General features: G+C 61.2%; 41 protein-coding genes, 1 rRNA gene and 2 pseudogenes (1 of these 44 cut by a window edge). 17 read left to right on the forward strand and 27 right to left on the reverse strand.

The window, feature by feature from the left end; translation table 11 throughout:
• Window positions 1-686 carry the 5' portion of a serine/threonine-protein kinase gene (locus MM194_RS03760; RefSeq protein ID WP_241342705.1) on the reverse strand. The gene continues 358 nt to the left of window position 1, outside the view, so 686 of the gene's 1,044 nt are visible here — the first part of the coding sequence; it begins with the start codon at window positions 684-686; its stop codon lies off the left edge, out of view.
• Window positions 670-1,842 (reverse strand): protein phosphatase 2C domain-containing protein, encoded by a 1,173-nt coding sequence (locus MM194_RS03765; RefSeq protein WP_241342706.1) that lies wholly within the window; start codon window positions 1,840-1,842, stop codon window positions 670-672. Before MM194_RS03765 ends, MM194_RS03760 begins: the two co-directional genes overlap by 17 nt.
• A 313-nt stretch (window positions 1,843-2,155) precedes the next feature.
• Between MM194_RS03765 and MM194_RS03770 the strand changes: the two genes are divergently transcribed.
• Window positions 2,156-2,326, forward strand: coding sequence for a hypothetical protein (locus MM194_RS03770; RefSeq protein WP_241342707.1), 171 nt, complete (start codon window positions 2,156-2,158; stop codon window positions 2,324-2,326).
• Between the two features lie 115 nt (window positions 2,327-2,441).
• Here MM194_RS03770 and MM194_RS03775 read toward each other — a convergent pair.
• The 9 genes and pseudogenes from MM194_RS03775 to MM194_RS03815 form a co-directional block, all read right to left on the reverse strand.
• A pseudogene (locus MM194_RS03775) lies at window positions 2,442-4,070 on the reverse strand (PAS domain-containing methyl-accepting chemotaxis protein).
• A gap of 250 nt (window positions 4,071-4,320) precedes the next feature.
• Window positions 4,321-5,172, reverse strand: coding sequence for a TIGR03899 family protein (locus tag MM194_RS03780; RefSeq protein WP_241342709.1), 852 nt, complete (start codon window positions 5,170-5,172; stop codon window positions 4,321-4,323).
• A gap of 161 nt (window positions 5,173-5,333) precedes the next feature.
• On the reverse strand, window positions 5,334-5,810 hold the full coding sequence (locus MM194_RS03785) for a DUF3299 domain-containing protein (protein ID WP_033128957.1): 477 nt from the start codon (window positions 5,808-5,810) through the stop codon (window positions 5,334-5,336).
• A 17-nt stretch (window positions 5,811-5,827) separates the two neighbouring features.
• Window positions 5,828-7,075, reverse strand: a complete 1,248-nt coding sequence (locus MM194_RS03790; protein ID WP_241342710.1) for an ABC transporter permease — start codon at window positions 7,073-7,075, stop codon at window positions 5,828-5,830.
• Window positions 7,076-7,154: 79 nt separating this feature from the next.
• Window positions 7,155-7,841: an ABC transporter ATP-binding protein gene (locus tag MM194_RS03795; protein WP_241342711.1), complete on the reverse strand. Its 687-nt coding sequence runs from the start codon at window positions 7,839-7,841 to the stop codon at window positions 7,155-7,157.
• 4 nt (window positions 7,842-7,845) lie between these two features.
• The gene (locus tag MM194_RS03800) at window positions 7,846-8,457 is read right to left on the reverse strand and encodes a DUF2796 domain-containing protein (RefSeq protein WP_241342712.1); all 612 of its coding nucleotides are present in this window, start codon (window positions 8,455-8,457) and stop codon (window positions 7,846-7,848) included.
• A 40-nt stretch (window positions 8,458-8,497) separates the two neighbouring features.
• On the reverse strand, window positions 8,498-8,788 hold the full coding sequence (locus MM194_RS03805) for a hypothetical protein (RefSeq protein WP_241342732.1): 291 nt from the start codon (window positions 8,786-8,788) through the stop codon (window positions 8,498-8,500).
• Between the two features lie 44 nt (window positions 8,789-8,832).
• Window positions 8,833-9,375: a YtfJ family protein gene (locus MM194_RS03810; protein WP_033128798.1), complete on the reverse strand. Its 543-nt coding sequence runs from the start codon at window positions 9,373-9,375 to the stop codon at window positions 8,833-8,835.
• 221 nt (window positions 9,376-9,596) lie between these two features.
• Entirely contained in the window at window positions 9,597-10,472 is an 876-nt protein-coding gene (locus MM194_RS03815) for a hypothetical protein (protein WP_241342713.1), read from the reverse strand.
• A gap of 140 nt (window positions 10,473-10,612) precedes the next feature.
• Here MM194_RS03815 and MM194_RS03820 point away from each other — a divergent pair, with 140 nt between their 5' ends.
• Entirely contained in the window at window positions 10,613-10,948 is a 336-nt protein-coding gene (locus MM194_RS03820) for a hypothetical protein (protein ID WP_241342714.1), read from the forward strand.
• A 25-nt stretch (window positions 10,949-10,973) separates the two neighbouring features.
• Here the strand turns inward: MM194_RS03820 and ppa are convergent, their stop codons facing one another.
• On the reverse strand, window positions 10,974-11,507 hold the full coding sequence (gene ppa / locus MM194_RS03825; protein WP_033128795.1) for an inorganic diphosphatase: 534 nt from the start codon (window positions 11,505-11,507) through the stop codon (window positions 10,974-10,976).
• Between the two features lie 178 nt (window positions 11,508-11,685).
• On the opposite strand from ppa, the gene mpl reads away from it, so the two are divergent.
• On the forward strand, window positions 11,686-13,053 hold the full coding sequence (gene mpl, locus MM194_RS03830) for a UDP-N-acetylmuramate:L-alanyl-gamma-D-glutamyl-meso-diaminopimelate ligase (protein ID WP_033128794.1): 1,368 nt from the start codon (window positions 11,686-11,688) through the stop codon (window positions 13,051-13,053).
• 1 nt (window position 13,054) lies between these two features.
• A complete protein-coding gene (locus MM194_RS03835) occupies window positions 13,055-13,666 on the forward strand; it encodes a flavin prenyltransferase UbiX (RefSeq protein ID WP_033128793.1) in 612 nt (203 codons plus the stop codon).
• Between the two features lie 75 nt (window positions 13,667-13,741).
• Here MM194_RS03835 and MM194_RS03840 read toward each other — a convergent pair whose 3' ends face one another.
• On the reverse strand, window positions 13,742-14,356 hold the full coding sequence (locus MM194_RS03840; protein ID WP_347006493.1) for a TetR/AcrR family transcriptional regulator: 615 nt from the start codon (window positions 14,354-14,356) through the stop codon (window positions 13,742-13,744).
• 201 nt (window positions 14,357-14,557) lie between these two features.
• On the opposite strand from MM194_RS03840, the gene hpt reads away from it, so the two are divergent.
• The 3 genes from hpt to MM194_RS03855 all read left to right on the forward strand — a co-directional run bounded on the left by hpt (window position 14,558) and on the right by MM194_RS03855 (window position 16,939).
• Entirely contained in the window at window positions 14,558-15,088 is a 531-nt protein-coding gene (gene hpt / locus MM194_RS03845) for a hypoxanthine phosphoribosyltransferase (protein WP_033128791.1), read from the forward strand.
• Between the two features lie 113 nt (window positions 15,089-15,201).
• The gene (locus MM194_RS03850) at window positions 15,202-16,119 is read left to right on the forward strand and encodes an ABC transporter ATP-binding protein (RefSeq protein ID WP_241342717.1); all 918 of its coding nucleotides are present in this window, start codon (window positions 15,202-15,204) and stop codon (window positions 16,117-16,119) included.
• 46 nt (window positions 16,120-16,165) lie between these two features.
• On the forward strand, window positions 16,166-16,939 hold the full coding sequence (locus tag MM194_RS03855) for an ABC transporter permease (protein WP_033128789.1): 774 nt from the start codon (window positions 16,166-16,168) through the stop codon (window positions 16,937-16,939).
• Window positions 16,940-16,998: 59 nt separating this feature from the next.
• On the opposite strand, the gene MM194_RS03860 is transcribed toward MM194_RS03855, so the two are convergent.
• The 9 genes from MM194_RS03860 to thpR form a co-directional block, all read right to left on the reverse strand.
• A complete protein-coding gene (locus tag MM194_RS03860) occupies window positions 16,999-17,346 on the reverse strand; it encodes a putative quinol monooxygenase (RefSeq protein ID WP_033128788.1) in 348 nt (115 codons plus the stop codon).
• A gap of 23 nt (window positions 17,347-17,369) precedes the next feature.
• Window positions 17,370-18,224, reverse strand: coding sequence for a pantoate--beta-alanine ligase (gene panC, locus MM194_RS03865; RefSeq protein WP_033128787.1), 855 nt, complete (start codon window positions 18,222-18,224; stop codon window positions 17,370-17,372).
• A gap of 100 nt (window positions 18,225-18,324) precedes the next feature.
• A complete protein-coding gene (gene panB / locus MM194_RS03870; protein WP_033128786.1) occupies window positions 18,325-19,119 on the reverse strand; it encodes a 3-methyl-2-oxobutanoate hydroxymethyltransferase in 795 nt (264 codons plus the stop codon).
• An 18-nt stretch (window positions 19,120-19,137) separates the two neighbouring features.
• Window positions 19,138-19,635, reverse strand: a complete 498-nt coding sequence (gene folK, locus MM194_RS03875) for a 2-amino-4-hydroxy-6-hydroxymethyldihydropteridine diphosphokinase (RefSeq protein ID WP_241342719.1) — start codon at window positions 19,633-19,635, stop codon at window positions 19,138-19,140.
• A gap of 7 nt (window positions 19,636-19,642) precedes the next feature.
• Complete coding sequence (gene pcnB, locus MM194_RS03880; RefSeq protein ID WP_052100803.1) at window positions 19,643-21,118, reverse strand: polynucleotide adenylyltransferase PcnB; 1,476 nt, start codon at window positions 21,116-21,118, stop codon at window positions 19,643-19,645.
• A 539-nt stretch (window positions 21,119-21,657) separates the two neighbouring features.
• On the reverse strand, window positions 21,658-22,560 hold the full coding sequence (gene gluQRS, locus MM194_RS03885; protein WP_241342722.1) for a tRNA glutamyl-Q(34) synthetase GluQRS: 903 nt from the start codon (window positions 22,558-22,560) through the stop codon (window positions 21,658-21,660).
• Between the two features lie 116 nt (window positions 22,561-22,676).
• The gene (gene dksA / locus MM194_RS03890; RefSeq protein ID WP_005329052.1) at window positions 22,677-23,126 is read right to left on the reverse strand and encodes an RNA polymerase-binding protein DksA; all 450 of its coding nucleotides are present in this window, start codon (window positions 23,124-23,126) and stop codon (window positions 22,677-22,679) included.
• A gap of 119 nt (window positions 23,127-23,245) precedes the next feature.
• Entirely contained in the window at window positions 23,246-23,989 is a 744-nt protein-coding gene (sfsA, locus tag MM194_RS03895; RefSeq protein WP_033128783.1) for a DNA/RNA nuclease SfsA, read from the reverse strand.
• Window positions 23,986-24,537, reverse strand: coding sequence for an RNA 2',3'-cyclic phosphodiesterase (gene thpR, locus MM194_RS03900; RefSeq protein ID WP_033128782.1), 552 nt, complete (start codon window positions 24,535-24,537; stop codon window positions 23,986-23,988). The genes sfsA and thpR overlap by 4 nt, the downstream gene beginning before the upstream one ends.
• Before the next feature lie 244 nt (window positions 24,538-24,781).
• Between thpR and hrpB the strand changes: the two genes are divergently transcribed.
• From hrpB to MM194_RS03915, 3 genes are all read left to right on the forward strand, one after another.
• Window positions 24,782-27,229 carry an ATP-dependent helicase HrpB gene (hrpB, locus tag MM194_RS03905; RefSeq protein ID WP_241342724.1) on the forward strand — a complete coding sequence of 816 codons (2,448 nt, stop codon included), beginning with the start codon at window positions 24,782-24,784 and terminating at the stop codon, window positions 27,227-27,229.
• A gap of 92 nt (window positions 27,230-27,321) precedes the next feature.
• Window positions 27,322-29,649: a penicillin-binding protein 1B gene (gene mrcB / locus MM194_RS03910; RefSeq protein ID WP_033128780.1), complete on the forward strand. Its 2,328-nt coding sequence runs from the start codon at window positions 27,322-27,324 to the stop codon at window positions 29,647-29,649.
• A 40-nt stretch (window positions 29,650-29,689) separates the two neighbouring features.
• Window positions 29,690-30,100 carry a VOC family protein gene (locus MM194_RS03915; RefSeq protein ID WP_033128779.1) on the forward strand — a complete coding sequence of 137 codons (411 nt, stop codon included), beginning with the start codon at window positions 29,690-29,692 and terminating at the stop codon, window positions 30,098-30,100.
• Window positions 30,101-30,180: 80 nt separating this feature from the next.
• On the opposite strand, the gene MM194_RS03920 is transcribed toward MM194_RS03915, so the two are convergent.
• Window positions 30,181-30,501, reverse strand: a complete 321-nt coding sequence (locus MM194_RS03920) for an SMR family transporter (protein WP_033128778.1) — start codon at window positions 30,499-30,501, stop codon at window positions 30,181-30,183.
• Entirely contained in the window at window positions 30,489-30,890 is a 402-nt protein-coding gene (locus MM194_RS03925) for an SMR family transporter (RefSeq protein WP_241342726.1), read from the reverse strand. The genes MM194_RS03920 and MM194_RS03925 overlap by 13 nt, the downstream gene beginning before the upstream one ends.
• Window positions 30,891-31,046: 156 nt before the next feature.
• Between MM194_RS03925 and MM194_RS03930 the strand changes: the two genes are divergently transcribed.
• The gene (locus tag MM194_RS03930) at window positions 31,047-31,928 is read left to right on the forward strand and encodes a LysR family transcriptional regulator (protein WP_033128777.1); all 882 of its coding nucleotides are present in this window, start codon (window positions 31,047-31,049) and stop codon (window positions 31,926-31,928) included.
• Window positions 31,929-31,998: 70 nt separating this feature from the next.
• Here MM194_RS03930 and MM194_RS03935 read toward each other — a convergent pair whose 3' ends face one another.
• Window positions 31,999-32,511 (reverse strand): DUF2937 family protein, encoded by a 513-nt coding sequence (locus tag MM194_RS03935; protein WP_241342727.1) that lies wholly within the window; start codon window positions 32,509-32,511, stop codon window positions 31,999-32,001.
• A 205-nt stretch (window positions 32,512-32,716) separates the two neighbouring features.
• Between MM194_RS03935 and MM194_RS03940 the strand changes: the two are divergent.
• Together MM194_RS03940 and MM194_RS03945 are read left to right on the forward strand one after the other, a co-directional pair.
• Window positions 32,717-33,398: pseudogene (locus tag MM194_RS03940) on the forward strand (phosphatase PAP2 family protein).
• A gap of 284 nt (window positions 33,399-33,682) precedes the next feature.
• Complete coding sequence (locus MM194_RS03945) at window positions 33,683-34,585, forward strand: sulfite exporter TauE/SafE family protein (RefSeq protein WP_033128775.1); 903 nt, start codon at window positions 33,683-33,685, stop codon at window positions 34,583-34,585.
• A gap of 135 nt (window positions 34,586-34,720) precedes the next feature.
• On the opposite strand, the gene MM194_RS03950 is transcribed toward MM194_RS03945, so the two are convergent.
• Both MM194_RS03950 and hemL read right to left on the reverse strand, forming a co-directional pair.
• Window positions 34,721-35,530, reverse strand: coding sequence for a hypothetical protein (locus tag MM194_RS03950; RefSeq protein ID WP_033128954.1), 810 nt, complete (start codon window positions 35,528-35,530; stop codon window positions 34,721-34,723).
• A gap of 208 nt (window positions 35,531-35,738) precedes the next feature.
• The gene (gene hemL / locus MM194_RS03955; protein WP_241342729.1) at window positions 35,739-37,025 is read right to left on the reverse strand and encodes a glutamate-1-semialdehyde 2,1-aminomutase; all 1,287 of its coding nucleotides are present in this window, start codon (window positions 37,023-37,025) and stop codon (window positions 35,739-35,741) included.
• A gap of 220 nt (window positions 37,026-37,245) precedes the next feature.
• Between hemL and clcA the strand changes: the two genes are divergently transcribed.
• The 4 genes from clcA to MM194_RS03975 form a co-directional block, all read left to right on the forward strand.
• Window positions 37,246-38,640, forward strand: a complete 1,395-nt coding sequence (gene clcA / locus MM194_RS03960) for a H(+)/Cl(-) exchange transporter ClcA (protein ID WP_033128774.1) — start codon at window positions 37,246-37,248, stop codon at window positions 38,638-38,640.
• A gap of 87 nt (window positions 38,641-38,727) precedes the next feature.
• Window positions 38,728-39,420, forward strand: coding sequence for a DUF6776 family protein (locus MM194_RS03965; RefSeq protein WP_033128773.1), 693 nt, complete (start codon window positions 38,728-38,730; stop codon window positions 39,418-39,420).
• Window positions 39,421-39,509: 89 nt separating this feature from the next.
• On the forward strand, window positions 39,510-39,860 hold the full coding sequence (gene erpA / locus MM194_RS03970; RefSeq protein WP_042643504.1) for an iron-sulfur cluster insertion protein ErpA: 351 nt from the start codon (window positions 39,510-39,512) through the stop codon (window positions 39,858-39,860).
• Window positions 39,861-40,388: 528 nt separating this feature from the next.
• Window positions 40,389-40,508: ribosomal RNA gene (locus MM194_RS03975) — 16S ribosomal RNA — on the forward strand; the annotation flags it as partial.

Here is a 40,508-nt window from a genome sequence, read left to right on the forward strand (position 1 = left end):
TCTAGAATGTCTACAATGTCAGCATCTAGATTCGGTAGGCACCCTTGCCCCCAGTTTTTGTGTGGTACAGGAAGAGGTGGGTACTGAAGCAGTTCTTTTGGAACACTTGCATTAGCCAGAGCCATTGCGGTGATACCAAAAGCATAGACATCCACTGCTGTAGTGAATTCGACTTTACCTTTCCTCCACAGTTCGGGAGCCATGAAGCCAACGGTACCAATTACACTATTTGTCTTTGCTGCATCTAGTTTTCTAGCAAGGCCAAAGTCAAATACTTTGATTACATCAGAACAGTCACGGCGAATGTTATTTGGCTTGATGTCCCTATGGATAATGCCAGCTGCATGAATATCAGATAGCCCACAAGCAACTTGCCATAGGGTTTCTACCAATCCAACCATATCTGATTGGTAAGCACCATGAGAAAGGTCTTCACCTTGAATGAATTCAAGCACGAGACCTACTTGTTCACCAACATTTACTACATCGTATAACTGAACAACGTGCTTGGAGCGGAGCTGAATCAATGAGCATTGCTCATCAAACAGACGTCGCTGTTCGGAATCGCCTTTCAACAACTTGATGACAACATCTCGTTGCAAATGTTTATCTTTGCAGTACAAGATGTCTCCCATACCACCAGAGTTATTAGTGCCACTGAGTTCATATCTAGTTGGAAGAGTCATCACTAACCTCGCCATTGCCATTATCGACGTCATCAAAAATCGTCATTTTTATTTGTACTTCATCGTCGGGGATCTTTTTATTTATTTTGTTTTTCGATGTGCGACGTTTTCTTCTTTGGTTTTCTTTATTTTCTGCTTTTGATGCGGATTCCAGTTGTTCTTTGTTATCGAATTGTTGCTCTTCGTCTAGTCTTTCGTTCCCTTTAACATCAGCGGAAACAGCGTTAGCAGATTCATCCGCTTCACTAATGTTGGCGGTCTTGTGTGTATTGGTAACGTGCTGATCACTCATCTGGTAAGGAATTTGTTTATCAACAGGAGAGTATCCCCAGATGAATTGCATTGAAGTATATGGATCAGAAACTTTAATTACTGTCGTGTCATCAACATGTTCTTCAAAAGTCAGCAGTTCTAGGTCAACTGCACAGATGGAAGCATTATCAGGGCCACCACACCAGCGAGCTGTTGCGATTAAACGCTCTACGATCTGATTGACTCTGTCCGCATTCTCAACAATGTCTGATAGGGTTTTGGGTTCGATGTAATGCACGCCATCAGTGGTCAGATAAATTTGGCTAACCTCTGACTTCAATGGAGCAACGTGAGGTTTAATTCCTTCACCCATACCGATGAATTGAAGTAGCTCTGTTCCGCTACCGCCAACTGCTTCAGCAAGTGAATCATCAACGCTCAGACGAATAAGCCGATTGAGTACAGAATCTTTGGCATAAATACGACTGTCACCAACGTTTACTGTCACATTCACATCATCGCTACAAAGCAATAGAGCGGATAACGTGCTACCACCTTTACCATTAGCAAATGCGAACACAGCATTGTTTGCAGCCAGAGTTGCTTGAGTGATTGCGTGCTCTGAACCTAGATGGATCGACCCCAACACCGAGTTGAAGAATGTCGAAATGGCTAACTCAGCGGCTTGTTCTCCATCTCTCATGCCACCCATACCATCTACAACGGCGGCAAGGGTATAGAGAGCAGTTGGAGAGCGAAACTTCATAACCGCAGCTCTGTCTTGGTTCTCGGTTCTTTTCACGCCGAGATCTGAAGCAATGGCAATTGCTCCACCGTCGATTGAGAGCAGCCCTCTGCTGAGAACACCTCTAGCAAGATGTTTCTGCAATAGCTCTTGAAACATTATCTTGTCCTATAGCCCACAGATATAACTTAAAAATACAATAACATAGGTATTCATAAATTCATCGTGAACACCTCAAAGAGTTAGCATTGACATCCATCGTCATCAATTATGCCTGTCCATGCTATTTCACCCCCGAATGAGAGCCTCCAGTTTGCTGCTTTATACCTGAGGTTTTGCTCTGGTCTGGGTCATGGCAGACTGCGCCGAGAGATTTCCCAAATGGATATGATATCGAGCTGTGCTAGGGAGGAAAGCGGGATATGCTAGTTTTCTGAGCAAGATCAATAAATTGATAAACATGGGGGTGATGATGGGACGTCTCAGCATCGGCAACGCATCAGAGCAGGGTAATGAAATCGGGGCCGTCACCCTGTTGAGTGCGGTGTCGCGCAGCTGCCATTTAGAAAGCAGCAAGGGCAAGCCGGTGGCGGTGATGGTGAATGAGCGATTGGCCGTCCTGTGTGGTCGGCATCTGATCTAGGGATACTGCCTCAGCCTCATAACGTCGATGGGCCCGTCTCGTGAGAGACGGGCCCATGCTTTTTTGTATTAGCGCACGGTCTTTATAGGGTGTGGTTGGCTTCCTCCATTAAGGCTCAGCGGGCGAGCAGGGCTCGACCACTGGGCTGCGGTTCACTGGCTGCGTGGGGGGAGGGACGTTGCTGGAATTGGCGCACCAGCCGCTCCAGTTCGTTTAATTGCCGCACCAGTGCTATGACGCCCTGCACCGCGTGCTGGCTGCCCAGACTGGAGTCATCCGCGAGGCTCTTGATGTTGAGCACATTGCGGTTGATGTCCATGGTGACCTGGGATTGTTCCTGCACCGCCTGGGCAATCTGGCTGCTGCCGGCGGCCACTTGCAACAAGCGATCGCTTATCTACTGTAGCACGTCGCCGGTGGCGGAGGCTTTGAGCCGGCAACTGGCGGAGAGCTGCTCCCCCTTCTCCATGGCCTGCTCCGCATCCCCGGCACTGCCCTGCAAGAGGCTAATCATCTTCTGGATCTCGCCGGTGGAGGACTGGGTCTTGATGGCGAGCGAACGGATCTCGTCCGCCACCACCGAGAAGCCACGGCCCGCCTCACCGGCCCGGGCGGCCTCGATGGCGGCGTTGAGGGCCAGCAGGTTGGTCTGGTTGGCGATGTTGTTGATCACATCCAGGATGCCGTCGATGGCCCGGCACTGGCTGGCGAGCGTGTTGATCACCCCCTTGGAGGTGACCAGCTCGCTGTGCATCCCTTCCACCGCGGTCATGGTTTCCAGCACGCTGCGGTTGCCCTCCTTGAACAGATCGGCGGTCTCGTCCAACCGGTCGGAGGAGGCGGTCGAGCTGTGAGAGACCTCGCGGATGGATTCCGCCATTTCGGTGATGGCGGTGGCGACCTGGTTGGTCTGCGCCTGTTGCTGCTGCAGGTTGTCGGTGATGGCCTCGGCGTTGTGCAGGTCCGTCTGCGCCGCCCGCAATATCTGCTGGCAGGTTTGCTGGGTGCGGGCCAGCACGGCGTTGAACTCGGCCTGATTCATCCGCATGGCGAGCTCGACGGCGGCCAGGTTGTCGACCCGGCCCGTGTAAAGCAACTGCATCAGCGGGTTGTCGAAGCGGTTGCGGGCCAGCTTGCCGAGTTTGCCGAGGCGCCGGGAGAGGGCGTTGACGACAAGGGCAGCGCCCGCCAGCGGCAGGACGGCTGCGGCCAGCAGCCAACCCGACTCGTGGCGATAGCCCAGTGTGACCATGGCTACCAGGGCAAGCAGCAGGCAGAGGTTGAGGACGAGGGTGTGGGAGAAGGTCGGCAGACGCAGGGCCAGGGGCTGCTTGTCTTCCCTGAGCCGGGCATAGACCCGCTCCGCCCGCTGTTTCAGCTCCCCATCCGGCGCGGTGCGCACGGATTGATACTCCACCACCTTGCCGTTGGCATCCTGAATGGGGGTGACGAAGGCGTTGACCCAGTAGTGATCGCCATTCTTGCAGCGGTTCTTGACCGGTCCCATCCAGCTCTTGTTCTGGCGCAGGTGTGCCCACATGTCGGCGAAGGCCTGGCTCGGCATGTCGGGGTGGCGCACCAGGTTGTGCGGGGCGCCCTGCAGCTCCTCCAGCGCGAAGCCGGCGATCTGGCAGAATTCCTCGTTGGCATAGGTGATGCGACTCTCCAGATCCGTGGTCGAGATCAGGCTCTGATGCTCCGGAAAGAGGCGCTCACGCTGGGTTACGGGTTGATTGACTCTCATAGGGATTCCGACTGGGATTGGGGCTATGAGTCCCGTCTGCAAGCCGTGCACCAGAGTGGCGGGAAAAGCTCAAATAATGGGCTGGACGGGGTTATTCGAAGAAAATTTGTCGGTGGAGGGGAGCGAGCGGGCAGGGGGGCGATGGGCTGCTGAATCGATTCGCTTTTTGGGAGCCGTTTTGGGAATGAAACCCCCGGTTTCGCAATTTGGCAAGCCGTGAAGCGGGAGCCCAGGCGGGCTCCCGACTGGTTCAGGCGGGGATCTCCGGCGCGCTGGCGGGGGGCGTTGTCAGGGTTTCGATCTGCAGGTTGGTCGCCAGCAGGGTCTTCAAGTCCTGCAGGTACTCCTCCAGGGGCGGTTCATCCAGCAGCAGGGCGAGCTCGTTACCCACCGGGGTGAGGCGGTAGTAGAGCAGGGTCAGGCCGCTCTGACGCTGGCGCAGTCGCCAATGCTGGTTGCCAAACGCGAGCTCGACCCCGTCCGCCGGCAGCGGCCCGGATTCGAGCTCCCCCCGGTGCAGCAGCCCCAGATCGAACAGCAGCAGCAGGGCGCTGTAGGGCACCCGGTATTTGCCGAGCCCCATGCGGGTGACCCTGGCACGGCTGAGCAGGCTGGCGCCCTTGTGCATGCCGAGCAGCAGGCGCTGCTCGTCGCTGCCCTCGTAGTGGCAGCAGAGGGCACAGATGCGCTGGAACAGCTGAGCCTCGCGCTGGGTCATCTCCTTGAGGGTGCTGAGGGCCCGGATGGAGAAGCGACCGGGGGTCGCCACTTCGAGCGCGAAGATCCGCCCCCACAGCTGCTGCATGGGCACCATGCTGATCTCCTCGGCCAGCTGCAGGAAGCGGGTCAGCCAGTCGCTGTCCATCTCGCCACCGGCGGCCGTCTCCTCGCAGTGGCGCGCCGCCATCACCATGATGGATTCCAGATTGCGCTGACGGGCGGCCTGATCCGCCAGCTGGCGGAAGGTGGCGCGCTGCTCGAAGGTGCTGTCGCTGTTGCGGGTCAGCATGCCATCGATGTTGCGGCTGCGGGCCAGGCGTAGGGTCTGCTCCTGACTGCTCAGAATGGAACTCTCTTTCTTGGGGGGCGGGAGATCGGCCATGCTGGCTCCGTGATGGCAGGGGTGGATCAGGCTGGTATTCAATGTTACCCCAAGCAGCCAAACGAGCAATCCCTCAGGCGGGGCTGGGCCCCCGATGTGCAGGCCCGATAACAAAATGGCCTCCCAAGGGAGGCCATTTTGGCAATCAATGAGATCAGGGTTTACTCCTCGTAGACGCTGACCTCGGTCGCCTCCATGGAGTAGGAGGCGGTGGCCATCTCGTGGCTGGAGCTGATGGTGCGCATCTTGCCCTTCACCCAGATGGCGTCCCACAGATCGTCCACCGGTGCGCCTTTGGGGTAGCTCACGTAGATCACCTGGTTGGTGGGGGGCGGCGGCACGTGGATGCAGGCGCCGAAGTAGGGCACCAGCAGGAAGGCGGTGATCTTCTTGGCGTCTCCCTCCAGCGGCACCACGAAGCCCGGGATGCGCAAGTCCTGGTTGTCCAGCTTCTTGTTCACCCCGCCGACCGGCTGCGGCACCGAGGCCAGGTTGCCGTCGTGGCTGACCTGGGGCGGCGGCAGCAGCTTTTCACCCTCTGGAATGAGCACATCCCAGTCGATTGTCTTGTAATCCACGGCATGGGCAGGCAATGCCAACACACCCAGCAGCAGCGCCAGCATTCTCCACATCGTCATCTTTCCTTTGGTCATCGTCATATCCGGATACTCATGCCATCGCTCAGGCTGTAGCGGTACGCGCGGGCGGCGGGCAGCAGCCCGATCACCATGCCCGCCAGCCACACCAGTCCCAGCAGTTGCCATTCGTAGGCGCTTGGCAGGCCGAGGCCAAGTTGCAGGCCATAGTGGCTGAGCAGCCAGGGGGTGGCAAGCAGTTGTCCGAGGTAGAGCACCCCGACCCCGAGGGCGATGCCGAGGGTGGTGAGGGCCATGGCCTCCAGCGCCAGCAGCAGGAACAGGTGGGACGGACCGGCGCCGAGGGAGCGCAAGATGGCGAGCTCACGGCGCCGTTCGTTGAGCCCCGCCAGCAGGGTGGTCAGCATGCCGATGAGGCCGGCCACCACCACGAAGCCGGCGATGACGGTGAGCGCCGTCTCCATCACGCTCATCATGCCCCACAGCTCCTGCAGGGCGGCTCCCGGCAAGATGGCCATCAGGGGTTCACCCGTGTAGGTGTTGATGCCGCGCTGCAGCTGGAACGCCAGGATCCGGTTGCTCAGGCCCACCATAAAGGCGGTGATGGTCTTGGGGGTGAGATCCTGGGCCAGCGCCTGCTTGGCGGTGACGTTCTTGCTGTGGCGACCGGTGTCCCAGCCGAGGTGGATGGCCTCGATACCGGCCAGCGGCACGTGCACGGTGCGATCGACCGGCGTGCCGGTCGGCGCCAGTATCCCCACCACCTTGAACGGCAGGTTATCGTGCTGGCTGAAGGAGGTGTTGCCGGCGCCGTGGGCGATGACGATGGACTGATCCAGCTTGTAGCCGAGCTTCTCGGCCACCTGGGCGCCGAGCACCGCCTCGAACGGCGTCTCGAATGGGCGGCCTTCCCGCATTTGCAGGGACTGCTGCTGGCCATATTTCAGGTGGCGGAAGTAGTCGCCGTTGGTGCCGAGCACCCGGAAGCCCTTGTGGGAGTCACCGAGGGAGAGGGGAATGGTCCAGGCGATGCCGGGGCGCTGCTTGATGGCCTGATAGGTGTCCCAGCCGACGTTGTTGGTGGGGTTGCCGATGCGAAACACCGAGTAGAGCAAGAGGTTCACCTGGCCGGAGCGGGCGCCGACGATGAGATCGGTGCCGGAGACGGTGTTGGCGAAGCTCTCGCGCGCCTCGGTGCGCACCCGCTCCACCCCGAGCAGCAGGGTGACGCTGATGGCCACGGCCAAGAGGGTGAGCCCGGCGGTGAGGCGGCGGGCCCAGAGACTTTGCAGGGCGAGTTTCAGCATGGCGACCTCCGCATCCTGGATGGCTGGCAGCCTGCCTGTACGGGCGCGCGTGGGCAGAGGTTCTGGTTAGCAGATCTCATCATGCCGCCCTCCGGTTGAGCTGTTGCAGGTTTTCCACCCGGGGGAAGAGGGGCTCGAGATAGGGGTCGTGACTGACGAAGATGAGGGTCGAGCCCTGTTTGTCGCACTCCTCGAACAACAGCTTGATGAAGGCGGCCCTGTTGTCGGTATCGAGCGCCGAGGTGGGCTCGTCGGCGATCACCAGGGGCGGGGAACCTATCAACGCCCGAGCGGCGGCGACCCGCTGTTGCTGGCCGATGCTCAGGGCATGGACCGGCCTGTGCAGCGCCTCGTCCGGCAGCTGCAATTCTCCGAGAAGGCGGCGGGCTTCCTGTTCTGGAGTACCGCGCAGGCGGGATCGCTTCTCCCGGGAGAAGCTGAGTGCCGTAGTGACATTGTCCAGCACGGATAAAAAAGGCAGCAGATTGAACTGCTGGAAGATGTAACCCAGATTGGCCGCCCGGAAGTGATCACGGGCACGGCCGGAGAGCTGGGCCAAGGGTTGGCCCAGCACCTCCAGGGTGCCGTGGTTGGCGGTCTGGATCCCGGCAAGCAGCCCGAGCAGGGTCGACTTGCCGGAGCCCGAAGGCCCCTTGATAAACACCCGCTCCCCTTGCGCGATACGCAGGGCGGGCAGATCGAGTACAGCCTCACCACCTGGCCAGGCGAAGGCCAGATCGCGGATCTCAACCACGGCTTTTGTCATGGGATCACCAGCTCAGCTTGTAGGCGGACGGGGTCAGCTCGGCGGCGGTCTGACCGGTGGGCAAGATGCCCTGCACGCTCAGCTTCTCCAGGCTCGGGTAGACGGTAAAGAGGGTGGCCTCCAGCCCGGTCAGCTTGGCCGGGGCCGCGCAGGTGTAGGTGTACATGGCGCCCATATCGGCGTGGCCGGTGTCGGTGTGACCTGCCTCATCGTGGTGGTGTTCATCCTTGGCGCCGTCAGACTTGTCATGGTCATGGTCATGGTCATGGTCATGGTCATGGTCATGGTCATGATCGTCCTTGGGGGCATTGAGCTCCTGCTGGGTCAGGGTGCAACCGGCGGCGGGATCGAAGCGGAACAGGGCATCCGGCTGCTTGAGCTGGGTCATTGCCTTGGCATATTGCGCCTTCTCCGCATCGTTCTTGGCGGCGTGTTCGAAGCCCACCAGATCGGCGGCGGGGGCCTGCAGCTCTATCATCAGCTGGTTGCCATCGAGCACCAGATTGAGGTGGCCGTGACCATGCTCGTGGGCACCGTGACCGTGACTCTCGTGTTCATCGTGATTCGCTTGTGCGCCAAAGGCGGCGGCCGCCAGCAACAGGGTGACTGCTTTCATCGTGATTCCTTTTAAAACCATTGATCGTTAAGGGAAATGTTTAAATGGTGAAACGCTGAAGCAGGGGAGGGGCACGGATGCTGTAGTGAGGGGTATCCAGACTCGAGACGCGGGTGATCTCGCTGGAGAGGGGTTGGTAGGCGACAAAGGGGTGGGCTGGGGCAAGGGAGTTGGGGGTCAGGGCCAACTTGCCATCCAGGTGGAGGGCGCAGATGAGGCAATGGTGGCTGTGATCGGGCAGATCAGCTTCCAGCGGATGCTGTGCCAGTGCCGGTTGCAACCACAACCAGCCCAGCAGCAGCAACCAGATTTTCAGCTTGGTACGACCCATAGACCCTTTTGGAAAGGGCGCCATCAGCGCCCCTTCTCTCTGATTCAGAGATGGGACTTGATGAGCCCCATCACCTTGGTGATGTCGGTGGCATCGAGCTGGCCATCTTTGGCGAACAGCACCTTGCCTTCTTTATCCAGCAGTACGATGGCCGAACTCTCCGGCGCGAGCGCCCAGGCATTACGGGCCATGCCCTTGGCATCCAGTATCAGCGCGGACCAGGGGAACTCTTTCTTGGTGTCTTCGGCACTGCTCTTCACGAAGCCGGAGGTTCCCCAGATGGCGTCATTGCTGTTGATGATGGTGACCGTCTGGTACTGATCGTGGGGCAGTTTGGCCGCCTTGATCGCCTCGATCATGGGGGCATTGAGCTCCTTGGCACTGGAGCGACCCGCGATGTGCTGGATCAGAAATACCTTGCCGGTCAGCACCTGGCTCTGCCACGGCTGGTAGCTGATCTCTTTGTCCTTCAGCACCAGCTCACCCTTGTCACTGATATTGACCAGCGGCACTTGGGCGGATTCCTTGATGTTGTGGGCCATGACCAGGCTTGGCAGCAGCGCCAGAGTAAGTACGAGATGTTTCATCCTGATGACACTCCTTTGTTATGTTATAACGATTTTATGATTGAGGGAATGGGGTAGTACTCATCCTAAACTGATCGGATGTGTTTAAAAAGTGTTAAATAAAATCGCAAATGATCAGGCGATGCTGCGTGTCAACGCAGAACGCTGGCTGGCGAGGGCGGCTAGAATGGCATGCGGCAGTTAATAATCAACCCGTTATTAACTGGTTTGAGGAGTCAAAGTCAGTAGAGCGGTTCGCTGACCAGCGGGATCTGGGCCATGGTCATCTGCTGGGCCAGCAGGGGGGAGCCGGTCAGCAAGACGTGGCGCTGATTGTCGATCACCACGGTATCCCCCTTCAGTCCGCTGTCGGCCGTGATGGCGAGCCAGGCTGGGGAGACGCTGCCGATGCTGATGTTCGGGTAGATGATGCTGAGCATATATTGCGGCGCCAGCTCGGCCAGCAGGCTGGCCATCAGCAGCGCCTTCTCGTCGCTGTCGGCCTTGTTGTCCTGCAGCGCCTGCAAGGGCGGGGCGAAGTGGTCCATCTGTTCCGGTGGGGTGGGGATGGCGTTCAACCACTCCTGCAGCAGGTTGATGCTGGTGGCCAGATCCTTGGCCGAGAACTGCTGGGCAAGCGGCTTCAGATCCCCCTTGAATTGATAGAATAACTGGGAATAATTGGGTCTCACACAGGGCAGTTTACGATTGGCCGGATGAACGCAGGGCAGCACCCGCATCTGGTAGAAGGCATCTTCCTGATACTGCTGATAGGCCTGCCAGAACTGGGTCGACTCCAGGCTGTTGTCGTGCAGGGTAAACGCCTGCTCCAGGTTGCGGAATTTGGTGGCGGTTTCGGGGCTGCTCTGATTGATCTGGTTGATGCTGCTGTAAAGCCGCGGGCTGATGTAGGAGTAGAGCGTCTCCAGCGGAAAGTTGAGGGAGGTGTCGATCAGCGTCATCTCGTGACGACTGGCGGAGATGACGCGCTCATCCGTGCTTAGCTGCAGGTGTTTCTGCTGGCCGTCGGCAGACTGCCATTGCCAGCTGAAGTTGACCTCGTGGGCGGCGGCTGAGCTAAGTGCCAGACTCCACAGCAGAGCTTGTGCCAGTTTCATGATGCTGCATCCTGCGCCGGGTAATACTAAACAACTAGGTTAGGCGGCAGAATTTGGATTGTTCCAATTGCACATAAGTTGGTAATGATTTGATAAGGCTTTAAATTTAATTTTGAAAATAAGTCACACGGGGAACCACCATGAAAGCTGTCGCCACCTTCTTTCTGCTATCGCTCTCGTTGCCGGCGGCAGCGGGTCAGGTTTTCGTCAATCAGGGCATGTCCACGGCCGACACCTTTGCCCTGCGGGATCAGCTGGCGCGGGAACATGAATGGCAGGAGTGGCTGCGTTTCCAGCAGGCGGTCAAGTGGCTGGAGGTGTTGCCGGTCAACTGCGATCTGGTGGGGGGCACGGGTGGGGATTACCGCTGTGGTGACAGCTACTATCGCCCCTATCGGCAGAATGGGCGCGACCTCTATATCCAGGGGGATCCGCCGGGCTCACGTTCGCAAAGTCACATAAAAAAGGCGCCATGAGGCGCCTTTTTTGCGAGGGATACGCTTACTTGGCGGCAGCGTAACGCTCGGCGGAGGTGACGATCTCGGCTTCGGCGGCAGCCTTGTCGCCCCAACCTTCAACCTTGACCCACTTACCTGCTTCCAGCTCTTTGTAGCGCTCGAAGAAGTGCTGGATCTGGGCTTTCAGCAGCTCGGGCAGATCGTTCACATCTTTGATGTGATCGTATTGCTTGGTCAGCTTGGAGTGCGGCACGGCCACGATCTTGGCATCTTCGCCAGACTCGTCGGTCATCTTCAGCACGCCGACCGGGCGGCAGCGAATGACGGAGCCAGCCAGCAGCGGGTAAGGGGTAGGTACCAGCACGTCGACCGGATCCCCATCCAGAGACAGGGTGGCGTTCACGTAGCCGTAGTTGCACGGGTAGAACATGGGGGTGGACATGAAGCGGTCAACGAAGATGGCACCGCTGTCCTTGTCGACTTCGTATTTGATCGGATCGGCATTCTGCGGGATCTCGATGATGACGTAGATGTCGTCGGGCAGGCTCTTGCCAGCCGGTACCAGGTTCAGGCTCATGACGTTTCCTTTGAGTGTTTGAGTCAAGTTTGCAGGCCGATATTATAGCGATGTCGCATCAAATGACCATATTTCGAGGGCAGTGCGACAGAGTTGGCTGCAGCCGGTCAGCTTGGGTCTGCCAAATTGGCGCCATCTTGCTAGAATGCTCGCTCTCTCTACAGGAACGGGAAGCGGTATGCATATTCACATCCTCGGTATCTGCGGCACCTTCATGGGCGGCGTCGCCGTGCTGGCCAAGCAGCTGGGTTATAGAGTCACGGGCTCCGATGCCAACGTCTATCCCCCCATGAGCACTCAGCTCGAGCAACAGGGCATCGAGTTGACCGAAGGCTATGACCCGTCCCAGCTCGATCCGGCGCCGGATCTGGTGGTGGTCGGCAACGCCATGAGCCGTGGCAACCCTTGCGTGGAATATGTGCTGGATCGCAACCTGCCTTATATCTCGGGCCCGCAGTGGCTGCTCGAGCATGTGCTGAAAGATCGCTGGGTGCTGGCCGTGGCGGGCACCCATGGCAAGACCACCACCGCCAGCATGCTGGCCTGGGTGCTGGAGTACGCCAAGCTGGAGCCCGGTTTCCTCATCGGTGGCGTGCCGGGCACTTTCCCGGTTTCCGCCCGCCTGGGGGACGCCCCCTTCTTCGTCATCGAGGCGGACGAGTATGACTGCGCCTTCTTCGACAAGCGCTCCAAATTCGTGCACTACCATCCGCGCACCCTGATCATGAACAACCTGGAATTCGACCACGCGGACATCTTCCCGGATCTCGCCGCCATCCAGCGCCAGTTCCACCACCTGATGCGCACCGTGCCGAGCAATGGCCGGGTGCTGTTCCCCCAAGCCGATCACAACCTCAGGGTCGTGCGCGAGATGGGCTGCTGGAGCGAGGTGGAGCTGGTGGGTCAGGACGACGCCAAGTGGAAGGCGGTCAAGCTGGCGGACGACGGCTCCGCCTTCGAGGTGTGGCTGGACGGCGCCAAGCAGGGCGAGGTGCACTGGGAGTGCATCGGCGAACACAACGTCAGCAATGGCCTGATGGCCATCGCCGCCGCCCGTCATGCCGGTGTCATGGTGGAGCACGGGATCAAAGCTCTGTGCCAGTTCAAGTCGCCGAAACGGCGGATGGAGCTCAAGGGTGAGGTGGCGGGGATCAGCGTCTATGACGACTTCGCCCACCACCCGACCGCCATCGACACCACACTGGGTGGCCTGCGTGCCAAGGTGGGCAAGGCCCGCATCCTGGCAGTGCTGGAACCACGCTCCAACACCATGAAGCTCGGGGTGCACAAGCAGGAGCTGGCCGCCTGCTTCGACGGCGCCGACGAGGTGTTCTTCTTCCAGCCGTCCAACATCGGCTGGGATCTGGGGGAGGTCACTGCCCACATGCGCCGTCCGGCGACCGTGTTCGGCGAGCTGGATGCCCTGATCGAGCGGCTGGTGGCCGAGAGCCGTCCGGGCGATCATATTCTGATCATGAGCAACGGCGGTTTTGGCGGCATTCACGACAAGCTGCTTGCCCGCCTCCAGCAAAAGATCGCGAACTAGCATGGATAAACAGATCACTCTGGCGCTGACGGGCGCCTCCGGCGCTCCTTATGCCCTGCGGCTGCTCCAATGTCTGGTACAAGCCGATTATCGGGTCTATCTGCTGGCCTCCTCGGCCGCCCGGGTGGTGCTCAAGACCGAGCAGCGGGTGGATTGGCCGGGGTCACCCAAGGAGCTGTCCGCCTACCTCTGTCGCCAATATGGCGCAAAAGAAGGGCAGATAGTGGCCTGCGGCAAGGAGGAGTGGTTCTCGCCGGTGGCCTCGGGCTCGGCGGCGCCGAAACAGATGGTGGTCTGCCCCTGCTCCATGGGCACCGTCTCCGCCATTGCCAACGGCGCCTCCGACAACTTGCTGGAGCGGGCGGCGGATGTGGTGATCAAGGAGCGCGGCCAGCTCATCCTGATGCCACGGGAGAGCCCCTTCTCCGCCATCCATCTGGAGAACATGCTGAAACTGGCGCGGCTAGGGGTGACCATCATGCCGGCGGCGCCTGGTTTTTATCACGAGCCCAAGAGCATCGAGGATCTGGTGGACTTCATGGTGGCGCGGATCCTCGACCATCTGGGGATAAAGCAGGATCTGACCCAACGCTGGGGTTATGCCCAGCCCTGAGCCGGGTAGAGGGCAGACAAACAAAAGCGGCGCCGACCTGAACAGTCCGGCGCCGCTTTTTATTGGCGAGGCGGGTTATGCAGCCTGAATGGGGGCCGTCACATATTTGAACAGAAAATCGGTCACCTCTTCCCGGGACGGGCGTTGAGGTTGATTGATCATCTGCATCATGACATAGCCAAACCCGGTCAGGGAGCGGGCCAGATCCTGCGCCGACAGCACGCTCTGGATCTCGCCACTGTCCATGGCGGCTTGCAGGTGGGGCGCGATGCGTTCCAGCGCCTTGTCCAGCAAGCGGGTATAGCGAGGCCATACCTCTTCGCGTACCGATGAGCTCCACTCCAGCCAGATACTGGCGTGGTCTGGCTGATCATAGGCCGCATCGACAAACATCTTCACGTGGCGGTGGATGCTGTCCCTGACTGGACCCTGGCCACTGTATGCCTGCTCGAGGATCTGTTGCACAAAGCCTTCGATCTCGGCCAGTACTTCATCGACCAGTTCTTCACGGGTGTTGAAGTAGTTGAACACGGTCGCGACCGATACCTTGGCCTGCTCGGCAATCTCGGCATGCCCCGCACGGCCGATGCCGCGACGGGAGAACACCTCGATGGCACATTCCATCAATTGATCACGGCGAGCCTCCGGCGAGAGCCGGGTCCGACGTCTTATTTCTGCGCGTGGTTCCATAGTTTTTTCATCTAATAGTTATTGATTATGGTGTTTATAGTATTGTCACCGATAATGCCAAAAGGCTCGCTAACTCTATCAATTAAAATAAGCCGATAAAAGCATCACGTATGCCTGACGCCCTCCGGTTGGAATGGTAGAATCTTCGGTTTTGATGTTAATGAACGGCCAATAACCCTTTGGCCATTAATGGAGTATGTGATGAAACACATTGTCGAGGTGATGATCTCCGAGGCCGACGTGGCCGCCCGGATCGCCAAACTGGGTGAAGAGATCACCGCCCGTTACCAGGGTTCGGATGAAGTGGTCATGATCGGCCTCTTGCGCGGCTCCTGCGTCTTCCTGGCCGATCTGTGCCGTCAGACCCAGCTGCCCGTCACCCTGGATTTTATGACCGCCTCCAGCTATGGCTCCGGTATGCACAGCACCCGTGACGTGCGCATCCTCAAAGATCTGGATGATGACATCAAGGGCAAGGATATCGTGATCGTCGAAGACATCATCGATACCGGTTACACCCTCAACAAGGTGCGCGAGATCCTCTCCCTGCGTGAACCCAAGTCCCTGGCCATTTGCACCCTGCTGGACAAACCGTCCCGCCGTGAAGTACAGGTGCCGATAGACTGGGTAGGCTTCGCCATTCCGGATGAATTCGTGGTGGGTTGTGGTATCGACTACGCCCAGAAATATCGTAACCTGCCGTTCATCGGCAAGGTTGTTCCGCAAGAATAAGCAAGGCTCGGAAGTGGCAAAGGCAGTATGGTGGTCCGCCATCACTGTCAGCAGGCGGCCTTGGCCGCCTTTTCTGTCTCGAGATGGGCGCATCATCCATCACAGGGGTTGCAATGAACGCATTGGAAATCACCGGCCTGAAAAAGACCTATCAGGGGGGCGTCGAAGCCCTTAAGGGCATCGATCTCAGCGTCAAGCAGGGGGACTTCTTCGCCCTGCTCGGTCCGAACGGGGCGGGCAAGTCCACCACCATCGGCATCATCAGCTCGCTGGTGAACAAGAGCGCCGGCAAGGTGAAGGTGTTCGGCTACGACATCGATGGCCAGCTGGAGCAGGCCAAGGCCCAGCTCGGTCTGGTGCCGCAGGAATTCAACTTCAGCATGTTCGAGAAGGTGAGCCAGATCATCACTCACCAGGCCGGCTTCTACGGCGTGCCGAGCGGCGAGGCCAAGGTGCGCGCCGAAAAGTACTTGCGCCAGCTCGATCTGTGGGACAAGCGCGACATGCCGGCCCGCACCCTCTCCGGTGGCATGAAGCGCAGGCTGATGATAGCCCGTGCCCTGATGCATGAACCCAAGCTGCTGATCCTGGATGAACCGACTGCGGGGGTGGACATCGAGATCCGCCGCTCCATGTGGCAGTTCCTGCAACAGCTCAACGAGCAGGGCGTCACCATCATACTCACCACCCACTATCTGGAAGAGGCGGAGATGCTGTGCCGCAACATCGGCATCATCGACAAGGGCCGTCTCATCGAGAACACCAGCATGAAGAACCTGCTGGGCAAGCTGGGGCGGGAGACCTTCATGCTGGACCTGGCCCCGGGATCGGCCATGCCGAACGTGCCTGAATTCCAGGGCCGCATGCAGGATGAACGTACCCTGGAGGTGGAGCTGGACAAGAGCCAGTCCCTCAACAGCCTGTTCGAACAGCTCTCGGCCCAGGGGGTGCAGGTGCAGAGCATGCGCAACAAGGCCAACCGGCTGGAAGAGCTGTTCGTCAATCTGGTGGAAGAGGGCCGCAAGGCATGAAGACCAACCCTAATTGCATCACCCTGGTGGAAGAGAGTCACAGCGCATGAACGCCAACACCTATTACATCGCCTTCAAGAGCATCCTGACCAAGGAAGTGGTCCGCTTCACCCGGATCTGGCTGCAGACCCTGGTGCCACCGGCCATCACCATGAGCCTCTACTTCGTCATCTTCGGCAACCTTATCGGGTCGCGTATCGGTGACATGGGGGGCTTCAGCTACATGGAGTTCATCGTGCCCGGCCTCATCATGATGTCGGTCATCACCAACGCCTACTCCAACGTCGCCTCCTCCTTCTTCAGCGCCAAGTTCCAGCGCAACGTGGAGGAGCTGCTGGTGGCGCCGGTGCCGAACTACGTCATCATCGCCGGCTATGTAGGCGGCGGCGTGGCCCGTGGACTCTGCGTTGGCCTCATCGTCACTCTGGTGTCGCTGTTCTTCGTGCCGCTGCAGATCCACCATTTGTTCAGCGTCTGCTTCACCGTACTGCTGACCGCCATCCTGTTCTCCCTGGCAGGGCTCATCAATGCGGTGTTCGCCAAGACCTTCGACGACATCAGCATCATCCCGACCTTCGTGTTGACGCCGCTCACCTACCTTGGCGGGGTCTTCTACTCCATCAGCCTGTTGCCCCCCTTCTGGCAGGGGGTCTCCCAGGTGAACCCCATCATCTACATGGTGAACGCGTTCCGTTACGGCTTCCTCGGCATCTCGGACGTGCCGCTCGGCACCGCCTACCTCATCATCATCGGCTTCATCGTGGTGTTCTACGCCCTGGCCTGGTGGCTCATCTCCCGTGGCACCGGCCTGCGGCACTGAGTATTCGAACCATGAAAAAGGCGCCTACGGGCGCCTTTTGTTTTGTGGACGTAATGGAGTCAGAGGACGGGGGCGTCGTAGGCTTCGGGCTCGTCGCTGTAAACGCAGACGTTCCATTTGGCCGCCAGGCCGTCATCGGCGAGGCAGTAACGCTCGAAGAAGGCCTTGATCTCGGCCCGCTGACAGTGGGCCTCGAAGCTCGCCATGTCGCGCCAGACCTCGTTGAACACGATGGGGAAGCTATCCCCTTCGGCGAAGGGGCTCGGGATGCGGCGGGTGACTATGTATTGCTGGCAGCCATCCTCGCGCAGGGTGTTGGGCTCCAGTCCCTGCAACACCTGGAACAGCGCCTGCTCCTGACCGGCCTTGGGCTGGAACTGGGCGATGCAATAAACCTTCTTGGACATCTCTTTCTCCTTGTCGGGACCTGTCAGGCCCCGAGCGTGACCACACAATTGTCGATGAGGCGGGCCTTGCCCAGATAGGCGGCCATCAGGATCACCAGCCGCTCGCTGGCCTCGGTGGCGGATTCGAGCGTATCGGCATCGACGATGTCGATGGCGTCGGTCCTGAAGCCGGCGTTATCGAGGCGCTGACTGGCCTGGGCCACCAGGGAGGGCAGGTGGTGATCCCCGGCCTCAATCTGCTCGGCTATCCAGTTCATGGTGCGTGCGAGCTCGGGGGCCAGCGCCCGCTCGCTCTCGGTGAGGTAGCCGTTGCGGGAGGAGAGCGCCAGCCCGTCCTCGGCCCGCACGGTCGGCACGCCGACGATCTGGACCGGCATGGCCATGTCGGCCACCATCTTGCGGATCAGCGCCAACTGCTGGTAATCCTTCTGACCGAAGCAGGCCACGTCCGGCTGCACCAGATTGAACAGCTTGGTGACGACGGTGCTGACGCCGCGGAAATGGCCGGGGCGCAGCGCGCCCTCCAGCAGGCCGGAGAGGCCGGGCACCTCCACGAAGGTCTGGCTGGCCAGCCCATGGGGGTACATCAGCTCCGGGGTCGGGGTGAACACCAGATCCACCCCGGCGGCGCGCAGGGCGGCGCAGTCCTGTTCCAGGGTGCGCGGGTAGTTGGTGAGATCCTCGGCCTTGTCAAACTGCAGGGGGTTGACGAAGATGCTGACGACCACCTTCTCACCGTGGCTGCGGGCCTCGTTGACCAGGGTCAGGTGGCCCTGATGAAGATTGCCCATGGTGGGCACGAATGCGATGGCACGGCCTTCGCGACGCCATTGATTGATCTGCTCACGCAGCGCGACGGGATTATTAACGACCAACATCAAGAGTTCACCTTCAGATACTTCAAAGAGAGACAAAATCGACCAGTTAAGAATGACGAAGCGGGGGCCTATGCCCCCGCTATTGCCCTGAGGCGTGCAATCAGTTGAAGCAGTGTTCGGGGCCGGGGAAGGTGCCCTCGCTGACCTGCTTCACATAGAGGCGGATGGCGGCATGCATGTCACCGGTCTCGGCCAGGAAGTTCTTGGTGAACTTGGGCACATAGCCGGAGGTGATGCCGAAGGCATCGTGCATGACCAGGATCTGGCCATCGGTGGCGGGGCCGGCCCCTATACCGATCACCGGGATGCGCAGCGCCTTGGTGATGCGATCGGCCAGGGCAACTGGCACGCATTCGAGCACCAGCAGCTGGATACCGGCAGCTTGCAGCTCGAGCGCATGGCGATACATTTCCTGGGCCTGGAACTCGTCGCGACCCTGGATCTTGAAGCCACCAAACACGTGCACGGATTGCGGTGTCAGGCCGAGGTGACCGCAGACCGGCACGCCGTTACGCGTCAGGTGGCGGATGCTGTCACACAGCCAGTCGCCCCCTTCCATCTTCACCATGCGGGCACCGGCGGCCATCAGGCGGGCGGCATTCTGGTAGGTCTGCTCGGGGGTGGCGTAGCTCATGAACGGCATGTCGCTGACCACCAGCGCCTTGCTGGTGCCACGCACCACGCAGCGCGTGTGGTAGACCATCTCATCCATGTTGACGCCCAGGGTGTCTTCACCTCCCTGCAGCACCATGCCGAGGGAATCACCGATGAGCAGCACCTGAGCGCCTTCGTCGTCGAACAGCTTGGCGAAGCTGGCATCATAGGCGGTGATGGCGGTGATTTTTTGCCCGTCCTGCTTCATTTTCAACAGGCTGGTGGTGGTTATCTTGCTCATAACGTTGCTCCTACTCCTCTACTCACCCGTGGCGCAGGCAAGGATCGCGAGACCATTGCGCGGGCAGCGGGCAACCAGTTCGGTGAGTGGGGTGCCGTAGGGCAGCACCAGGGCGGGTGCGAGCTCGGCAAGGGGGAGCAGGACAAACTCCCGCTCCTTCATGCCGTAGTGGGGAACGGTCAGGCGTTCATGCTGGATGACTTGCTCGCCGTACAGCAGCAGATCCAGATCCAGGGTTCTTGGCCCCCAACGCTCGTCCTTGCGCACACGTCCCTGTTCCAACTCGATTTTCTGCAGTTGATCCAGCAAGGCGAGGGGGCCGAGCCGGGTATGAAGTCGCACCACGGCATTGACGTAGTCCGGCTGGTCCGCAGGGCCCATGGGGCGGCTGCCGTAAAGTTGCGAGGCCTGTTGCAGCTCGGATTCCGGCAGCATCGCCAGGGCAGCGATGGCACGCCGGGCCTGGGCAATGGGATTGCCCAGGTTGGAGCCGATGGCAACGAAGGCCTCGATCATCAGAGTATCACTCGGCCGCTTTCGGTTTGCGGCGGCGGGGGCGACGGCGATTGCGGCTGTTGGTGCCACGTTTCTCACCGTCCCCGCTGTGCGGCTCAGCCGCCGGGGCGCGTTCACCGCTCGCCGGGCGACGGGTCGCTTCCCGTTGCAGCTGCGGGCGCACATCCGGATTGGAGGCCACGTAGCGCTCCCACCAGCTGGCAAGCTCGCCGAGGCCCCGTTCGACCCGGTTGCGCAGCAACAGGAAGTCAAAGGCCGCACGGAACTTCGGATGCTCCATGGCGCGCTCGGGGTGACGACCCTGGCGACGGGTCAGTCGCTGTTGCAGCGCCCAGATGTCCCGCACGTCCGTGGTGAAGCGGCGCGGCACGGCGATGATCCGTACCTGGGCGTCCAGCACCTCGTTGATGGCCAGCATGAAGGCATCGTGCCAAGGCAGGCCGCTCTCGTTTTCCAGCACCCGGGCACGGGCCTCGACGGCGCCCCACAGCAGGGTGGCGTAGAGGAAGGCCGGGTTGACCCGCTTGTCTTCACGGACCCGGTTGTCGGTGTCCATCAGCGCCTGCTCGATGAACTGCTCGAACGGCGAGCTGCCGTGCGGGGTGAGCAGGGCGGCGACCTGCGGGAACAGCGGCTGGAACAGCCCGTATTCCCTCAGCAGTTTGTAGGTCGCGAGGCCATCGCCGGCCAGGAACAGCTTGAGGGTCTCCTCAAACAGGCGCGCGGCCGGGATGTCCTGCAGCAGCGGCGCCAGCTCCTTGATGGGGGCGGCGGTGCGCGGGCTGATGGTCATGTCCAGCTTGGCGGCGAAGCGCACGGCACGCAGCATCCGCACAGGATCTTCCCGGTAGCGTGTCTCGGGGTCACCGATCAGCTCCAGCTTGCGCTGGGCGAGATCCTCGATGCCACCCTCGAAGTCGTGCAGGGTGAAGTCCTTGGCACTGTAGTAGAGGGCGTTGACGGTGAAGTCGCGGCGCTCGGCATCTTCTTCGATGGTGCCGTAGACGTTGTCACGCAGCAGCATGCCTTCATCAGACTGGGCCGACACGTGCTTGCTGGTATTGACCTGATGGTGGTGACCACGGAAGGTAGCCACTTCGATCACGTCACGACCAAAGACGATGTGGGCCAGGCGGAAACGACGGCCGATCAGGCGGCAGTTGCTGAACAACGCCTTGATCTGCTCCGGCGTGGCATCGGTGGCGATGTCGAAATCCTTTGGCGTTCTCCCGAGCAGAATATCCCGGACGCCACCACCCACCAGGTAGGCTTCGTAGCCCCCCTTGTTCAGGCGGTAGAGCACCTTGAGCGCATTCTCGCTGATCTCTTTGCGCGAGATGGGGTGCTGGTCACGGCTCAAGGTTCGGCGTTGACCGGCGACACGGGCTGGAATGGGAGACTCCATCGACTGCTCGCCGTCTTCCTTGCCGAGCACCTTGCGGCAAAAGTTTGCGATCTGGGAAAAAATGGTACACCTCTTCATGACTTCAAATTGACGGGAGGCCAAAAAATAGCGGCCTATCATAGCTCAGCCCTGACCAAATGAGAAACGATGCGGTCTGCTCACTTGGTTTGGACCTGCCTGCCTAAGAAATTGAGCGGTCTATTTATATCGCTCAGCCCTGACCAAATGAGAAACGGTGTGGTCTGCTCACTTGGTTTGGACCTGCCTGCCTAAGAAATTGAGCGGTCTATTCATATCGCTCAGCCCTGACCAAATGAGAAACGATGCGGTCTGCTTACTTGGTTTGGACCTGCCTGCCTAAAAAATTGAGCGGTCTATTCATATCGCTCAGCCCTGACCAAATGAGAAACGGTGTGGTCTGCTCACTTGGTTTGGGCCTGCCTGCCTAAGAAATTGAGCGGTCTATTCATATCGCTCAGCCCTGACCAAATGAGAAACGATGCGGTCTGCTTACTTGGTTTGGGCCTGCCTGCCTAAGAAATTGAGCGGTCTATTCATATCGCTCAGCCCTGACCAAATGAGAAACGGTGTGGTCTGCTCACTTGGTTTGGGCCTGCTTATCGGGATCCCATGACGATCTTTTGCTGGCGAGGGACTTGTGCCAGCCGCCAGTGGGCGATAGCCCAGGCGATGATCTCATCGACCTCGCCTTCTCTGAGCTCTGGCGGAGGACGTTGACCGAGAAACGCGAGCGCCTGCCACAGGGCCGGCCTGACGTCATCCAGCGCCAGTGCCGGCGCATGGTTCTGCTTGGACAGCTTGTTGCCATCTGCCAGCACCGCCAGCGGCAGGTGCACCCAGCCGGGCACCGTGGCTCCCAGGGTCTGGTAGAGCGCAATCTGGCGCACAGTAGGCTCCAGCAGATCGGCGCCGCGCACTATCTCGGTGATGCCGCTGTCCATGTCATCCACCACCACCGCCAGGTTATAGGCGTAGAGCCCGTCCCGGCGGCGAACGATGAAGTCCTCCTCTGCCAGCCCGGCGGGCACGGTAATCTCGCCTTGCAGCCCATCGTCGAAGCGGTAGACGGGGTGATGCTGGCGCAGGCGGGCGGCGCAATCTTGGGCCCCCAGCCCCAGTGTGCGGCAGTGACCGTTATAGAGGCCGCCGCTGGCCATGATCTCGCGCCGGGTGCAGCGGCACCAGTAGAGCGCCCCTGCCCGATACAGTTGCTCGATGATCTCGTCATAACGGGCGTGGCGCCGGCTCTGGAACATCGGCTCCCCATCCCAGTGCAGGCCGTGGGTTTCCAGGGTCTGGAGGATGAGGCTGCTGGCTCCCGCCATCTCTCGCGGCGGATCTATGTCTTCGATGCGCACCAGCCAGCGCCCTTGTTGCGATCTGGCCTGCAGGCAGCTGCCGAGGGCCGCCACCAGGGAGCCAAAGTGAAGCGGACCCGAGGGGGAGGGGGCGAAGCGGCCTATATAAGGACGAGGCTGGGAAGGGGGAACTGGGTTCACGGGCGTGGCGATTCGGGCAAGGGGTACATTGAGGCAGCATTTTGGGACGCTGCGGCCAAAAGCTCAATAAAAAAGGGAGCTCGCAGGCCCCCTTTTGTGCATCTGGACGGTCGGCATCAGCCAGCCATCTGCTTTTCCTTGATCTCGGCCAGCGTCTTGCAGTCGACGCAGAGGTCTGCAGTCGGACGGGCCTCGAGACGACGAATGCCGATTTCGATACCGCAGTGTTCGCAGTAACCAAAGTCGTCTTCTTCGAGCAGCAGCAAGGTCTTCTCGATCTTCTTGATCAGCTTGCGTTCGCGGTCGCGGGTCCGCAGTTCGAGAGCAAACTCTTCTTCCTGCGCAGCGCGATCGACTGGATCCGGGAAATTGGCAGCCTCATCCTTCATATGGTCAACGGTGCGGTCAACTTCCTGCATCAGTTGGTTGCGCCAGGCTCCCAGGATCTTGCGAAAATGTACCTTCTGTTGGTCATTCATGTACTCCTCACCGGCTTTGACCTGGTAAGGCTCTACACCCGCAATGGCCAGGGGGCCCAGAGATTTCCTGTTTTCGCCTGTTGGCATGCCCTGTCTCCTAATTCAGCACGCTACCCGTGCCATCCGTAAATTGAGGGCCGTATCTATAGCAGAAGGGTTAACCGGAGGCAAACAAGCCTTGCCAATTATGTTACCCACTCCAGTATTTATTCGCAGCCCTCGGGTCGCAGGTGGTCAGATTCAAATGGAATAAAACTCTGGGCCACCATGCCCTGCACCCCAACATGGGGGCGATAGCATAAAATTTCAACCCCTGCCGCCATTGCCTGCTCAACAAGCAGACTATAGTGCGGATCTATATGGGCTGCAGGACGCATCCGCTCAATCCCCGAGTGCAACACCATGAACAACAGCACGGCTCTGTGACCGGCCGCCTTCATGGCCATTAATTCACGCAAGTGCTTGGCGCCACGGCTGGTGACCGCATCGGGGAAGTAGCCCATGCCGGCCTGTTCCCGCTCATCCAGCAAGGTGACGGACTTCACCTCTATGTAACAGCGGGGCTTGTCATCGTCTTCCAGCAGCAGATCGATGCGGCTGTTCTCCTCGCCATATTTCACCTCGGTGCGCAGCCTGGCATAGCCCGTCAGCGGGGCGAGCAGCCCCTGTTCTATCAGCTCCCTGGCGATTTGATTCGCGCGCGCCGTGTTGACGCAGATGAAGTGCCCCGCCGGGCTCTCGGCGATCTCCCAACTGTGGGCCAGCTTGCGTTTGGGATTGCTTGATGTGGAGTACCAGACCCGGGTGCCTGGCAGGGCGCAGCCGGTCATGGCACCTGTGTTGGCGCAGTGGATGGTGATCTGCTCGCCGCTGTCGAGCAGGACGTCGGTCAGGAAGCGCTTGTAGCGGGCGATCAGTTGCCCGGACTGCAGGGGAGGATCGAAGATCATCGGCTTAGCTCCTCACTCTGCTGTGCTTTGTCTTTGGCGCGGGCCCGCAGCGGCCAGCAGGCCAGCGGCTCGTATTGCACTCCGTCCGGCGTGCTGGCGGATCGATAGAGGCAGAAGCGATCGGCGTGCAGCATGAAATCCGGTGCTGGCAGCTCGGCCGGGGCTTCGGCGGCCTTGCGCGACAGGGTGACGTGGGGGCGATAGCCCTGCTCGCCGTTGCCAAGTCCCAGCTTCTCGCCGTGGCGACGCAGCGCCCTGGCCAGCACGTTCAGCTCGTTCGGCCACTCGCTGGGCCCCACCCAGGCGGCCTTGGCGCGATTGAACCAGCCGGTCTGATCGAGCCGGACACTGAATGGCGGGCAGTGTTGCAGTTCGGCGGCCGCCATCAGCTGGACCAGGGTGGTCTCGTCGGCCTCCCCGAGAAAGGCCAGGGTCAGATGCAGGTTGATCTCCGGCACCGGCTGACCGGGCCAGGGACACCGCTCACGCCACGCGATCAGGGTGGGAGCCAGCTCGTGCAGAGGCAGGGCAAAGAAGAGTTTGGGCATGCGAGTCGTCGGTCCTCGTGGGCACAGTGGAATGGCCCATTCTATGGCAGCGAGCCGGCCCCTGTCTCGCCATCGCTGCCCGGCAATCCCTGGCTTATGGTGGCAACCGCCGTGTGGAAGCGCGCGCCGTAGCCTTAATGCCTGGGTTGTTGTGGTGCGCCTGCGACATCCGCTTATGGTCTTGGCGGATGCTATGGCAGAATGGACCCCGTTTTTAAGGTCGCCACAGAAGGTCTTCGCCGTTTTGTCCCAACTCCCCATCGTCTCGGTGCTGTCCGGGCTGTTTGATGCCATCGCTGCTCATCCGAGCGTGATCCTGCAGGCGCCCCCGGGCGCGGGCAAATCGACCCTGCTGCCGCAGGAGCTGGTGCGCCAAAACCGGCTGCCCGGTCGCATCATCATGCTGGAGCCCCGTCGTCTGGCGGCGCGCAACATTGCGAGCTTCCTGGCCCGTCAGCTGGGGGAGAAGGTGGGGGATCGTATCGGCCTGCGGGTGCGCGGCGAGAGCCGTACCAGTGCACAGACCCGGCTCGAGATAGTGACAGAGGGGGTGCTGACCCGGATGTTGCAGCAGGATCCCGAGCTGACGGGCGTCTCCCTGGTCATCTTCGACGAATTTCACGAGCGCAGCCTGCACGCGGACACCGCGCTCGCCTTTGCCATCGAGAGTCAGCAAGGGCTGCGGGACGATCTCAAGCTGCTGATCATGTCCGCCACCCTGGATGGCATGGCGCTTGAGCGCCTGCTGCCGGGCGCCCCCGTCATCCGCTCCGAGGGACGCGGCTTTCCCATCGACTATCACTATCGCCCCGCCAACCGTCAGCAGTGGCTGGAGCCGCAAGTCGGCGCCGTGGTGCTGGAGGCGCTGGCCAGTCATGCCGGCAGCGCCTTGGTGTTCCTGCCGGGGCAGGGGGAGATAGAGCGGCTGGCACAATGGCTGGAGGGGCGGTTGCCGGAGGACGTACGCCTCGCACCGCTCTATGGCCGCCTGGACATGGCGGCCCAGCAGGCCGCCATAGAGCCGGCCCCGGCGGGCCGTCGCAAGCTGGTGCTCACCACCAATGTGGCGGAGACCTCCCTCACCATAGAGGGGGTCTCCATCGTCATCGACAGCGGCCTGGAGCGGCGCGCCTCCTTCGACTTGAAGAGCGGCGTCACCCGGCTGGAGACCCGCCAGATCGCCAGGGCGTCCGCCACCCAGCGGGCGGGCCGCGCCGGCCGCCTCGGCCCCGGCGTCTGCTACCGGCTGTGGAGCAGTGAAGGGCAGGAGCGCCTCGCCGAGCAGAGCCCACCGGATATCCTGACCCAGGAGCTGACCGGCCTGTTGCTGGACGCCGCCCAGTGGGGCGCCAGGGTCGAGAGCCTGCCGCTGCTGGACATGCCTCCCGCCGCCGCCCTGGCCAGCGCCCAGCGGTTGCTGGTGGCACTCGGCGCCATGCGGCCGGAGGCGGATCGGCAACTCACCCCCGAGGGCAGAGCCATGGCGGCGTTCGGTACCCATCCCCGGCTCGCACGCCTGCTGCTGCGCGCGCGGGCGCTGGAGGCCGGGGGTCTGACAGGGATTGTCGCCGACGCGGCCTATCTGGTGGCGTTGCTGGAAGAGGATCTGCGAGGATCTGAGCGTCTCTCCGTGCTGTTCCATCGCCGGCAAGGAGCCCTGCGTCAGGGCGCCGCCCGCTGGTTCGAGCGCCTCGGCGCAAGGCCTGCGGTCGCCCAGGGTCAATGGCTCGGGCTGCTGTGCGCCCTCGCCTGGCCGGATCGGATCGGCAAGCTGCGCAGCGGTCAGCGTTATCAACTCAGTGGTGGGGTGAGCTGCGATCTGGTAGAAGGTCATCCCTGTCAGGGACAAGCGGCGATCGTCGCCGTGGAGATGGGGCAGAACGAGCGCGGCAGCCGCATCTTCATCGCCGAGCCGGTGGAGCTGGACGAGCTGGTGCGCCAACTGCCGGAGCTGGTGAGCGAGCGCCAGTGGTTCGACTGGGACGAGCGGGAGGAACGGGTGCGGGCCGAGCGCCAGCAGGTGATCGGCGAACTGGTGCTGAGCCAGCGGCCGCTGACGGATCTCTCCGACGAGCAGAAGGGGTGCTGCCTGCTGCAAGGGATCCGGCGCAAGGGGTTGCACGTGCTGCCCTGGGATGAGGGCAGCGAAGGGCTGCTGGCCCGGCTGCGCTGCGCCGCCGACTGGCTGCCGGACGAGGGCTGGCCCGCCATGGATGAGGAGAGCCTGCTGGCGCGCCTCGAGGAGTGGTTGCTGCCCGCCCTCGCGGGCATGAGCCGGCTGGAGCAGCTCAAGCGCCTCAATCTGGTGGACATATTGCGCCAGTCCCTGCCCTGGCCGCTGCCGAGGCGGTTGGACGAGGCGCTGCCGAGCCACTTCACCGCTCCCACCGGCAGCCGGGTGCGCATTCGCTATGAGCCGGGACAGGCGCCGGTGATCCCGGTGCGTATCCAGGAGATGTTCGGGCAAGGCACCACCCCCTGCGTGGCCGATGGCCGGGTGCCCCTGGTGGTGGAGCTGCTCTCCCCGGCCCAGCGGCCGCTGCAGATCACCGCCGATCTCGCCGCCTTCTGGGCCGGCTCCTACGGCGAGGTGAAGAAAGAGATGAAGGGGCGCTATCCCCGCCACTATTGGCCGGACAATCCGCTGGAGGCGATGCCGACCAGGGTGACCAAGAAGAAGATGGGGATCTAACCCTGACCCTCTCCCGACGGGAGAGGGTGGTGAATCAATGATCACGCCACTCAGGCGACACAACGCATAACGACGAATAACAAAGAGGATTCATGGCAACCCAAAGACGCAAGAGCGCGCCCAAGAAGGCGGCGCCCAACCGCACCATATGGCGCAAGCTGTTCTGGCTTGGCTTCAAGCTCTCCCTGGTGGTGGGCGCCTTCATGGTGGTCTTCGGTATCTATCTCGATACCAAGGTGCGCGAGCGCTTCGACGGTGAGAAGTGGCAGCTGCCGGTGATGGTCTACAGCCGTCCGCTGGAGCTCTACCCCAGCCAGCGTCTCTCCCAGGCCCAGATGCTGCGCGAGCTCAGCATGCTGAGCTACAAGCAGGTGCGCCAGCCCCACACCCCGGGGGAATATGCGGTCAACGGCAATCGCATCGATCTCATTCGTCGTCCGTTCGCCTTCCATGACGGTGCCGATGCGGCGCGCGGCCTGCGCCTGAGCTTCAACGGTGCGCGGCTGGAGGGGATCCAGTCCCTCGAGAACCAGCGTCAGCTCGGTTATGCCCAGATGGACCCTGTCTTGCTGGACCGCCTCAACACCGAGGATCGGGAGGATCGTCTGCTGGTGCGTATCGCCGAGGTGCCGGACAGCCTGCTGGTGACCCTGCTCACCACCGAAGATAGAGACTTCTATCAGCACGGCGGCGTCTCGCCGGTGGCCATCATGCGTGCCATGGTGGCCAACGTGCTGGCCGGCCGCACGGTGCAGGGGGGCAGTACTCTCACTCAGCAGCTCGCCAAGAACTTCTTCCTGACCCGCGAGCGCAGCCTGTGGCGCAAGGCGCAGGAAGCCTATATGGCGGTACTCATCGACTATCGCTACAGCAAGGACGAGATCCTGGAGGCCTACCTCAACGAGGTCTATCTGGGGCAGAACTTCTCCCAGGGGGTCTATGGCTTCGGGCTCGCCTCCTACTTCTACTTCGGCATCCCGGTCAACGAGCTGGACATCGATCAGGTGGCCCTGCTGGTGGGCATGGTGAAGGGGCCTTCCTATTACGATCCCTGGCGCTTCCCCGAGCGGGCCAAGGCACGCCGGGATCTGGTGCTCAAGTTGCTGATGGATCACGGCAGCCTGACCCAGCCGGAATATGAACTGGCCAGCAAGCAGCCGCTCGGCATCATCACCCGGGGCCAGATGAGCTATGGTCGCACCCCGGCCTTCATGGGCCTGCTCAAGCGCGAGATCCAGAGCCGCTTCGGCCCGGATCTGCTCAAGCAGTCCGGCCTCAAGATCTTCACCAGCCTGGATCCCATCGCCCAGCACGCCGCCGAGCAGGCGGTGGAGTCCGGTCTGGCCACCATCGAGAAGCAGCGTGGCAAGAAGAAGCTGGAGGCGGCCATGGTGGTCTCCGACTGGCACAAGGGCGAGGTGGTCGCCATGGTGGGGGGTCGGGATCCGCGCTACGCCGGCTTCAACCGGGCGCTGGATGCCCGCCGCCAGATCGGCTCCCTGGTCAAACCTGCGGTCTATCTGACCGGCCTCTCCAACGGCCTGACCCTGGGCACGCCGCTGAAAGATCAGCCGATCCGCATCCGTGGTCAGGACGGCCAGATCTGGACGCCCCAGAACTACGATCGCAAGTTCCGCCAGAGCGTGCCGTTGATGGAGGCGCTGGCCAGCTCCCTCAACGTGCCGACCGTCAACCTCGGCCTGCAGGTAGGCCTGGACAAGGTGGTGGACACCCTGCACAAGCTCGGCGTCTCCCAGGAGATCCAGCCCTATCCGTCCCTGGTGCTGGGGGCTGTGGCCCTGTCGCCGATGGAGGTGAACCAGATGTACCTGCCCATCGCCAACCAGGGGCTGACCCAGCCGCTGTCGGCCATTCGCGCCGTGGTGAACAGCGATGGCAGCCAGCTCTATCAGCACGATGAGGCCGCCAAGCGGGTGACGGATCCCCAGGCGAGCTGGCTGACCCTGTTCGCCATGACCAAGACGGTGAGCCAGGGCACGGCCCGCGCCCTGAGCGCCAAATTCCCCGGCGCCACTATGGCCGCCAAGACGGGGACCACCAACGAGCTGCGGGACTCCTGGTTTGCGGGTCTCGACAACAACGAGCTGGTGAGCGTCTGGGTCGGTCGTGACGACAACACCCCGGCCGGACTGACCGGGGCCAGCGGCGCTTTGCAGCTGTTCAGCGGCTACATGAGCCAGCGCGGGGTCAACAGCCTGAGCCTGAACATGCCGGAAGGGGTGAGCTGGGCCAGCTTCTCCCGCGCCAGCGGCGCCCGGGTCACCAACGACTGCCCCGGCAGTCTGCAGGTGCCGGCCAAGCTGGCGGGGCTGGGGGAACCCATGAGCTGCGCCAGCCCGGTCTCCAACCCGAACCCGGTCAATGCCCTGGACAACTGGTTCAACGGTTTCTTCAACTAACGAGGCGGGCGGCCTGGTCGCCCGTCTTCACGGAGTCGATATGACAGTGCCCCTGTTTGACGGCATTCATCACGTGGCCATCATCGCCAGCGACTATGCCCGCTCTCGCCGCTTCTATCACGAGCTGCTGGGGCTGCCCATCATCGCTGAGACCCTGCGTGCCGAGCGCGAGTCCTGGAAGCTGGATCTGGGCCTGCCGGACGGCAGCCAGCTCGAGCTGTTCAGCTTCCCGGCGCCGCCGGCGCGGCCCTCCCGGCCCGAGGCCTGCGGCCTGCGTCATCTGGCGTTTCGGGTGGGGGATCTGGAGCGGGTCATCGCCCATCTGCAGGCCCATCAGATCGAGGTGGAGCCGGTGCGGCTGGACGAGCTGACGGGCCGGCGTTTCACCTTCTTCGCCGACCCGGACGGCCTGCCGCTGGAGCTGTATGAGGTAGCGACTTCCGCTGCCTGAGTCATCTGCTGTAGAGGTTTTATCCAACAAAAAGCCGCCCGGTAAACCGGACGGCTTTTTTATGCGAGACTGGCAGCGCATCAGGCGGTGGTCAGCAGCGCCACCGCCACGGCCATCACCAGGATCCCGGCCCAGCCGATGGGCTTGAGCCGCTCGCCAAACAGCAAGAGACCGCCGAGCGCGGTACCGAGGATGCCGATGGCGCCCCAGGTGGCATAGGCGATGGCGAGATCTATCTTGCCGGTGCTCACCGCCTCCGAGAGCAGGGTGAAGGCGCAGAGCACCAGCAGGATGCCGAGAAAGCCCCAGCCCTTGTAGCGAAAGCCGACCGAGCGGTTGATCGCCATGTTGGCACAGATATCCAGCAGCGCCGCGCCGAGCACGATGATCAGGGGGTGCATACCGCCTCCTTCAGCTTGCTCGGGCCATTCTGGCTGCGCGGCTCCTCATGGGTTTCACCCAGGGTCACCATAACAATCCCCACTATGGCCAGCGCCAGACCGATCAGCTCCTGCGTGCCGAGGTCGTAATCCATGAACAACATGGAGACCAGGGTGATGAGGCCGATCCCCAGCCCCTCCCACAAGGCGAAGGCGATCCCAATAGAGATTGTTTTGGCGGCTTTGGCCAGCAACAGATAGGAGAGGGCGATGAGCCCCCACATGGGCAGATAGTTGAGCCATCCGGCTTCGTTGTCCGGGATCAGGGCCATGGTCGAGGTGCCCGCCACCTCGGTCAGGATGGCGCCGGTCAGAAAGATCCGGGCCAATAGCATGCGACTGATTAACATACGACGTCCTTTTGTGACTGCGACCCTGAGATGATAGCCGTGGTGACAGCCGGCTCGGGAATCGCTGAGCGTCGAGAAATCGGACGCTGTGGGTTTGCCTTGTGCATTGGGGGCGAGCTAAGGTAGTCATAGGAAACTCCACCATCCGCGATCCTTATGAAGCTTAACCAGATACAACTCTTCGTCGAATCAGCTGACTGCGGCTCCATTGCCCATGCCGCGCGCCGGCTTGGCAAGAGTCGCAGCGCGGTTAGCACGGCGATTGCGGCACTGGAGCTGGAGCTTGGCGTCGATCTTTTTGAACGAGGGGCCAACCAGAGTCGGCTGACCGAGATAGGGGAGCAGGTGCTGGACGACTGCAAGCGGCTGCTGCAGGCGGCCAACAGTCTGAAGCTCAAGTGCGAGCATCACGCCTCAGGCGCCGAGGTGGCGCTGCGGGTGGCGCGGGACGATGCCATCCCCGAACCCGTCTGGCGGGACATGCTGGGCACCCTGCGCCGCCAGTTTCCGGGCACCAGTATTTCGCTGGTGCTGGCCTCGCCCCCCGAACTGCCGGCCCTGGTGGAGGAGGGGTTTGTGGATGCCGCCTTCGGCCTCATCACCGATGAGCAGGAGCGCAGCGGTCTGTGCATCGATGTGCTGAACCCGATCCGCACCCTGATGGTGGTGGCGCCGAGCCACCCCCTCGCCAGCCTGAAGCGGGTGCTGCAGCAGGATCTGGCCGGCCATACCCAGGTCACCCTCTCCTACGTCGACGAGTATTCGGTCAAGAGCCTGCTGCCCATCGGCGGCCAGCACATCGGCCTGTCGAGCTTCGAGCTGATGCGGGACGCCGTGCTGGATGGCCTCGGTTGGGCCGTGCTGCCCTCGCCGCTGATCCAGAGCCAGTTGCGGCAAGGGGAGCTGTTGACCCTCAAGCACAAGTTCAGCCTGCAGTGGCGCGATTACGGCGTCTATCTGGCGGAGAACGCCCACCACGGCAAGGTGCTCGCCTGGTTGAAGAAGGCGATCCAGGCCTACCTCGAACCCTTCGAGTAGCCGCCTCGGGGGAAGGGGAAAAGCAAGAGGGGCCTCGGGGCCCCTCTTGCTTTTCTGCACTGACGCCGGCTCAGCGCAGGCTATGACGGGAGGGAGGGCGTTGGCTAAATGGCAGCAGTACTATCCCCAGCAGCAGATCCCCCAGCAGGGCCGCGAACAGGCCCCCCATCATCCCACAGAAGATGGCGGCCTGCTTGAGGGGCACCACATAGCTGTAGTTGTGCAGGGTGTCTTGCCAGAGCTGGGGATCCGGTTGCAGCAGCAGGTGGGACAGCTGCCGATACCAGGGGGAATCCTGGAAGAGGCTTTCCTGCTGCAGGCGCTGTTGCTGGCTCACCAGCAGTTGCAGGCTGGTGGCATCCTGGGTGAAGACGGGATCCTGGCTGGCGCCGTAATGGGCGATCAAGGCATTCAGATCCCCGCCAAAATGCTGTTCCGCGGTGCCCTGGAAGGGCGCCAGACTGAGGTTGGCCTGTTGCAGCCGGGCATCCAGCCGCTGGTAGTAGAGATCGATCAGCCCCGGTATCTGCACGCCTGCCAGCAAACCGAGAGCAAACAACATCATGCGAAGGTAGCTGCGCATCGTCATCATCCTGAGTGAGGGGAGAGTCCATACTAGCCGCAAGTTGCGGGCGATCCAAGGCGGCGCGTTCACCGATCCCGACGCAGGCAGAGGCGGCTGGGTCAGTATCGATGGTGCCTGTGTTTGACGCTCGCCCTTACATTTTTGTGATTCAGATCACCAAAACTCTGCCTTAACATGGGCCCTTTTCGAAGGAGGCGTTGGCATGAGCAAGTTCATCCCTTTCTATCTGGTCGGGGGCCTGATCGCCCTCAGTTGGACCGTCCTGCCGGGTCATGGCCCCTGGGATAGATGGGATCTCGCCACCTTCCAGCTGGTCAATGGCTGGCTTGGCGCCTCCCCGCACTGGGCCTATCTGGTTGCCATCACCAATCACCGGCTGTTCGATCTGGCCGTGCTGGCCTGCATGGGGGGGATCCTGGCCACCTGTTTCTTCCGTGTCCAGGGTGAGGCACGCCACCGGCTGGTGGCGATGGGGGTGGTCATGCTGCTCGGCGCCTTGCTTATCAATCAGGTCGTCCACCTGCTGCCGATCAGCCGCTCCAGCCTCACCTTGATGGTGGCGGGCGCTGCGGGTGAGCGAGCTTAGCCAGATCCCGACCAAGGACTCTGCCGGCAACAGCTTTCCCGGCGATCACGCCCTGTTCCTGATGATCTTCGCCGGTTTTGCCTTGCGTTACCTGCCGCGCCGGGCGCTGTCGTCAGCCGTGCTGATGGTGCCCCTGTTCTCGGCCCCCCGTATTCTTGCCGGTGCCCACTGGCTGACGGATGTCTATGTGGGGGCCCTCAGTCTGGCCCTGCTCTGCCTGCCGCCGCTGCTGCTGACCCCATTGTCGGATCGATTGATCGCGCGCCTCGTCCCCAGACTGTCTCGCTGCCTGTCCTGATGTTTTCTCCCTCACCGACCCACGAACGATAAAAAAGAAGGCGGTTGTGAGCCGCCTTCTTTTGGTGATGCACCATCGGAATCTGTGGTCGTCGCGAAATGACCATGATTACGACCGATGAACCCGGGCTTGCGCCCTCATAGACAAGTATTAGCAGAGTCGTTCGGGCGTGCTTGTCGAGAGATCCTCCAGTTAATCGTTTGCATTGGCTGAAGGGTTGATCCTGACCAAGATTTTTTATTCTTGCTGCCTTAGAATCGCCGCCCGTCGCTGGAGGACTTCGTATGCTCATTACTTTTTTACGCCTGTTGTTTATTGGCTGTGCCCTGGTTTTCATCTTCATGTTGGTCCGTGCCTGGTGGCACAAACGGCGTCAGGGCGAACTTGAGTCCACGCCGTTCTGGCCGGTGGCGGGCATCGGGTTTGTCGCCAACTTTCTCGACACCCTGGGGGTCGGCAGCTTCGCGGTGAAGACAGCCTGCTACAAGCAGTTCAAGCTCATCGATGACCGGCTGTTGCCCGGTACCCTCAACGGCCAGTGCGTGTTGCCGACCGTGGTCCAGTCCCTCATCTTCGTCGGCGCAGTCAAGGTGGATCCTGTCACCCTCATCGGCATGATGGCGGCGGCGGCGGCGGGGGCCGCCTGGGGTGCTCGTCACGTCGCCTCCTTCGACAGGCAGACCATCCGGCTGGTGATGGCGGTTTCCCTGCTGGTGGTGGCGGGGCTGATCTTCGCCGGGTTGCTGGGCCTGTTCCCCCTGGGGGGCGCGGCCATGGGGCTGACCGGTTACAAGTTGGGGATAGCGCTGCTCGGCAACTTCATCTTCGGCGTGCTGATGAATGTCGGCATCGGCCTGTTCGCCCCTTGCATGACCCTGGTCTACCTGCTGGGAATGAACCCGCTGGCGGCCTTCCCCATCATGATGGGCTCCACCGCCGTGCTCAGCGTCTTCTCGGCGGGCACCTTCATCCGCAAGGGAGCCTTCGATGCCAAGGCGGTGCTGGCGGTGGCCATCTTCGGCCCGATCGGGGTGGTGCTGGCGGCCATGCTGGTGCAATCCATGGACATGCAGATGCTGAAATGGCTGGTGGCCTTCATCGTCATCTACACCTCCTGGACCATGTATGCCTCCTGGAAGGCGGCGCGCCATCAACCTCAGCCCCAACTGGCGGGTGCCACCGGCTAGCTGCTACCAACCAGGCAGGACGGTTCTGGCGGTCATGTTCCGGTGTAGTCCACCGACATGCAGATGCTGAAGTGGCTGGCTCGCTGCTACCCGATAGCGTCACAAGGCCCATCAGGCGGATAGCGGCTGGGCCTGTCATTTGGATCGCCGGATCCCGCGTCTGGCGAGTGTCCCCGTCTTCATTTGACCCGTACTCGGCGGGGGACGCTGGCTGGAGGCGACCAATGCCGCCTCGGCCTTGGCCCCAAGGAAGACATAGAGCCCAAGCGCCAGCAGCAGCCCCACGGCGCAGCCCATCACCCCCACCGCAGGCCAGAGCAGCTCGATCTGGCCGAGGGATCCCTTGAACAGCAGCAACAAGCCCTCGATGGAAACCGCGATCAGGATGGCGGCGATGAAGCGGGTGATGGTGCGGCGAATGGCGCTGTGGCGGAAGATGTCCTTATGCAGCAGCACCTCCTCCTCCAGAATGGTCTTGCCCAGATCGAACACCGCCAGCGCCAGGGTCAGGAAGATGATGGCGCTGAAGGCGCCGAGCTTGTTCTGCTGGGTGCCGCACAGCAGCAAATAGATCTGCTCCAGCCCATGCCAGATCAGGGTCGCGACAATGAGAAACAGCGCCAGACTCAGGATCACATACACTGCCCTGAACCAGGGGATGGCACGGCGCCGCTCCCTGTCCCCCATCAACCAGGCGATCAGCTGATGCAGATTGATACCGAGCTCGCGGCCATGGCCCTGCACCACCAGTCGAAGCTGCCCCTGCGGGGCGGGGATGGGTGCCAGTATGCCGGGGCTTGCCTGGCTCTGGCCTATGCTCTGCACGAAGGGATAACCCTTGAGGGCCTCCGGGGGCAGGCTGAGCAGCCCCAGCAGCAGGGGGCTCAGCTCGGTCTCGTACTCCTGATAGCGCCGCAGCACATCGATAGGGCTCATCTCTGCCATACACACCTCGGTCAAGTGGGCTCCTGCATGAACTCGTGCAAATAGTGGGCCCGCTTTATGACAGCCAATGTGGTGGTGGATGCACCAGCTAGTGGCAAACATCGGCGAGAAGAGAGGGGTCTGCACCAGAAGGGGGCTCTGGCACGGCGAGACGACAGAGGCAACAAAAAAGGGCCCTTCACGGGCCCTTGGTTCATACCGGCAGGGCTCAGCCCGCCAGTTTGGCGAAGCTGCGCTCGGCGGCGGCCAGGGTGTGTTCAATCTCCTTGTCGCCGTGGGCCAGTGACAGGAAGCCCGCCTCGTAGGCGCTCGGCGCCAGATAGACACCCTCTTCCAGCATCAGATGGTAGAAGCGCTTGAAGCGTTCCATGTCGCAGCGGGTCACCTGCTCATAGCGGGTGATCTCGGCTTCGTCGGTGAAGAAGAAGCCGAACATGCCGCCCACATGGGTGATGGCGAGCGGGATGCCGTGTTTGGCAGCGGCGGCCTTCAGCCCCTCGGCCACTTGGGTGGTCTTGGCGCTCAGTTGCTCATAGAGGCCAGGCGCTTGCAGCAGGTCCAGCATGGCGAGGCCGGCAGCCATGGCCACCGGGTTGCCGGAGAGGGTGCCCGCCTGATAGACGGGGCCGGTCGGGGCTATGTATTGCATCACCTTCTTCTTGCCGCCGAAGGCGCCCACCGGCATGCCGGCCCCGATGATCTTGCCGAGGGTGGTGAGGTCGGGATCTATGTTGTAGTGGCCCTGGGCGCCGCGCAGGGAGACCCGGAAGCCGGTCATGACTTCGTCCAGGATCAGCAGGGCGCCAAACTCGTCACAGATGGCGCGCAGTCCTTCCAGGAAGCCGGGGACCGGCGGGATGCAGTTCATGTTGCCCGCCACCGGCTCGACTATGATGCAGGCGATCTCGCTGCCGTACTGGGTGAAGGCTTCGCGCACCGAGTCCAGATCGTTGAACACACAGGTGAGAGTGTGTTTGGCAAAGTCGGCCGGTACGCCCGGGCTGTTGGGCTGGCCCAGGGTCAGGGCGCCGGAGCCGGCCTTCACCAGCAGGGAGTCGGCGTGGCCGTGGTAGCAACCCTCGAATTTGACGATCTTGTCGCGGCCGGTGTAGCCGCGGGCGAGGCGGATGGCGCTCATGGTGGCTTCGGTGCCGGAGTTGACCATACGCACCTGTTCCATGGAGGGGACTATCTGGCGCACCTTCTCGGCCATCAGCACTTCGATCTCGGTCGGCGCGCCGAAGCTCAGCCCCTTCTCCACCGCCTGGATGACGGCGGCCTTGATGGCGGGGTGATTGTGGCCGAGCAGCATGGGGCCCCAGGAACCGATGTAGTCCACATAGGCCTGACCATCCACATCATAGAGATAGGCACCGTCGGCGTGATCGATGAAGCGGGGCGTGCCACCGACCCCGTTGAAGGCGCGGACCGGGGAGTTGACGCCACCCGGTATGGTCTGGCGGGCCTGTTCAAACAGCTGATCTGATTTTGACATGGATCATCCTTAGTGGGATTTTGGTTGTCGTACCCGGGAAGATGGCCGAATGAGGCTCGGCAGCCAGGAGGGGGTGGAGTATGCTTTGCGCTCTCGTTACCCGGGCCCTGGCCTGCTCCGTGGCACATGAAACGGGCCGACTATAGCAGAAAGGCTCTGTGCTGGGCAGCCGAGCCGAGGCAGGGTGTTTCCGATCCTGGTTAGATGAATATGGTATCCCATGGTGCAAGAATCTCTCTTCTCTTCTGAACCGGCTGCGCCACACCGCAGACCCGTCTTTTTTCGCCTCATTCAGCAGGACAAGATGCCATTGCTGGTGTTGCTGCTGGCGGCCCTGGTCGGCATCCTGGCCGGACTGGTATGTGGACTGTTCGAATTCTCGGTACGCTGGCTGGGGGAGCTGCGGCTAGCGCTGCTGGCGGATCGCCCCTGGTGGCAACTCGGTCTGCTGGGCTTCGGGTTCAGCGCCCTGCTGGGCCTGGTCGGTTATTTCCTCACCCACACCTTCGCCCCCGAGGCGGGGGGATCCGGCATTCCCGAGATCGAGGGGGCCATGGACGATCTGCGGCCGGTGCGCTGGTGGCGGGTGCTGCCGGTCAAGTTCTTCGGCGGCATCTGCACCCTGAGTTCGGGCATGGTGCTGGGACGGGAGGGGCCCTCGGTGCAGATCGGCGGCAATCTCGGCAAGATGGTGGCCGATATCTTCCGGCTGCCCAAGGAGCATGGCCATGCCCTGCTGGCCGCCGGCGCCGCGGGTGGCCTGGCCGCCGCCTTCAACGCCCCCTTGGCGGGGATCCTGTTCGTGATGGAGGAGATGCGGCCGCAGTTCCGTTACTCCTTCCTCGCCATCAAGGCGGTGGGGATCTCCGCCGTCATGGCGACCCTGATGCTGCAAAACATGAGGGGGCAGGGGCCGGTGATAAGCCTCCCTCATTACGATGCCCCCGCCCTGAAGGCACTCTGGCTGTTTCTCTTCATGGGGGGCTGTTTTGGCGTGTTGGGCTTCGTCTTCAACAAGCTGGTGCTCGCCTGTCAGGACGGCTATCTGGCCTTGCACCAGAACAAGCGGCACCGTTTCGTCGCCATCGGCATGCTGGTGGCGGGCATCTTCGGCGTGCTGTCGCTGTTTGTCCCCTCGGTCACCGGCGGCGGTACCGAGCTCATTCCGCATCTGCTGGGCAATGAGTATGCGCTGGCGACCCTGTTCCTCCTCTTCTCTGTACGGCTGATTGCAACCCTGATCTGCTTCTGCTCAGGGGCGCCGGGCGGGGTCTTTGCCCCGACCCTGGCGCTTGGCACCCTGTTCGGTGTGGTATTCGGCCATCTGTTTCATACGGCCTTCCCCGAACTTGGCATCGAGCCGGGCGCCTTCGCCATCGCTGGCATGGGGGCACTGTTTGCCGCCACGGTACGGGCTCCCATCACCGGCATAGTGCTGGTGACCGAGATGACGGATAACTATCAGCTGATCCTGCCCATGATGATCACCACTATAGGGGCGACCCTGGTGGCGCAATGGCTGGGGGGGCGTCCCATCTATTCCCAGATCCTGGAGCGAACTTTACGGCTGGCGGCGCGTCAAAAACGGGGAGAAAGCAGCGTGACGGCCGGTTAACTCCTTGTTTATCCGCATCAATCAGAGGATGTCGCGTATAGTGAAGGGAGAGTGGCCGTGTGCGACGGAGTCATATAAAGAGGCCCTATGTCCCGAATCGTGAAGGTATTGGTGGTGCTGATGGTGGGGGTGATCATCGGTTATTTCGTCGGTAATCGACAGGATCTGGCTCAGAGCAGTTTGCTGACAGTGCAGCAGGAGACCCTGGAGCGTCAGAGCAAGGCGATCGGCCTGCTCAAGACCGATCTGGGGGTAAAGGATACCTTGCTGGCGACCCAGAAGGCGGCCTTCGAACAGTTGCAGCAGACCCTCAAGGATCAGGAGGCGCAGGTACAGGAGCAGAAGCGCCAGTTGGCCTTCTTCGAGCGGATCATGAGGCCCACGGGTGAGCAAGTGGGGGTGGTGATCGATAATCTCACCCTGCAAGAGACCAGCGTACCCGGCCGTTACCACTATCGTCTGGCCCTGACCCAGCCCGCCAAGAAGCGTGAGCTGTTCCGTGGTCAGATACAGATAAAGGTGGAGGGCAGCCTGGCTGACAAGCCCAAGACCCTCAGCGGTCGGGATCTCGGCATGAAGGTAGGGGAGGGGCGCTATGCGCTGCGCTACTTCCAGTTGTTGGAAGGGAACTGGCAATTGCCGGCAGGTTTTATCCCGGATCGGGTGAGTGTCACCATTGCCAAAGAGGGTCGCCAACCCGCCCAGGAGTTGCTGGCTGAGTGGAGCGAGGTGCTCAAGCCTCTGGTGACGCAACCCGCCCCACTGCCTGCGGCACAGTAACAGAGCGGTGAATACTTGAACTAAATGGTCGGGTATTGGATAATTTCACAGTTTCCATGTTTGTGGATTTAACGGTTGTGAGGTCAGTAATGAGTGCAGTAGCAGAAGCCCCGTTGCCAATCCAGATGACGGATGCGGCGGCTAACAAGGTAAAGACCTTGATTACCGAAGAAGAAAATACCGAGCTCAAGCTGCGGGTCTATATCACTGGGGGGGGCTGCTCCGGTTTCCAGTATGGCTTCACCTTTGACGAGAAGATCAACGAGGGGGACACCATTGTCGAGAAGAGCGGGGTGACCATGGTGATCGATCCCATGAGTCTGCAATACTTGGTCGGCGGCAGTGTGGACTACACCGAAGGGCTGGAAGGCTCTCGCTTCATCGTGACCAATCCCAATGCCACTACGACCTGTGGTTGTGGCTCCAGCTTCTCCATCTGATCGATAGCTGCAATGAGATTAAAAGGGCCCATCGGGGCCCTTTTCTATTGAACAGTCCTATCTCCCCTATATATGTGCACCAGTTGCAGAGCGTTGCCCCGACGCCGTTGCTCAATTCAGTGCAGAACTTACCCACTATGAGTCCCTGAGTGCTGCACTATTGTACTATCTGGTTGTTGATTAAACACTTGAACGGCTTTCTCAAAAAAACACATAGTTTTTGCTTGTCAGAAAGAATCAGGCCCCTATAATGCGACCCCATCAGCACGGCGCAGTGCGCGTCTGGTCTGGCTTGCAAAGCAATCCAATGAGGTTTATAATTTTAAACCCTGCTCTTTAACAATTTGAATCAAGCAATCTGTGTGGGCACTCACAACATCGACCATCAAAATTAATTTTTGATTTTCAATGTCTGGTGAAGTGACCAAAACGACTTGTTAGCAATAACAAGCCGAACAGTTTATTTCAGCAATTCATTGAGCCGCTGAAGTCTGCTACTCCGGTAACAGATGAACGCAAACCAAACTTAAATTGAAGAGTTTGATCATGGCTCAGATTGAACGCTGGCGGCAGGCCTAACACATGCAAGTCGAGCGGCAGCGGGAAAGTAGCTTGCTACTTTTGCCGGCGAGCGGCGGACGGGTGAGT

This window comes from Aeromonas sp. MR16 (assembly GCF_022549315.1).
Lineage (GTDB): Bacteria > Pseudomonadota > Gammaproteobacteria > Enterobacterales > Aeromonadaceae > Aeromonas > Aeromonas aquatica.

Coding starts and splice junctions, on each gene's coding strand:
- MM194_RS03765 (WP_241342706.1), bottom strand. CDS start 1,842: ATGTTTCAAGAGCTATTGCAGAAACATCTTGCTAGAGGTGTTCTCAGC.
- MM194_RS03770 (WP_241342707.1), top strand. CDS start 2,156: ATGGGACGTCTCAGCATCGGCAACGCATCAGAGCAGGGTAATGAAATC.
- MM194_RS03780 (WP_241342709.1), bottom strand. CDS start 5,172: ATGGCCGATCTCCCGCCCCCCAAGAAAGAGAGTTCCATTCTGAGCAGT.
- MM194_RS03785 (WP_033128957.1), bottom strand. CDS start 5,810: ATGACGATGTGGAGAATGCTGGCGCTGCTGCTGGGTGTGTTGGCATTG.
- MM194_RS03790 (WP_241342710.1), bottom strand. CDS start 7,075: ATGCTGAAACTCGCCCTGCAAAGTCTCTGGGCCCGCCGCCTCACCGCC.
- MM194_RS03795 (WP_241342711.1), bottom strand. CDS start 7,841: ATGACAAAAGCCGTGGTTGAGATCCGCGATCTGGCCTTCGCCTGGCCA.
- MM194_RS03800 (WP_241342712.1), bottom strand. CDS start 8,457: ATGAAAGCAGTCACCCTGTTGCTGGCGGCCGCCGCCTTTGGCGCACAA.
- MM194_RS03805 (WP_241342732.1), bottom strand. CDS start 8,788: ATGGGTCGTACCAAGCTGAAAATCTGGTTGCTGCTGCTGGGCTGGTTG.
- MM194_RS03810 (WP_033128798.1), bottom strand. CDS start 9,375: ATGAAACATCTCGTACTTACTCTGGCGCTGCTGCCAAGCCTGGTCATG.
- MM194_RS03815 (WP_241342713.1), bottom strand. CDS start 10,472: ATGAAACTGGCACAAGCTCTGCTGTGGAGTCTGGCACTTAGCTCAGCC.
- MM194_RS03820 (WP_241342714.1), top strand. CDS start 10,613: ATGAAAGCTGTCGCCACCTTCTTTCTGCTATCGCTCTCGTTGCCGGCG.
- ppa (WP_033128795.1), bottom strand. CDS start 11,507: ATGAGCCTGAACCTGGTACCGGCTGGCAAGAGCCTGCCCGACGACATC.
- mpl (WP_033128794.1), top strand. CDS start 11,686: ATGCATATTCACATCCTCGGTATCTGCGGCACCTTCATGGGCGGCGTC.
- MM194_RS03835 (WP_033128793.1), top strand. CDS start 13,055: ATGGATAAACAGATCACTCTGGCGCTGACGGGCGCCTCCGGCGCTCCT.
- MM194_RS03840 (WP_347006493.1), bottom strand. CDS start 14,356: ATGGAACCACGCGCAGAAATAAGACGTCGGACCCGGCTCTCGCCGGAG.
- hpt (WP_033128791.1), top strand. CDS start 14,558: ATGAAACACATTGTCGAGGTGATGATCTCCGAGGCCGACGTGGCCGCC.
- MM194_RS03850 (WP_241342717.1), top strand. CDS start 15,202: ATGAACGCATTGGAAATCACCGGCCTGAAAAAGACCTATCAGGGGGGC.
- MM194_RS03855 (WP_033128789.1), top strand. CDS start 16,166: ATGAACGCCAACACCTATTACATCGCCTTCAAGAGCATCCTGACCAAG.
- MM194_RS03860 (WP_033128788.1), bottom strand. CDS start 17,346: ATGTCCAAGAAGGTTTATTGCATCGCCCAGTTCCAGCCCAAGGCCGGT.
- panC (WP_033128787.1), bottom strand. CDS start 18,224: ATGTTGGTCGTTAATAATCCCGTCGCGCTGCGTGAGCAGATCAATCAA.
- panB (WP_033128786.1), bottom strand. CDS start 19,119: ATGAGCAAGATAACCACCACCAGCCTGTTGAAAATGAAGCAGGACGGG.
- folK (WP_241342719.1), bottom strand. CDS start 19,635: ATGATCGAGGCCTTCGTTGCCATCGGCTCCAACCTGGGCAATCCCATT.
- pcnB (WP_052100803.1), bottom strand. CDS start 21,118: ATGAAGAGGTGTACCATTTTTTCCCAGATCGCAAACTTTTGCCGCAAG.
- dksA (WP_005329052.1), bottom strand. CDS start 23,126: ATGCCAACAGGCGAAAACAGGAAATCTCTGGGCCCCCTGGCCATTGCG.
- sfsA (WP_033128783.1), bottom strand. CDS start 23,989: ATGATCTTCGATCCTCCCCTGCAGTCCGGGCAACTGATCGCCCGCTAC.
- thpR (WP_033128782.1), bottom strand. CDS start 24,537: ATGCCCAAACTCTTCTTTGCCCTGCCTCTGCACGAGCTGGCTCCCACC.
- mrcB (WP_033128780.1), top strand. CDS start 27,322: ATGGCAACCCAAAGACGCAAGAGCGCGCCCAAGAAGGCGGCGCCCAAC.
- MM194_RS03915 (WP_033128779.1), top strand. CDS start 29,690: ATGACAGTGCCCCTGTTTGACGGCATTCATCACGTGGCCATCATCGCC.
- MM194_RS03920 (WP_033128778.1), bottom strand. CDS start 30,501: ATGCACCCCCTGATCATCGTGCTCGGCGCGGCGCTGCTGGATATCTGT.
- MM194_RS03925 (WP_241342726.1), bottom strand. CDS start 30,890: ATGTTAATCAGTCGCATGCTATTGGCCCGGATCTTTCTGACCGGCGCC.
- MM194_RS03930 (WP_033128777.1), top strand. CDS start 31,047: ATGAAGCTTAACCAGATACAACTCTTCGTCGAATCAGCTGACTGCGGC.
- MM194_RS03935 (WP_241342727.1), bottom strand. CDS start 32,511: ATGCGCAGCTACCTTCGCATGATGTTGTTTGCTCTCGGTTTGCTGGCA.
- MM194_RS03945 (WP_033128775.1), top strand. CDS start 33,683: ATGCTCATTACTTTTTTACGCCTGTTGTTTATTGGCTGTGCCCTGGTT.
- MM194_RS03950 (WP_033128954.1), bottom strand. CDS start 35,530: ATGGCAGAGATGAGCCCTATCGATGTGCTGCGGCGCTATCAGGAGTAC.
- hemL (WP_241342729.1), bottom strand. CDS start 37,025: ATGTCAAAATCAGATCAGCTGTTTGAACAGGCCCGCCAGACCATACCG.
- clcA (WP_033128774.1), top strand. CDS start 37,246: ATGGTGCAAGAATCTCTCTTCTCTTCTGAACCGGCTGCGCCACACCGC.
- MM194_RS03965 (WP_033128773.1), top strand. CDS start 38,728: ATGTCCCGAATCGTGAAGGTATTGGTGGTGCTGATGGTGGGGGTGATC.
- erpA (WP_042643504.1), top strand. CDS start 39,510: ATGAGTGCAGTAGCAGAAGCCCCGTTGCCAATCCAGATGACGGATGCG.